This window comes from Clostridioides sp. LIBA-2809, assembly GCF_056688965.1.
Genome location: NZ_CP197004.1, coordinates 1,636,960 through 1,694,630 on the forward strand (window position 1 = coordinate 1,636,960; position 57,671 = coordinate 1,694,630).

Annotated in this window: 55 protein-coding genes, 1 pseudogene and 1 other annotated feature (2 of these 57 only partly in view); of the genes and pseudogenes, 29 read left to right on the forward strand and 27 right to left on the reverse strand. The window is 27.0% G+C overall.

Annotated elements, in window-relative coordinates:
* From ACTG44_RS07855 to ACTG44_RS07880, 6 genes are all read left to right on the forward strand, one after another.
* On the forward strand, positions 1 to 707 hold the 3' portion of the coding sequence (locus ACTG44_RS07855; RefSeq protein WP_021384276.1) for a sigma-70 family RNA polymerase sigma factor. Its footprint begins 178 nt before the window's first position; the window shows 707 of its 885 coding nt (coding positions 179–885); its start codon lies off the left edge, out of view; its stop codon occupies positions 705 to 707.
* Between the two features lie 844 nt (positions 708 to 1,551).
* Positions 1,552 to 3,096, forward strand: a complete 1,545-nt coding sequence (murJ, locus tag ACTG44_RS07860) for a murein biosynthesis integral membrane protein MurJ (protein WP_479920115.1) — start codon at positions 1,552 to 1,554, stop codon at positions 3,094 to 3,096.
* 35 nt (positions 3,097 to 3,131) lie between these two features.
* Positions 3,132 to 3,791, forward strand: a complete 660-nt coding sequence (deoC, locus tag ACTG44_RS07865; protein WP_021384280.1) for a deoxyribose-phosphate aldolase — start codon at positions 3,132 to 3,134, stop codon at positions 3,789 to 3,791.
* 182 nt (positions 3,792 to 3,973) lie between these two features.
* Positions 3,974 to 4,354, forward strand: a complete 381-nt coding sequence (locus ACTG44_RS07870; protein WP_021384290.1) for a GntR family transcriptional regulator — start codon at positions 3,974 to 3,976, stop codon at positions 4,352 to 4,354.
* Positions 4,347 to 5,222, forward strand: a complete 876-nt coding sequence (locus ACTG44_RS07875) for an ATP-binding cassette domain-containing protein (protein WP_479920116.1) — start codon at positions 4,347 to 4,349, stop codon at positions 5,220 to 5,222. Before ACTG44_RS07870 ends, ACTG44_RS07875 begins: the two co-directional genes overlap by 8 nt.
* Positions 5,223 to 6,017, forward strand: coding sequence for an ABC transporter permease (locus ACTG44_RS07880; RefSeq protein ID WP_479920117.1), 795 nt, complete (start codon positions 5,223 to 5,225; stop codon positions 6,015 to 6,017).
* Between the two features lie 80 nt (positions 6,018 to 6,097).
* On the opposite strand, the gene cdeA is transcribed toward ACTG44_RS07880, so the two are convergent.
* Positions 6,098 to 7,423, reverse strand: coding sequence for a multidrug efflux MATE transporter CdeA (gene cdeA, locus ACTG44_RS07885; RefSeq protein ID WP_021384266.1), 1,326 nt, complete (start codon positions 7,421 to 7,423; stop codon positions 6,098 to 6,100).
* Between the two features lie 274 nt (positions 7,424 to 7,697).
* Between cdeA and ACTG44_RS07890 the strand changes: the two genes are divergently transcribed.
* Complete coding sequence (locus ACTG44_RS07890) at positions 7,698 to 7,898, forward strand: 4Fe-4S binding protein (RefSeq protein WP_479920118.1); 201 nt, start codon at positions 7,698 to 7,700, stop codon at positions 7,896 to 7,898.
* 235 nt (positions 7,899 to 8,133) lie between these two features.
* On the opposite strand, the gene ACTG44_RS07895 is transcribed toward ACTG44_RS07890, so the two are convergent.
* Positions 8,134 to 8,976, reverse strand: a complete 843-nt coding sequence (locus ACTG44_RS07895) for a creatininase family protein (protein ID WP_479920119.1) — start codon at positions 8,974 to 8,976, stop codon at positions 8,134 to 8,136.
* 142 nt (positions 8,977 to 9,118) lie between these two features.
* Here ACTG44_RS07895 and ACTG44_RS07900 point away from each other — a divergent pair, with 142 nt between their 5' ends.
* The gene (locus ACTG44_RS07900; RefSeq protein WP_479920120.1) at positions 9,119 to 9,652 is read left to right on the forward strand and encodes a PadR family transcriptional regulator; all 534 of its coding nucleotides are present in this window, start codon (positions 9,119 to 9,121) and stop codon (positions 9,650 to 9,652) included.
* Between the two features lie 151 nt (positions 9,653 to 9,803).
* On the opposite strand, the gene ACTG44_RS07905 is transcribed toward ACTG44_RS07900, so the two are convergent.
* From ACTG44_RS07905 to ACTG44_RS07915, 3 genes are all read right to left on the reverse strand, one after another.
* On the reverse strand, positions 9,804 to 10,451 hold the full coding sequence (locus ACTG44_RS07905) for a lactate utilization protein (protein ID WP_479921548.1): 648 nt from the start codon (positions 10,449 to 10,451) through the stop codon (positions 9,804 to 9,806).
* A gap of 324 nt (positions 10,452 to 10,775) precedes the next feature.
* Positions 10,776 to 11,690 (reverse strand): spore coat protein CotB, encoded by a 915-nt coding sequence (gene cotB, locus ACTG44_RS07910; RefSeq protein ID WP_021384282.1) that lies wholly within the window; start codon positions 11,688 to 11,690, stop codon positions 10,776 to 10,778.
* Positions 11,691 to 11,865: 175 nt separating this feature from the next.
* Positions 11,866 to 12,165 carry a YdcF family protein gene (locus ACTG44_RS07915; protein ID WP_479921696.1) on the reverse strand — a complete coding sequence of 100 codons (300 nt, stop codon included), beginning with the start codon at positions 12,163 to 12,165 and terminating at the stop codon, positions 11,866 to 11,868.
* 282 nt (positions 12,166 to 12,447) lie between these two features.
* Here ACTG44_RS07915 and ACTG44_RS07920 point away from each other — a divergent pair, with 282 nt between their 5' ends.
* Entirely contained in the window at positions 12,448 to 12,705 is a 258-nt protein-coding gene (locus tag ACTG44_RS07920; protein WP_021384262.1) for a phage holin family protein, read from the forward strand.
* Between the two features lie 408 nt (positions 12,706 to 13,113).
* On the opposite strand, the gene ACTG44_RS07925 is transcribed toward ACTG44_RS07920, so the two are convergent.
* The 4 genes from ACTG44_RS07925 to ACTG44_RS07940 form a co-directional block, all read right to left on the reverse strand.
* Positions 13,114 to 13,296: a hypothetical protein gene (locus ACTG44_RS07925; RefSeq protein ID WP_021384275.1), complete on the reverse strand. Its 183-nt coding sequence runs from the start codon at positions 13,294 to 13,296 to the stop codon at positions 13,114 to 13,116.
* Between the two features lie 355 nt (positions 13,297 to 13,651).
* Positions 13,652 to 14,500 carry a pantoate--beta-alanine ligase gene (gene panC / locus ACTG44_RS07930; protein WP_479921549.1) on the reverse strand — a complete coding sequence of 283 codons (849 nt, stop codon included), beginning with the start codon at positions 14,498 to 14,500 and terminating at the stop codon, positions 13,652 to 13,654.
* Positions 14,501 to 14,518: 18 nt separating this feature from the next.
* The gene (gene panB, locus ACTG44_RS07935) at positions 14,519 to 15,346 is read right to left on the reverse strand and encodes a 3-methyl-2-oxobutanoate hydroxymethyltransferase (RefSeq protein WP_021384279.1); all 828 of its coding nucleotides are present in this window, start codon (positions 15,344 to 15,346) and stop codon (positions 14,519 to 14,521) included.
* Positions 15,321 to 16,274: a Rossmann-like and DUF2520 domain-containing protein gene (locus ACTG44_RS07940; protein WP_479920288.1), complete on the reverse strand. Its 954-nt coding sequence runs from the start codon at positions 16,272 to 16,274 to the stop codon at positions 15,321 to 15,323. Before ACTG44_RS07940 ends, panB begins: the two co-directional genes overlap by 26 nt.
* A gap of 733 nt (positions 16,275 to 17,007) precedes the next feature.
* Here ACTG44_RS07940 and ACTG44_RS07945 point away from each other — a divergent pair.
* Together ACTG44_RS07945 and ACTG44_RS07950 are read left to right on the forward strand one after the other, a co-directional pair.
* On the forward strand, positions 17,008 to 19,110 hold the full coding sequence (locus tag ACTG44_RS07945) for a bifunctional diguanylate cyclase/phosphodiesterase (RefSeq protein WP_021384289.1): 2,103 nt from the start codon (positions 17,008 to 17,010) through the stop codon (positions 19,108 to 19,110).
* Between the two features lie 395 nt (positions 19,111 to 19,505).
* Positions 19,506 to 19,649 (forward strand): annotated as a pseudogene (locus ACTG44_RS07950) (MerR family DNA-binding transcriptional regulator); the annotation flags it as partial.
* A gap of 157 nt (positions 19,650 to 19,806) precedes the next feature.
* On the opposite strand, the gene ACTG44_RS07955 reads toward ACTG44_RS07950, so the two are convergent.
* Both ACTG44_RS07955 and ACTG44_RS07960 read right to left on the reverse strand, forming a co-directional pair.
* A complete protein-coding gene (locus tag ACTG44_RS07955) occupies positions 19,807 to 20,289 on the reverse strand; it encodes a site-specific integrase (protein ID WP_479921550.1) in 483 nt (160 codons plus the stop codon).
* 30 nt (positions 20,290 to 20,319) lie between these two features.
* A complete protein-coding gene (locus tag ACTG44_RS07960) occupies positions 20,320 to 20,877 on the reverse strand; it encodes a tyrosine-type recombinase/integrase (protein ID WP_479921551.1) in 558 nt (185 codons plus the stop codon).
* A 617-nt stretch (positions 20,878 to 21,494) separates the two neighbouring features.
* On the opposite strand from ACTG44_RS07960, the gene ACTG44_RS07965 reads away from it, so the two are divergent.
* The 3 genes from ACTG44_RS07965 to ACTG44_RS07975 all read left to right on the forward strand — a co-directional run bounded on the left by ACTG44_RS07965 (position 21,495) and on the right by ACTG44_RS07975 (position 23,612).
* Positions 21,495 to 21,656 carry a type I toxin-antitoxin system toxin gene (locus ACTG44_RS07965; RefSeq protein ID WP_479921552.1) on the forward strand — a complete coding sequence of 54 codons (162 nt, stop codon included), beginning with the start codon at positions 21,495 to 21,497 and terminating at the stop codon, positions 21,654 to 21,656.
* A gap of 277 nt (positions 21,657 to 21,933) precedes the next feature.
* Positions 21,934 to 22,761, forward strand: coding sequence for an SHOCT domain-containing protein (locus ACTG44_RS07970; protein WP_479921553.1), 828 nt, complete (start codon positions 21,934 to 21,936; stop codon positions 22,759 to 22,761).
* A 413-nt stretch (positions 22,762 to 23,174) separates the two neighbouring features.
* Positions 23,175 to 23,612 (forward strand): hypothetical protein, encoded by a 438-nt coding sequence (locus ACTG44_RS07975; protein ID WP_479921554.1) that lies wholly within the window; start codon positions 23,175 to 23,177, stop codon positions 23,610 to 23,612.
* A 151-nt stretch (positions 23,613 to 23,763) separates the two neighbouring features.
* On the opposite strand, the gene ACTG44_RS07980 is transcribed toward ACTG44_RS07975, so the two are convergent.
* The 6 genes from ACTG44_RS07980 to ACTG44_RS08005 all read right to left on the reverse strand — a co-directional run bounded on the left by ACTG44_RS07980 (position 23,764) and on the right by ACTG44_RS08005 (position 27,168).
* Positions 23,764 to 23,898, reverse strand: coding sequence for a cyclic lactone autoinducer peptide (locus tag ACTG44_RS07980; RefSeq protein ID WP_479921555.1), 135 nt, complete (start codon positions 23,896 to 23,898; stop codon positions 23,764 to 23,766).
* Position 23,899: 1 nt separating this feature from the next.
* A complete protein-coding gene (locus ACTG44_RS07985) occupies positions 23,900 to 24,499 on the reverse strand; it encodes an accessory gene regulator ArgB-like protein (RefSeq protein WP_479921556.1) in 600 nt (199 codons plus the stop codon).
* A 42-nt stretch (positions 24,500 to 24,541) separates the two neighbouring features.
* Positions 24,542 to 25,864, reverse strand: coding sequence for a GHKL domain-containing protein (locus ACTG44_RS07990; RefSeq protein ID WP_479921557.1), 1,323 nt, complete (start codon positions 25,862 to 25,864; stop codon positions 24,542 to 24,544).
* 454 nt (positions 25,865 to 26,318) lie between these two features.
* A complete protein-coding gene (locus tag ACTG44_RS07995) occupies positions 26,319 to 26,519 on the reverse strand; it encodes a hypothetical protein (RefSeq protein ID WP_479921558.1) in 201 nt (66 codons plus the stop codon).
* An 18-nt stretch (positions 26,520 to 26,537) separates the two neighbouring features.
* Positions 26,538 to 26,951: a hypothetical protein gene (locus ACTG44_RS08000; protein WP_479921559.1), complete on the reverse strand. Its 414-nt coding sequence runs from the start codon at positions 26,949 to 26,951 to the stop codon at positions 26,538 to 26,540.
* Positions 26,935 to 27,168 carry a helix-turn-helix transcriptional regulator gene (locus ACTG44_RS08005; RefSeq protein WP_479921560.1) on the reverse strand — a complete coding sequence of 78 codons (234 nt, stop codon included), beginning with the start codon at positions 27,166 to 27,168 and terminating at the stop codon, positions 26,935 to 26,937. The genes ACTG44_RS08000 and ACTG44_RS08005 overlap by 17 nt, the downstream gene beginning before the upstream one ends.
* A gap of 213 nt (positions 27,169 to 27,381) precedes the next feature.
* Here ACTG44_RS08005 and ACTG44_RS08010 point away from each other — a divergent pair, with 213 nt between their 5' ends.
* A complete protein-coding gene (locus ACTG44_RS08010) occupies positions 27,382 to 27,729 on the forward strand; it encodes a BlaI/MecI/CopY family transcriptional regulator (protein ID WP_479921561.1) in 348 nt (115 codons plus the stop codon).
* A gap of 264 nt (positions 27,730 to 27,993) precedes the next feature.
* Complete coding sequence (locus tag ACTG44_RS08015) at positions 27,994 to 28,812, forward strand: MerR family transcriptional regulator (protein WP_479921562.1); 819 nt, start codon at positions 27,994 to 27,996, stop codon at positions 28,810 to 28,812.
* 132 nt (positions 28,813 to 28,944) lie between these two features.
* Here the strand turns inward: ACTG44_RS08015 and feoB are convergent, their stop codons facing one another.
* The 3 genes from feoB to ACTG44_RS08030 all read right to left on the reverse strand — a co-directional run bounded on the left by feoB (position 28,945) and on the right by ACTG44_RS08030 (position 32,084).
* Positions 28,945 to 31,065, reverse strand: a complete 2,121-nt coding sequence (feoB, locus tag ACTG44_RS08020; RefSeq protein WP_479918551.1) for a ferrous iron transport protein B — start codon at positions 31,063 to 31,065, stop codon at positions 28,945 to 28,947.
* A gap of 25 nt (positions 31,066 to 31,090) precedes the next feature.
* Complete coding sequence (locus tag ACTG44_RS08025; RefSeq protein ID WP_003420037.1) at positions 31,091 to 31,318, reverse strand: FeoA family protein; 228 nt, start codon at positions 31,316 to 31,318, stop codon at positions 31,091 to 31,093.
* 319 nt (positions 31,319 to 31,637) lie between these two features.
* A complete protein-coding gene (locus tag ACTG44_RS08030; RefSeq protein WP_479920126.1) occupies positions 31,638 to 32,084 on the reverse strand; it encodes a GNAT family N-acetyltransferase in 447 nt (148 codons plus the stop codon).
* Positions 32,085 to 32,256: 172 nt separating this feature from the next.
* Here ACTG44_RS08030 and ACTG44_RS08035 point away from each other — a divergent pair, with 172 nt between their 5' ends.
* A complete protein-coding gene (locus tag ACTG44_RS08035) occupies positions 32,257 to 33,225 on the forward strand; it encodes a DUF2232 domain-containing protein (RefSeq protein ID WP_479918552.1) in 969 nt (322 codons plus the stop codon).
* A 150-nt stretch (positions 33,226 to 33,375) separates the two neighbouring features.
* Positions 33,376 to 33,628: a binding site (T-box leader), on the forward strand.
* A 72-nt stretch (positions 33,629 to 33,700) separates the two neighbouring features.
* Complete coding sequence (tyrS, locus tag ACTG44_RS08040; protein ID WP_021384286.1) at positions 33,701 to 34,909, forward strand: tyrosine--tRNA ligase; 1,209 nt, start codon at positions 33,701 to 33,703, stop codon at positions 34,907 to 34,909.
* A gap of 60 nt (positions 34,910 to 34,969) precedes the next feature.
* On the opposite strand, the gene ACTG44_RS08045 is transcribed toward tyrS, so the two are convergent.
* Positions 34,970 to 35,851, reverse strand: a complete 882-nt coding sequence (locus tag ACTG44_RS08045) for a polysaccharide deacetylase family protein (RefSeq protein WP_021384259.1) — start codon at positions 35,849 to 35,851, stop codon at positions 34,970 to 34,972.
* A 374-nt stretch (positions 35,852 to 36,225) separates the two neighbouring features.
* Between ACTG44_RS08045 and ACTG44_RS08050 the strand changes: the two genes are divergently transcribed.
* The 5 genes from ACTG44_RS08050 (at position 36,226) to ACTG44_RS08070 (ending at position 41,524) form a co-directional block, all read left to right on the forward strand.
* Positions 36,226 to 37,170 (forward strand): DMT family transporter, encoded by a 945-nt coding sequence (locus tag ACTG44_RS08050; protein WP_021384268.1) that lies wholly within the window; start codon positions 36,226 to 36,228, stop codon positions 37,168 to 37,170.
* A 222-nt stretch (positions 37,171 to 37,392) separates the two neighbouring features.
* Positions 37,393 to 37,938, forward strand: coding sequence for an NADH peroxidase (locus tag ACTG44_RS08055; RefSeq protein ID WP_009889371.1), 546 nt, complete (start codon positions 37,393 to 37,395; stop codon positions 37,936 to 37,938).
* A gap of 91 nt (positions 37,939 to 38,029) precedes the next feature.
* Positions 38,030 to 39,178, forward strand: a complete 1,149-nt coding sequence (locus ACTG44_RS08060) for a DUF362 domain-containing protein (protein WP_479920127.1) — start codon at positions 38,030 to 38,032, stop codon at positions 39,176 to 39,178.
* Positions 39,179 to 39,230: 52 nt separating this feature from the next.
* Positions 39,231 to 40,496 carry a dihydroorotase gene (locus ACTG44_RS08065; RefSeq protein WP_479921563.1) on the forward strand — a complete coding sequence of 422 codons (1,266 nt, stop codon included), beginning with the start codon at positions 39,231 to 39,233 and terminating at the stop codon, positions 40,494 to 40,496.
* A gap of 32 nt (positions 40,497 to 40,528) precedes the next feature.
* A complete protein-coding gene (locus ACTG44_RS08070) occupies positions 40,529 to 41,524 on the forward strand; it encodes a GNAT family N-acetyltransferase (protein ID WP_479921564.1) in 996 nt (331 codons plus the stop codon).
* 125 nt (positions 41,525 to 41,649) lie between these two features.
* Here ACTG44_RS08070 and ACTG44_RS08075 read toward each other — a convergent pair whose 3' ends face one another.
* The 5 genes from ACTG44_RS08075 to ACTG44_RS08095 all read right to left on the reverse strand — a co-directional run bounded on the left by ACTG44_RS08075 (position 41,650) and on the right by ACTG44_RS08095 (position 46,615).
* A complete protein-coding gene (locus ACTG44_RS08075) occupies positions 41,650 to 42,882 on the reverse strand; it encodes an ABC transporter permease (protein WP_479921565.1) in 1,233 nt (410 codons plus the stop codon).
* Between the two features lie 2 nt (positions 42,883 to 42,884).
* A complete protein-coding gene (locus tag ACTG44_RS08080; RefSeq protein ID WP_044213240.1) occupies positions 42,885 to 43,559 on the reverse strand; it encodes an ABC transporter ATP-binding protein in 675 nt (224 codons plus the stop codon).
* 7 nt (positions 43,560 to 43,566) lie between these two features.
* Positions 43,567 to 44,796: an efflux RND transporter periplasmic adaptor subunit gene (locus tag ACTG44_RS08085; RefSeq protein ID WP_479921566.1), complete on the reverse strand. Its 1,230-nt coding sequence runs from the start codon at positions 44,794 to 44,796 to the stop codon at positions 43,567 to 43,569.
* Between the two features lie 116 nt (positions 44,797 to 44,912).
* On the reverse strand, positions 44,913 to 45,917 hold the full coding sequence (locus tag ACTG44_RS08090) for a HAMP domain-containing histidine kinase (RefSeq protein WP_021384295.1): 1,005 nt from the start codon (positions 45,915 to 45,917) through the stop codon (positions 44,913 to 44,915).
* A 23-nt stretch (positions 45,918 to 45,940) separates the two neighbouring features.
* Complete coding sequence (locus ACTG44_RS08095) at positions 45,941 to 46,615, reverse strand: response regulator transcription factor (RefSeq protein ID WP_479918561.1); 675 nt, start codon at positions 46,613 to 46,615, stop codon at positions 45,941 to 45,943.
* A 288-nt stretch (positions 46,616 to 46,903) separates the two neighbouring features.
* Between ACTG44_RS08095 and ACTG44_RS08100 the strand changes: the two genes are divergently transcribed.
* From ACTG44_RS08100 to ggt, 3 genes are all read left to right on the forward strand, one after another.
* Positions 46,904 to 47,671 (forward strand): ABC transporter ATP-binding protein, encoded by a 768-nt coding sequence (locus ACTG44_RS08100; protein ID WP_479921567.1) that lies wholly within the window; start codon positions 46,904 to 46,906, stop codon positions 47,669 to 47,671.
* Positions 47,658 to 49,595, forward strand: coding sequence for an FtsX-like permease family protein (locus ACTG44_RS08105; protein ID WP_021384297.1), 1,938 nt, complete (start codon positions 47,658 to 47,660; stop codon positions 49,593 to 49,595). The genes ACTG44_RS08100 and ACTG44_RS08105 overlap by 14 nt, the downstream gene beginning before the upstream one ends.
* A gap of 213 nt (positions 49,596 to 49,808) precedes the next feature.
* Positions 49,809 to 51,422 carry a gamma-glutamyltransferase gene (gene ggt, locus ACTG44_RS08110; protein ID WP_479918563.1) on the forward strand — a complete coding sequence of 538 codons (1,614 nt, stop codon included), beginning with the start codon at positions 49,809 to 49,811 and terminating at the stop codon, positions 51,420 to 51,422.
* Positions 51,423 to 51,556: 134 nt separating this feature from the next.
* Here the strand turns inward: ggt and ACTG44_RS08115 are convergent, their stop codons facing one another.
* Complete coding sequence (locus ACTG44_RS08115) at positions 51,557 to 52,408, reverse strand: sulfurtransferase (RefSeq protein WP_479921568.1); 852 nt, start codon at positions 52,406 to 52,408, stop codon at positions 51,557 to 51,559.
* A gap of 634 nt (positions 52,409 to 53,042) precedes the next feature.
* Here ACTG44_RS08115 and ACTG44_RS08120 point away from each other — a divergent pair.
* The 3 genes from ACTG44_RS08120 to ACTG44_RS08130 all read left to right on the forward strand — a co-directional run.
* Positions 53,043 to 53,936, forward strand: coding sequence for a sulfide/dihydroorotate dehydrogenase-like FAD/NAD-binding protein (locus ACTG44_RS08120; RefSeq protein WP_479921569.1), 894 nt, complete (start codon positions 53,043 to 53,045; stop codon positions 53,934 to 53,936).
* Entirely contained in the window at positions 53,936 to 55,330 is a 1,395-nt protein-coding gene (gltA, locus tag ACTG44_RS08125) for an NADPH-dependent glutamate synthase (protein ID WP_479921570.1), read from the forward strand. The genes ACTG44_RS08120 and gltA overlap by 1 nt, the downstream gene beginning before the upstream one ends.
* A gap of 247 nt (positions 55,331 to 55,577) precedes the next feature.
* Positions 55,578 to 57,671, forward strand: the 5' portion of a protein-coding gene (locus ACTG44_RS08130; protein WP_479921571.1) for a bifunctional diguanylate cyclase/phosphodiesterase. It continues 135 nt past the right edge of the window; 2,094 of the gene's 2,229 nt are visible here — the first part of the coding sequence; it begins with the start codon at positions 55,578 to 55,580; the stop codon falls past the right edge of the window.

Here is a 57,671-nt window from a genome sequence, read left to right on the forward strand (position 1 = left end):
TTATAAATTCAAATTATAGGTTGGTAGTGAGCATAGCAAAAAGATATAAAAGAGATAGTATTGATATGTTAGACTTAATTCAAGCAGGAAACATAGGACTTATAAAAGCCGTAGAAAAGTACGATTATAAAAAAGGATACAAATTTAGCACTTATGCAACTTGGTGGATAAAACAAAGCATAACAAGATATATCGATGATTGCGAAAATACTATTAGGATACCTATACATCTTCATCAAAGAATAAATTTTGTAAAGAAAAAGAAACAAGAACTTTTAAATGTATTATTAAGAGAACCAACTGTGGAAGAGATTGCAGATGCATGTGGTCTTGAAGTTGATAAAGTACTGGAATTATTAAGAAGAGATAAAAATGTTGTATCTTTAGATACGCCATTAAAAGAGGATGAGGATAGTAGTTTAGTTGAATTTATACCATCAGATGCTGATTTTAAGGATGTTGTAATACGAGAAGTTGAACAACATAATTTAAAAGAAAAAATAGAAGAGTTACTTACAGGTCTTGGAGAACAAGAACAGCAAGTTTTAAGAATGAGATTTGGGATTGATGATGATGACCCTAAGACATTAGAACAGATTGGAAAGGTATTTGGAGTTACTAGAGAACGAATAAGACAAATAGAAGCTAAAGCAATAAGAAAGTTAAGACATCCAAGTAAGTTAAAACAATTAAAGCATTTCTATTAATATTTTTAAATGTATTATATATAAACAGCACACTTATATTTTATAGGCGTGCTGTTATTTTATTTGAATTTTTAACGAGTGGGGGAAAAAATATTTTTATGAACTAATGGAAGAATATGCTTTAAAACCTGCTCAAATCTATCTTGATTTTACAACAATCCAACATAAGTAAAGTTGATAAGGAAACAGGACAACAAAGAATTAAAGACCTTTATAATTATTTTATGCATTCAAGATAATCTCAATAATACATTGTTTGGACATGGTATGCATATATTGGAAGATACAGAGCATTTATTAAGAGAGGAACAACAAAAATGTATCAATATCACAACAAAGTAATATGCTAGTAGTTAAATCTTGTACATATGTAGATTGAAAAGGAAAACACAATCTGATTTAGAAAAACTACAACATATGCTTAAGTATACTATATTTGTAATTCATATTATTGTTAACTAAAATAAAAAGAGAGTGTTATTAATAAAAGAATTTTCTCTTTTATAAAAATAAATAATAGTCTAGTAAAATTTCTCAATATGGACAAAATATGTTAGAATATAGTTTAAAAAAGAGGATAAAATTTGTTTTTTATTTTTTGCTTTGAAGGTTATTAAGTGACAACTCCATTTCTTTAAATATAATTGAGTATGAACAACTTGTATTATAATTATGTAGAAGTTATTGTAGAAATAAAAAAATATGAAGAATAATGTAGTTTATGATATATTAAGAAATAGGTGTTAATTATATTTTATAGGTTTAAGGTTAATAGGTTAAATTATATATAAGGAGCTAGATTTTACTCGATTAAAAAGAAGTATGTTAGAAGTGGAGTGATAAAATGAGCAAGGTGGCTAAAGCAACTTTTTATTTGATGATAGTTACTATAATCTCTAAGATTCTTGGAATGGGTAGAGAATTAGTGCTATCATCAATTTATGGTACAGGCTTATATACAGAAAGTTATTTAACAGCTATGAATATACCAAATATTATATTTGCAGCAATTGGTACTGCTATAGTTACTACTTTTATTCCAATGTATCAAGATATAAGTAGTAAGCAAGGTGAAAAGCAAGCACTAAAGTTTTTGAATAATGTTTTAAATATAATAGTTGGTATATGCATAATTGTTGCTATATTAGGTATTATTTTCTCAAAGCAACTAGTAAGTATATTTGCGATAGGATTTGAGGGAGAGAGATTTTTTCTTACTGTAAAGTTTACTAAGATATTGATAACAGGAATAATATTTATAGGTATTACTAGTGTTATGTCAGCATTTTTACAAATTAAAGAAAATTTTATTGTAGTTGGATTTGGGAGTATACCTTATAATATAGTAATAATTATTTCAATAATGCTAAGTACAGTATTTGGTCCATACATACTTCCGATTGGCGCTGTGATTGCTATGGTAGTTCAGTTACTTTTTTACATGTTTTTTGTTAAAAAAACGAACTACAAATACTTATATTACCTAAATTTTAAAGATGATAGCCTCATTAAATTACTGACATTACTTTCACCAGTATTTATAGGTGTTGCTGTTAATCAAGTGAATTCATTGGTGGATACAACGTTAGCCTCTACACTAGTTAAAGGTAGTATTCCTGCACTTACTTATGCAGATAGATTAAATGGTTTTGTTACAGGGACATTTACAGCTTCAATAGTATCTGTTATGTATCCTATGTTATCAAAGTTAAGTGCAGAAAATAATCAAAAGAAATTTACAAGCTCAGTTAAATCTAGTATAAATATGATAATAATCTCAATGATTCCTATTTCAGTTGCATCTATTTTCTTTGCAACTCCTGTTGTTAGAATCATTTTTGAGAGAGGAGCTTTTGATGCTAGGGCAACTCAAATGACAGCGACTGCTTTAACTTTTTATGCAGTTGGTATGACTGCATTTGGTTTAAGAGATATTTTAGGTAAGGTTTTTTATTCATTACAGGACACAAAAACACCTATGGTAAATGGGATTATATCTGTAGGTGTAAATATAGTGTTAGATTTGATTTTAATAAAACCAATGGCTCATGGCGGTCTTGCACTTGCAACAAGTTCATCATCAATTGCATGTATATTATTACTTTTCTGGAATTTAAAAAGAAAGGTTGGATATTTTGGTCAAGATAAAATAATAAAAGCAACTCTGAAATCTTTAGCTGCATCTTTTATTATGAGTATTTTATCATACCTTACGTATAAATTTGTATTTGGAATTCTGGGAGTAGGCACATTTAATGAATTTGTATCATTAACTATTGCAGTTATAGTTGGAGGTGGAATTTACACATTATTAATGAATATTTTTAAGGTTGAAGAAGTTGACATGATACTAAACATTGCAAAAAGAAAACTGCATTTAAAAAAGTAGTTTAATTATATTAATCACAAATTTAGGAGGATTTTATGAAACATATATTAAAAACAGTGGACCATACTATTTTGAAAGCTACAACTACATGGGAAGATATTAAAATTTTATGTGATGAAGCTGTAAATATGAATGTAGCATCAGTTTGTATACCACCTTCATATGTAAAAAGAGCGACAGAATATCTAAAAGGTAGAATAAAAGTATGTACAGTAATAGGATTTCCTTTAGGATATCAAACTACTGCTACAAAAGTATTTGAAGCAAGAGATGCCATTGAAAATGGAGCAGACGAAGTTGATATGGTTGTAAACATTTCAGATATAAAAAATGAAGCTTATGAAAATATAGAAAATGAGATAAAAGAAATAAAAAAAGCTATTGGAGAGAAAGTTTTAAAAGTTATTATAGAAACATGTTATTTAGATGAAGATGAAAAAATAAAGATGTGTCAAATAGTGACAATTTCAGGTGCTGATTTTATAAAAACATCTACAGGAATGGGAACAGGTGGGGCTACTTTAGAAGATATAAAGCTTATGAAAGAACATGTTGGAAAAGATGTAAAGATAAAAGCTGCTGGAGGTGTTAAATCAATTTCTGATGCAGAAAAATTTATAGAAGCAGGAGCTGAAAGACTAGGAACTAGCTCAATATGTAAAATATTAAAGAATGAGAATACAACAGACTATTAAATTTCTAAATTTATGAGTAAGCAATAATGATTAAACTTTAATTATGAATTTATAGAATAAAAAACAGAGGGAATTTTTCCTCTGTTTTTTTTATTTAGTATTGACAGAGAATCTTTTTCAAGATATTATAAGTTATATAGTTAGTTAGTTGAGTAACTAACTAATGTAGAAAGGAGGAGCCTATGAAATTAGTATTAAACAATGAAGAACCTATATTTATTCAGATAGCACAAGCAATTGAAGACGAGATACTATCAAATGGAATAAAAGAAGAAGAACAGGTTCCATCAACAACTGAGCTTTCAAAGCTTTATAAGATTAATCCAGCTACAGTATTAAAAGGAATAAATGTACTGGTTGACAAGAATATTCTATATAAAAAGAGAGGTATAGGGATGTTTGTATCAGAGGGTGCAAAAACTATTATAAAAGAAGCTAGAAAAGAAAATTTTAAACATAATTTCATAAAAAATCTACTTCAAGAAGCTGACAAATTAGAAATAAATAGAGAAGAGCTAGTTGATATTATAATCAATTTCAAGGAGGATATAACATATGAGTAGTTCTATTAAGATTAAAAATTTATCTCATAGTTTTAAAAAACAAAAAATTTTTAGTAATATGTCTTTAAACTTTGAAGAAAATAAAATATATGGTTTATTAGGTAAAAATGGAGCTGGAAAAACTACACTATTAAACATAATGGTAAATCAGTTGATTCAAAATGAAGGCGACATAGAAATATTAGGGAATAACTTAAAAGAAGATGTAAAAGTATTGGAAGAAGTCTGTGTTGTGAGAGAAAAAGAATTTTATAGCTCAGATTTTAAAGTAAGTCAAGTATTTGAGTTTTCTTCTAGTTTCTATAAAAACTATGATAAAGGATTAGAAGAAGAATTATGTAAATATTTTGATTTAAATACTAAAAAAAAGTATAGACAATTGTCACGAGGAATGAAAACTGTACTATCAAATATAATAGGAATTTGCTCTAATTCAGCTATCACTATATTTGATGAACCAACAATAGGTCTAGATGCAGTAAATAGACAAGAATTTTATAACATAATTTTGGATAATTATATAAAAAAACCAAGAACGATAATAATATCAACTCATTTGATAGATGAAATAGATGATTTATTGGAACATGTAGTAATATTAAACGAGGGCAAGATTATTGTAGATGAAGAGATAGATGTTATAAAACAAAAAGCCCATTACATTACTGGAAACAAAGAAGAACTAGAGAAATTAGAGTCTATAAAAAATATAAAGCCTAAAAAGGCATTTGGTAATACAGTTGCTTATTTTTACTATGGTGATTTTAGTGAAAATGATGAAAAAGTGATTAGGAATTCAAATATTGAAGTAGGGTATATAGGATTACAAGACATGTTTGTTAACATGACTAAGAAGGAGGGATTGTAAATGAATGAATTAAAGCCATATATAAAATTTTTTAACAAAAATACTAAGTTATATATAATCACATTTGTAATTGTAGGAATTGTTATGAATATTTTGCCAGTAATAGCTCTTAAAGCCTTTGGTGAAGTATCTAAAAATAATCTATATACAAATGTGAACCCTATTTTAACATATCTAACTATACTGATATTTGTGTATGGAGTAAATATGGTTAATAAAGATTTCTCAGGAGCTTTAAGTATAAGAGCAGATAGAAAAAGTTGTATAAAAGCTATTGTTACGAATTTAATTGTTTTAAGCTTTATAATTTCTATTGTAGGTATGGTTTTAATTTTTTTATCAAAATTATTTATAGAGATTATAACAGGTTACAGTATAGATTTGTCAACTTTACTAAAGAAAGATGCAATTTGGACATCTATATCTGCTCTAATAGAGCCAACAACATCGAGTATACTACTAACTTATTTAAATTATTTTGTACAGATAGTTGTAAATGAAATATTCGTAGGTCTTATAGGTGCATTATTAGGCGCTTTTACATATAGAGTTAGAAAAGCTACCAGTGTTACTATGTTGATAGGCATACCTGTATTAGTAATAATTTATATGATTAATTTTGCAACTAAGAATATAGAAAAGATATTGATATATTTAGAAAAAATTATTTATTTATTCCAGAATCCATTTATTTTACTGGGAACAAAAGTAGGTATTATGGTTATTTGTGTACTATTCATAGTTTTATTGCTTAGAAGGGCACCAATTAAAGATTATGCAAATGACTTATTGTAAATAAATTAAAACCTGCCAAAAATCAAATTTATAAATTTGTGTTTTAAGGCAGGTTTATTTATTCTAATAAATATAAATTTTTAGTAGTTATATCTACTTTTATATTTTTTTATAAGTGGAATAGATATAAATATAGTTAGAATTTCAGCAAATGGAACAGTAAGCCATAATCCAGTCAAGTTTAACATAGGAGGAAGAATTACAATTCCTATAATTATAAAAACAAAGGCACGACTAAAAGATATAATAGCCGAAATTTTTCCATTATGAAATGCTGTAAAAAATCCTGATGCAAATATGTTTATTCCAACAAATAAAAAAGCAAAAGCAAATATTTTTAATCCATGTAAAGCTAGTTCAAATACTGTATTATCTGGGTTTACAAAGACTCTAACAATAAGTGGTGCGAAGACTAAGGCAACAATAAACACTAACAAAGAAGAAACTAATATAAATTTAATTGAATGTTTAAATGTTTCTTTTAACTTGTCACTATTTTCAGCACCAAAATTATAACTTATTAATGGAGAGACTCCAGCAGCAAAGCCTAAATATACCGAGGTCATTAAAAAATGAGCATACAATACTATAGTAAGAGCTGCAAGTCCATTTTCTCCTGCTAACTTTAAAGCGACTATATTAAATAAGAATGTTGTAATACCTGTAGATAACTCTGTAACCATCTCAGAAGAACCATTTATCATGGTATCTCTTATAAGCCTAAAATCATTTTTTGGTTTTCTAAGTTTTAGTGTAGACTTACTTGATAAGAAGTAAATAATACCTAAAATACAAGTTAGAATAATACCTATAGCAGTTGCAACGGCAGCACCTAAAAGACCCATTCCAAAATACTTAATAAATATATAATCTAATATTATATTCGTTACACCACCAATGACTGATAGAAATAAACTAAATTTAGAGTTTCCATCAGTTCGTATAAAATATTCAAATATAAATTTTAAAATATAAAATGGTGTACATAAAATCATAACTTTACCATAAGTTATACAATAGGGTAGCAATTTGTCTGTTGCTCCAAGCAAAATAGATATTTCCTTGACAAAAAAATACGAGATTACTGTAAATAAAATTCCAACAATCAATGAAAACAAAACTATAAAAGAAAATGTAGAGTTGGCATCATCTTGTCTATTTTCGCCCATACGTATAGAAACTATAGCTCCTCCTCCAGTTGCCATCATTATTCCAAATCCACAAACAAGGTTGATTATAGGTAGTACAATATTTATACTAGCAAGAGCATCTGAACCAACTAATGTTGATACAAAGATACCATCTATTATTGTGTATAAAGATATAAATATCATGGATATAATTGCAGGAGAAACAAATTTTAGAAATTCAAAAGTAGTGAATTTTCTTGTAAATAAATTTTCCATAAATTTTACCTCCTTTTATTACTCTCTATATATAATAAGCTATATAGTAACTATATAGTCAAGAAAAAGTTTATTTATACGATAAATAGCTTTAAATCAACAAAGAACTATATCAAGGACAATAAGTAACTTTATTAAAGATAATAAAAAAGGTATTTCTATTATTATAGTTATTGTTTTATTTATTCTATTTGATACATGTCCAATAGATTTATTACAAGCAGTTTTGTCAAGTTGAGAGTCTAAATTCTCAGTTCAAATTATTGGTTTTTTAATGGCATTTGGTGATTTTTTTGGAAGATTTACCTGTGAATGGCTTTGTCCTTTTGGACTTGTACAAGATTTATTATATAAAATATCATTTCTAACAAAGATAAAAAAAGTTTATGATGATAAATATTTAAAATATCTAAAATACATAGTTTTATTAGTCTTTGTAATTATTCTCACAATTGCTATTGTAAAGGTAACATGAGGTGGAAATTCTTGGTTTTATAAATAGAAGAGAAGAATATGATATAAATAGCACTCATAATCAGTTATAAGTGCTATTTTATGTAAGTTTTATATATATTATAAGTAAATTATATAATTTTATGAAAATTTAACTTTAAAGATAATTATAAAACTAAAATTTTTCAATATGTAATATTTTTATATGTTTCTAATGGAGCTAAATAGATAGTAAAATGAGTTTTTAATTGCATACTTTAAATTTTAAGTTTTAAAGCAGGTATATCATATAGAGGATGGTGCATATATTTTTCGTAATTAGAACGAAAAATAAAATTATGTGTAGCTTTACATATTTCTTCTCCAATATTATTATTTAATTCAATTCCTAATTCTTTTCTAGCTTCTTTAGGAAATCCGATATGACCTTCATTTTTGATTACATTAATAACTTTTTGAATATCCATCATTTCATTATCTTTGATAGATATATCAGGTCGCTCTTGATAATTATCATTTACTAATTCAGGGTATAGTGCTAACATATTTGATGTCTCAATCCATCCAGCATGAAAATCATTTGGAAATAGTTTGATTTTTTCTTCAACAAAATCAGGAAAATCTCTAAGTATCTCCTTTTGTTCAGAATTAAAAATTGAACCCATAGGTGAAATTGAAACTATTCCATACTCTTTATTGATTGCCTCACAAGATTGTTCTATAGTAATTGTATGTAGTGGGTCAGCGTGACCAGATATAACGATGATGTTTGTAATACCCCATTTAACTATATTTTCTAATGTACTATAAGTTATTTTGTAAATCAACTCACGACTAACATGAATATTACCTGGGAAAGTTCCCATATCTGCAAAGCCAAAAGGTATTATAGGGAGTTTTCCATAATAATAATTGGGTAGAACTGAATCTAGTTTCTCAATAGCAAGATTAATCCATGCTTCTGTTTCATAAATATCTACACCTATTGGTAGATGTTTACCATGTTCCTCTATTGGAGCAATTCCAACAAATACTATTAATTTTTCTTTGTCTAAATTTAAAATATCTTCCCATGAAAGATTAAGTAAATTAAAATTCATAATCTTAAACCTCCCCAAAATTTATTTTAGTTGTAGTACTCTTTTTTTTTAGTAGATTTAATGATAAAATTATAATGTAAATATATAGTACTCTATATATAGAGTACTATATATACATAATAGTGTCAAGGAGGAAATAAATTTGCTTTCAAAAACAATGACTATTCTTTTAGGTATTATCCAAGAGAAACCAGTGAATGCATATGAATTAACTAAGCTACTTTCTAAACTAAATGTGAAGAGTTGGTATAATATTGCAGATTCAACGGTATATGCGACAATTAAAAGTGCTGAAAAAAAAGAATATATAGTTGGATGTATTGAAAAAAGTGGTAATATGCCAGATAAAACTGTTTATAGTATTACAGAAAAGGGAAACCAAGAATTATTAGATACTATAGAAAGCTTTATTTGTAATTTTGACTATGATATAACTTCATTTTCAATAGCAGTGTTTTTTATTAGGATATTAGGTAAAGATAGAAGTATAATATTATTAGAGAAGAGAAGGGATTTACTTAAAAAATACGAAGATGGAATCAAGAAGCAGATTGAGAATATGAAAGAGCAAGGTGTAAATGAGGTTTTTATAGGAAATACAATTCAAAGTTTGTATATTGTTGAAGCCCAAATAAAGGGAGTAGATACTTTAATTCCTAAAATTAAGAGTATGTAAATAAGTGAAAATCAAGAAAATAAATGCAAAAGTTTTAAAAGGTTATAAAGGTGGTAGAATGAAATTTTTATTAAGGAATTTTATTTTACCACCTTTATGATTAAGTTATTTAATTTTATTATTTATAGATTTGATTAAATGTATGTATATTTTATAGACCAAGATTTTCTCCTACTAATATTACCTTTATCTTGTTTGCTGGACGACTAATTCTTGTAGTTACCATATATGCACAGACACTTTCAGGACTTTTGCAATCTATACAACTTCCATTAGTATAACATGGAGTATTTACATCCTGAAAACGTTGTACAACAGCTGGTGCAGCAATTGCTCTAGCTCTTTGTACTGCATCGTCAATATTTTTAACAATTTTATTCATACCAGCTACAACTATAACGTTTTTTGGACCAAATATCATTGCAGCTACACGATTTCCGTTTCCATCAATATTGAAGAGTTGTCCATCTTCACTAATTGCATTGCTACTCATTAAAAAAGTATCACATAGAAGAGCCTGGCGCATAATTTCTGTTCTTTCTTCTGGAGTTTTTGCTAAATCTCTATCAATGACTTTGAATCCTTTATTTCTAACAGCAGTTTGTACTCCCATTTCTTTAAGAGTTTCAGAACCTCCCCATGATACTACATGATTTTGAGGAATCAAATCTAAGATTTGTTGTAAAGCATCATTCTTAGTTTTACAGTAATAAGCATCAAAGTAACGTTTTTTAAGAGCTTTAACGATATGTGGTCCTAACTTGTCATATCGTTTTTCTAAAGGTGTTTGTCTTATCATACTAAAATCACTCCCGTATTTAAATTTTAAGATTATAACTACAAATTATTAATGTAGTTATAATATAGTTATAACATAAATATTTTTCTAGGATAAGATTTACTATTAAAATTTTAATAAATCATTGGAGGGATAGAAGGGCTTACAAAAACGTACTTGTGGATATTTTTAATTTTTTATTTATTAAAAATAAAGTTATTAATTATAGAAGATTAGTTCTTTTATAATAAATGATTTAAATTCTATAGAATATAAAAAAATAAAGGTACGATTTATGTGTACCTTTATTTTGATTAAATACATAGAGATTAAAAGGAATTTTAATTACATATTTTTATAACTTTCCAATATTCTAACATAGTGGTTGGCTTCTCTTAATACATGGTCTGCCAAAAGTGGTAATATTATAGATTTTATCTTACATTCTTCTATTCCTGATGTACCTGCTTCTTTAAAATCCTTAAATTCAACAGTTTCATTTAGCGTTTCCTCTGTAATACTTGCTACATCAGTATCAGTCATTTCATTTGTTTTTTCAATTAATTCATTGAATTTTATGGCAAATTCATTTGCAGTATTTATTAGTTCACTTTCAGATGGGTCGAGTAATCCTCTCATAAATAGAGCATGTTCCATCATAATATGGTCCCAGAATAATTCTACTTCTTTAAAATTTTTCAAATCAATATCTATTTTATTTTCTAAGTCAATTACATAGGAACGATACAAGTTTGCTTCATGTATTATATGTTCAATAAGTAGTGGATAGTTTGAAGTAAAAAGGGTGCATGATAGTACTCCATCTAAAACCCTTTCTTTTAAGTCAATAAGTCCATCAAGTAATCTTATTGCATCAGAGTTAAGCTGAGCTACATAGTCTACTAAATCTTGACCAACTTGAGGATTTACACCACTTTGTAGGTTCAATTCTCTTGTAGTTAAGTTTTGATTTATTTCTATTCCTGTAAGTTCTTCGGTTTTTTGTTCTGCATTCAATGTGAGAGTGGTTACAATCTCTTCTGAATATAATATATCAGGTCTGATTATACCATTACTAGCGCTAACAGTATATGATAACAAATCTTCAAATTGTTTTTTATAGTGGTCAGCTTCCATAGCAAGATTATAATCTTTATGTGTAAATCCTGCCTCTAGAAAAAGAGAATGTTCCTTCATAATTCTTGCAAAAAATAAATGTAATTCTAGCGATAAAATAGCATATTTTTGATTATCTATCATAATTTCCTCCCTTTAGAAAGTATCTTATTTATAATACTTTATTCTTAATATTTGAATTTATGTATATTAGGGAAAAATTAACTAATTATATTGCTATTAATATCAATATTTTTTATTTAATTATAGTTAAAAAATTTACTTTATCAATACTTTTATTGAGCACATGAATAATACTTTACTGAAAATTTCTATATATTCTATATCCTATATAAAAAAATTCTTCTCTTGCTAAAAATGGTAGTTTGCTCTTTAAACTTATATATCTTGTTGTCGGTGTTGGAGAACTATAAGCTTCTATTTCATAATCATTTGCCATTAGCATTGCCCTTTTCATATGCAATGGGTCGCTTACAATAATTGCTGTATGGTATGAATTTTCATTCATTATCAATTTATCGTTTTCAATATTTTCTTGTGTTATATTTGATAATTTATTGACTTTTTTCTTGTGATAATTATAGCATGATTTTGTAATATGTTCATTTTTTCTACTGTTGTAAAGGGAATTGTTAGCTTAATATGAAACAAATGTTTTTTGCAAAACAAGAACTTTTATAAGAAAATTTGAATAAATATGAAGCAAGCATAATTAAATATAGAGAACAAATTGGCGAATTGAAGGTATTATAAGCAAAAAATAAAGAAAAAATAAAAGCCTTATATGAGTGCAACTTAAATTCTCTTAGAATATGCTTAAGTGATTTGCTGAAATAAGCATACAAGTTTATTAGAAAAAATATTTTGAGGAGGATAATACATGGATAGTTTAATAAGTTTTATACCACAACAATTGTTAATTTTAATAGTTGCACTTAATGTCTTAGGTATGGGGTTTAAAAAATATAAAAAATTAAGTGATAAGTACATTCCTATTATATTGCTTGCATTTGGAGTAGTATTTTCTGTTTGGATGTTAGGGTTTAATCCAACTTCTGTGTTACAAGGAATTCTATGTTGGGGAGTATCAATTGGATTAAATCAAGTATGTAAACAATTTAGAGACAATGATAAGTAAAAGATTGTATAATAAATATATCAATAAAAAAGTATTATTAAAATAAGAATAATTTAATGTATAGAATAATATATGAAATAGGTAAGAAGAATAAGTAAAGCGTACTTTATAAATGGTCTAAATGTTTTAAATCTAAAAAGAGATGGTAAAGTTAGCTAGTGTAAAATATGAAATATTGTAAACTGTATTAAATAGAACATGCATAATTTTTTGAATAGGAAGAACCAAATAGAATAAATGAAATGACTAAGTCTATGGATAGGACTTAAATGTATGATAATTATGTATGATTTATTATAGTTAAGACAGTAAATTCTGTAAAAAATAAAATATAAGATTGATATATTAAAGTGGGTAAGAAGAGAATCTTATATAAAATTTTTCTTCCCCACTTCAATATATTTAATGTTATGCCAAACCACACTCACATAGTAGAATCATTATTCTATGGAGACATAACTCTACAATCTCTTCTCCATATTTTTTTATAAAATCACCAATTTGAGTTTCTATGAATGAATAGTATTCTTTTAAACTGGCAATATATGCAGTCATTATATGAACACATTCATCGATTTTATCTTTAAACACAATCAATCCCCCTAAAAAACAAAAAAATAAAAATATTCAGTAAATAGTAGACATTATTTCATTTATAAATATATATAGTATGATATATTGCCTACATATATTTTACAAGTGGATATGTAAAACTGGATATTATAATTGCAAAACTGGATAAATTTTTATACAAAAGGAAGAAATACTAACTTTTTAAACCCAATCATTAGGTAGTTAAGTTAAGAAAATTTAACAAGTCAAATTACATAAAAAAATATAAGTGTGCTAGTAGCACACTTATATAATTGAAATTAATAATAATTTTAAGTAAATCTAATTTTAAAAAAATCCTTTTATAATCGTATAAATTTTATAAAATTATAATTTATATATTTAACTGAAATGTAAAGTTATCAATTAATCTAGTTTTACCTATAAAAACGGCAATTGCTACGAGTATAGAACTTTCTATTTGTTTAACAGGTTGTAATGTCTCGCTATCTACAATTTCAACATAATCTATTTTTACTAAATCTTTAGAAGTTATTTTAGAGATTATTAATTCTTTTATTTTTTTTACATCTAGATTTCCTTTTGTTAATTCTTCTTTTGCTAAGTTCAAACTTTCATTTAAAACTAAAGCTGATTTTCTTTCTTCTTTTGAAAGATATGTATTTCTTGAGCTTTTTGCTAAACCATCATTTTCACGAACTATAGGACAGCCTATTATCTCTGTGTCTATATTCAAATCTTTGACCATCCTTTTGATTACTGCTAATTGTTGAGCATCTTTTTCTCCAAAATAAGCTTTATCAGGGGTTACTATATTTAAAAATTTTGAAACAATTAAACATACACCTCCAAAATGAACAGGTCTTTTAGAACCACAAAGGAATTCTGTAAGTCCAGACACATTTATAGTAGTACAATTTCCTTTTAAATACATTTCTTCTGATGATGGATTAAATACTATTGATGCACCATTATCCATACAGTATTTAAAATCTTTTTCTATATCTCTTGGATAGTTATTAAAATCTTCATTGGGTCCAAATTGAGTTGGATTTACAAATACACTCACAACTACTTTATCATTTTCTTTTACAGCTTTTTTGATAAGACTTTGATGTCCTTCATGCAAAAATCCCATGGTAGGAACGAGCCCTATAGAATAGCCAGATTTTTTCCAATCTTTAATTATATTTTTTAATGATTTAATTTCTTTTACAAGCATTTTGTACCATCCTTAATCTTAGTATAATTTTTTTAATTCAGATTCATTTATTGAAAAGCTATGTTTTTCTTGTGGAAATGCACCTGTTTCAACTTCTAGTATGTAATTTTTAATTGAATCTTTCATTATATCTCCTATATTTGCATATTGCTTTACAAATTTAGGTACGAAATCTCCAAACATTCCCAACATATCCTGATAAACTAAAATTTGACCATCACAATTAATTCCTGCACCTATTCCTATTGTAGGAATTGAAATAGAATTAGTCACCATCTCAGCTATTTTAGCAGGAACTCCTTCAAGAACAATAGAGAATGCACCTGCTTTTTCTATTAATTTAGCATCTTCAATTAGTTGTTTTGCAGTTTCACTAGTATTTCCTTGAACCTTAAATCCGCCAAATGAATTTACAGATTGAGGTGTTAGACCTAAATGACCCATTACTGGTATTTGAGCATTTACAATGCATTTTATTTGTTCTATAATACTTGAGCCACCTTCTAATTTTACAGCATGTGCGCCACCTTCTTTTACAAGTCTACCAGCATTTTTAACAGCATCTTCTATAGAAACATGGTAAGATAGAAATGGCATATCACTTACTATTAAGGCATTTTTTGCACCTTTTTTTATAGCTTTTGTATGATATATAATTTCATCTATAGTAACAGATAGAGTGTTTTCTTCTCCTTTTATGACCATTCCCAATGAATCTCCTATTAAAATACCATTTATATTACACTCATCCATTATTTTTGCTATTGAGTAATCATAAGCAGTAAGCATAGATAGCTTTTTTCCTTCACTTTTAGCATTTTTAAAAGTCATTACAGTATTTTTCATCGTTTTTTCCTCCTAAAATTTTGTAAATCTCTTTGTATTTCTCAGATTTACTTATTAAATTTTCAACTGCATTTTCTATAGAAAGATTTTTTGTACATTTTGATGAATCTTCATTTGCTAAGGCTATTATTTTTAGTAGATTTAAGGAAAGTATTTTGTAAATATCTTCATCTTTTTTATCTAATGCTGATAAATGTTTTTTTATTGGTGTTATATCCCCACGAGCAATAGGCCCAGTAAGAGCTTTAGTAAATCCATTATTAAGTATATTTTCTATATTTATTTTGACTAAAGGATTTATAGCTTTCAAAGCTTCTTCTTCGGATAAACCTAACTTGATAAAATAACTTACTCCTACATCTAGTAAAGATAGCACTAAATTTGAAACTAAAACATTAGCTAAATGATAAGTGGATGAAGTATTCTTATCTCTTACGAAAAATTGATTTCCTAAACTATCTATAAAATTTTGAATAAATGAATCATCTTTTTCACTATCGCCTTCTATGGAAAAACAAATTTCTTTCATTTTTTTTATATCAGTGTTTTTATTGGAAAATGCAAATATAGGATGGATAGAATAAATTAATGCACCTGCTTTTTTTGAATAGAACAATATACTAGATTTTAAAGAGCCACTGGTGTGACAAATGTATTTATGTTTTAAATTAAATTTGGAAAGTTTTTTGTCTATAATTTCAATAGAATCATCTGATGTTGTAATAAATAATATATCATTTTCATAAATAATGTCTTTCAATTTACTATAAATCTTTGTTTTTGTTAAATCTGTTGATTCTAATAAAGATAATTGATTTCTTCCATAAAAACCTGTTACACAATAATCCTTTGACAAAAAATAATTTGCTAAAGATGTACCAACTTTTCCGGAACCAATAAATCCTATTTTAATAGTATCACCTCCAATTTGTGATACAACATCTTAATTTCCAATCTCATTCACGAAGATATGAGTTATATAAGACAAAATAATTAAAAACATTTAAAGTATAGTTCTTATAACAAGATACCATCCATGGATATTTTACCATTTAAATAAAAAGTTGACAATTAATTCTATAAAAATTGATTAAATGTATTTTTATTTATATTGTCTTATTCTGATAAAGATGTAGCTAATTAAAAAAGCTTTAAAATAATATCTTCATAAATTAATAAAATAAATATAGTTAGATAATTCATATAAAACATAATCTATATAATAAAATACAAGTAAAAAAATTATGGTATTTATTAAATTCAATATTTTAAAGTTTACAATACATAATGAAAATAATTTCATATAAAGTAAAAAAATATTTTTTTTTACTTTATATTATCAATATTATATCTTTTTATCTCAAAGTTTAAAATAATAAAAAATATATAGTCTATTTTGTGTTTGATTTTATCAAGATAAATACTGGATTAAAATTTAAGACAAGATTTACAAGCCATTATATAGCAATAATCTCCTTAAAATTGATAATATGATATTGATGTATTTTTTTTTATCAACTATAATTTAAAATAGAAAGAAATAAGTTTTTCAATTAAATTGATCTATTTAATGTATATATAAATGATAAATAAATCCTCTATAATAAAAAAAATCTAGGAATATTATTAGAAATAATAGTAATAATGAAGGAGGTAAGTATATGAACAAACATAATCTTGAGGTTATATTAAATCAACTACAGTTTAATATATATATTACGGATATTCATACTAATAAAATAATTTTCATGAATAAAAATATGAAAAAAGAATATAATATTTCGGTTCCAGAAGATAAAGTTTGTTGGGAGGTACTATATTCTGAAAAAAATGCCCCCTGTAGTTTTTATAAAGTTTTAGAACTGCTAAAGAATAATAAAAAAGGAATATTAATAAAGTGGTATGAAAAATGTAATAAATTAAATCGAATTTTTGAGAATTATGATAGTTTAATTACATGGCAAGATGATACAGTTGTTCATATGCATCAATCTATAGATATTACAAACTCGACAAGTTTAAATGAGCAAGTTAAGTTTGATGAATTTTATCAAATATCAAATACCAAAGAAGAAAGAGATGATTTTGAAGATTTTAATATCTTAAGAAGTAAGTTTGATTATGATTCTACATTACTTTATGATGCTTTGATTAGAGGTACAGATGAGTATATATATATTTGCAATATGAAAACAGGAGTCTTTCGATATTCACCATCACAGGTTGAACTATTTGATTTACCAGGAGAAATTGTGGAGAATCCACTTGTTTACTGGAAGCAAATTGTACATCCAGAAGACTGGAATCGTTTTTATAAGTCGAATATGGAAATAGGTAAAAATCATATGGATTATCATTCAGTAGAGTTCCGGGCTAAAAATCGTATTGGAGAATATATTTGGTTAAGATGTAGAGGGCAATTAATGCGTGATGAATTTGGAGAACCAAGCATTTTTGCTGGAATAATGACACAATTAGGGAAACAAAATAAGATTGACCCATTAACACAGTTGTTGAATTACTATGAATTTATGAGTGCGTTTGAGGATAAACTTTCAAATCCTATGATTGAAAAATTGTGTATAGTATTATTGAATATTGATGATTTTAAAAATGTTAATGAGATGTATGATAGAGACTTTGGAGATAATATAATAAAAACTTTAGCACAATCTATACAATCTATTTTACCAGGTAATGCGGAACTTTATAAGCTTGATAGTGATGAAATGGGAATTCTCGTTGATAATGTTGAAGAAAAGGAAATTCAACTTTTATATGAGCAAATACAGAATTTAATTATACATCTTCACTTGTGGAGAAAATATGGATTAAATATAACAATTTCTGCTGGTTGTGTTATATATCCAAGACATGGAGATACAGTAAAAGAACTTAGTAAATATGCTAGTTACTCTTTGCAGTATGCTAAAGAGCATGGTAAGAACAGAATTGTTTTTTTCTCTGAAGAAATATTAAAAAATAAAATGTATTCATTAGCAATGATGTGGGAATTGAAAGCATCAATTAATGACAATTTTCGGGGATTCAGCCTCAGATTTCAGCCACAAGTAGATACACAAAGTCATAAGATAATAGGTGTAGAAGTGCTTTTAAGATGGACTAATAGTGAATGTAAAGCAATTTCTCCTTTAGAATTTATTCCAATTTTAGAAGAAAATGATATGATAAATATTGTTGGAGCATGGGTACTTCGGATGGCACTACGTACTTGTGGCGAGTGGATTACTTATTATCCACTTTTTACAGTAAGTGTAAATATTTCAGCTGTTCAAGTATTAGAGGATACATTTATTGAGGATATAATCAAAATTATAGATGAAGAAAATTTTCCTTATCAAAATCTTGTTTTAGAATTAACTGAAAGTCATACAGTACAAAATATGAGTATTTTACAACATAAGTTCAAGGTTTTACAAGACTTAGGAATTCGTATTGCTATGGACGATTTTGGTACAGGATATTCATCATTAGAAGTTTTAAAATTTTCTCCAATAGATATAGTAAAAATTGATAGAGTATTTGTCAAAGATATATTAAAAAGTAAGTTTGATGCTACATTTATACATTTTATTGTTGCAATTTGTCACGATGTGGGCATAGAAGTCTGCTTAGAGGGAGTAGAAACAAAGGAGGAGTATAATTTAGTTAAACAAATGAAACCAGATTATATACAAGGATATTTTTTTGGAAAGCCACAAACAGCAAGGGAAATTTTTGATACCTTAAAAATAGATAATTGATATTAATTGAATTTGTAAATTTATGGTTATTTATCTTATCATTAAAGGAATTTTATGCATGTAATTACAATAATTGAAACTGTTAATATAATCAAAATGAAATACGATGTTGAGTACATAAAGGTAGAATCTATAAATAGTTACTACCTTTTTTTATAATTATCAGGAGTAATTGTAAAAAAAGGTGGTATACATACACTTAATTTATTTCAAAGTTTATTTCTTGTCGTGTTTAAATCTTTAAGCTAAAGACCGGGCATTTTTCTTTAGAAAAGTAATAATATTTTTTCATTATATTGTATACTAACTTCCTTAAATAAGAATTACTTGATTTAGCTAATAATAAAGAATATAGTAACTATATAGAAAACAAAAAGATAAGGAGTGTGTAGCCCTTGGAAAAACAGTATTTTACCACAGGTGAATTTGCAAAGTTGTGTGGAATATCTAAATAGACATTAATTTTTTATGATAAAATAGGGATTTTTTCTCCAGAATGTAAAGATAAAAATAATTATAGATATTACTCAGTCTATAAATAATATTTATATATTAATAAGTATTAATAAACATCAAAATGTGCATTTTTACAGGTGTTTGGACTAAAAGAGCATAAGGTGACTGACATTTAACTGACAGTCAGTTTTTTTATTTAAATAACATTTTGCTTAAATTGTCAGAAGCCTCTTTGTCCATTTATTCTAAAACATGAGAGTATCTATTCATAGTTATTTTTATATCTGTATGACCTAACCTTTCAGAAACTACTTTCATATTAGTTCCTCCTAAAAGCAATAAGGTAGCACTTGTATGTCTTAAATCATGTATTTTTACTTGTTTTAAATTATTTTTTTTAATAAATTTATGAAAGTTTTTTGACAATACAGTTGGTATCCAAGGTTTAAAATTTGTATTTAAACACACTAAGTTATTTTCATTTATAATTGTGCCTTGCAATTTCATTTTGTTTTGTTTTAATTTTTCTATTTTTAATTTTTCAACTAATTCTTTTGGAACTGATAAAGTTCTTTTTGATTTTGGTGTTTTTGGTTCTTTAAATGCTATTTTATTGTTTGCATATATAAGTATCTGATTAATACTTATTGAATCAATTTCTAAATTAATATCAGCCCATCTAAGTCCACAGACTTCCTCAACTCTTAATCCTAACAACAACATTAAGAGAATAGGTATTTCTATGACATTATATTATAGCTTATCTATTAGAAGTAGTGATTCTTCTTTATCATAAATATTAACTTTAAAAGAACTTTCTTTATTAGGAAGCTTTATAAAGTTACAAGGATTCTCTGTTATTTCTCTTAACCTGTAAGATTCTTTTAATACAGAACTTACAAAGCCATATCTAACTTTAGCACTTCCAGATGTAAATTTAGTGAATAGTTTATTTACGAAAGACTGCATTAAATAAGGTGTTATGTCTATTAATCTTGTATCTTTGAAAAAAGGTTCTATATAGTTTTTAATCCAAGATTTCCTATTCACAATTGTATAAGGAGACCAATTGTTAGCATTTGTCATAATGTATTTATAACATGTATTTACAAATGTAACATCCCTTGGAGCAATAAATTTATTATTGTTTATAGTTGATTTTATTTCAATTAAATGTTTTTCAGCATCCTTTTTATTTTCATAACTTCCATAACTTTTTTGTTTCTTTTTCCCATTTTCTTCTTCAACATACTCCACATATACATGAAACTTTTCTCCTCTTTTTTTTATGAAGGCTGATTTAATATCCATAAGAGCACCATCCTTTGAATTAATTACTTAATTATATTTTATAACAAGTGAAAAAAATTTTCAGAGTTTATTAAAAAAATGTTTATTTTTATTAAATTATAAATTGGTACAAATATTTAAAAATAATCTATTTATGATATAATAAAAATATAAAAGTTTTGCAGTGTGTTTTTTTTGATGATTTGTTTGTGATCGTTGAAACTACTGTATTATAGAGGTTTTTTGTGAGGTGTCAAAAAACACCACTGGTCGGTCACTGTAACTTTAAAAGAATTATGTTACTTAAAGTATTAAAAATGCTCAATTTATTTTGGGGTTTTATATTAACTATGTGGTATGTAAATAAGGCAAAGGCAGAAGCTTATGGATTGGTAGATTTTATTTTATATTAACTATGTGGATTTAAAATTAAAAATACCAGAGAACACTTACTTAAATAGTAGGTGTTTTTTTAATTGAAAGGAGGAAATAATATTATAAAAAGTAATATATAGGAAAAATATGTAAATATATATGTTATAATATTTTTAGCAAGAAGAAAATATGTAATCTACAATTTATAGAGTGGAGTTCATACTGGGATAGAACCTACTTCCTAATGAAAGGAGGTGGGAAGTATGAATAACTTTTTACTTAATATAATAGCTGGCGTTATTGCTAGTTTAACATTTTGCTTAATTTGTAAAGTATTTACGCAAGTAAAAAGCCACTCAACTCGTGGCAAGAGTAAAAGTGGCTGGGAATTTGATTTTAAAGTCAAATTCCGTAAGTTCAAATAGCTTCATTTAATTATGAACTTCACTCTACCGCAAAATAGATTGTAGTTCTTCTTGCTTTTATTATACCACAAATTAGAAAAATATTGCCTATAATATTTTTTATAGTCAATAAAAAGATGAAATTTTTTATACACAATAATAATGAATTCAAATTAATGAATAAATTTAATTGTAAAAATTATAAATAAGAAAGCACTTACTTTATTGTAGGTGCTTTTGTTTTACCAAATTATGCTATAATATTGTGTGAGATGAGTAATTTGTGGGGGATTTTATTATGTCAGCGATAATAGTAACAATAATATTAATGCTATTAGGTATAAGTATATTTATATATTTTATGCCAGTGAGTTTAATGCTACTGGCTTTACTTGTACTTCTTTATTTCATTGGAGAGAAACAAAAAGTTATGGGAATTTTATCTTGTATTTTTCTTATTTTCACAATATATCTATGGTCAGTTTGGGATGATATAAGTCCATATACAGAAGAAAAGATGGCTATTAGAGAAGAACAACAAAAGAGAGAAGAATCAGAAAAAGAAATGGAAAGAATAAGAAAACAAGAAGAAGTAGACAAAGAAAAAAGAGAGAAAAAGTATGGGAAAAAAATTTCAAAAGATGAGCTAGAAGCAAAATTAGAAGAATTAGTCCCAAAAGAATATAAGGGAAGTCACTATAAAATTGAGGTAGAAGAGTCTTGGATGATTACATTTGATTTAACTGTACAAAACGAAAAATTTGAAGATACTAGAGAGTGTCGGTTATTTGTAAAATATATAACAGAAGAATTAAAAGATTTTGATATATTTAGTCCAAATTTTCAGTTTTATACAAAAGATGAAGGTGGTAAACTTAATAGTATTTCCATTAGGTATTATAGAAGAGTGCAAACTGGGGAAGAATCTATACTAGATTTATATGTTGGTGAACATGATATTATGACTGATGAAGAGATTCAAAAGGGTATAGATGAAGCTGAAAAGAAAAATTATCAGAGTTATGTAGACCCACTAGATAGAATAAAGAAATTAAAAGAGTTGTTAGATTCAGGAGCAATTACACAGGAAGAATATAATAAAAAGAAAAAAGAATTATTAGAATAGATAATATAGTAAGCACTTACAAATATGTAGGTACCCTTGAATTGATAAATTATTCCATTTTAATTTTATAGTTTGAATTTTATGATATAATAAAAATATAGAAATTTTGCAGTGAGCGATATTCGTGATAAAGTAGGCTTTAACAGTTGCAATGTAAGGCATTGAAGCTGTGTGACAAGTGTTATCAACTGCACTACTCATGGTTCACTGCAAATTTGAGAGAGTTGTATGTGTGTAAGTATTGGAAGTGCTAAGTTTATTTTGGGTTTTATATTAACTATGTGGTATGTAAATCTCTCTTTCGCTACAAAACTTTGCGATAATAAGTCTTAGTTTTATATTAACTATGTGGTGTGTAAATCGAGAAGTGTTAAGATGTTGAACATTAGCAGAACATGTTTTATATTAACTATGTGGTATGTAAATTATATTGGGTAGGAAACAATGGTACTCTATATGAAACAGATTATGTTATGAATCAACATACTACAGTTAAATTTGTACCAAATTCTTTTATAACTATAGATAGTGATTTAGGTACTATTGGTGATGCTTGTAGTATAAAGTATAAAATTTATGATGTCAATCCCGATGTTAGTTTTAAAATAACTGTAAAATTAAATGATGTTGTAATAAGCGAAAAAGATAATACAGTAATTTCTGATTATGCTATAGATTTAACCGATGAACATTTATCTAATTTGGTATTTAACTCTGTAAATAATATAACTATTGAGCTTGGTACTGTTGCTGGTGGTAAAATGTTAGATAAAACTGTTACATTTACAAAGGGCAACACTAAACCAAAATTAAATATATCCTCTTATAATTCAACTACTGATATATTATGATTCAAGATATGAAAATAAGATACAGAGTATAGTTGGTGAGATTGAACAGTTATTCAAGTCTCAAGTTAAAAATTTTAGTGTATCAAAATTTAAGCATTGATTATTAGGAAGGTAACAACTAAAATTAGTTGTTACCTTATTTTGGTATTTTTTAGAATCTTTTTAGTTTTTCTGGTATTTTTGGCTGATATACATGCCATAGTGAAGTTGTGTTTGCAGATAAAAATGCTACAAACATAGCTAATACACTACAGGCTTTCATGAAGTGATATAGAATTTTTTTCATGTTAACACCTCCCTATGCTATTTTTTTTATTTATAATAATCTGAATAATTAGTAATAAATTTATCCAAGATAAAGCTAAAAAAGTATATACAACATAATTGTATAAAGCTAAGTATTTGCAACCTAGAAAAACAATCAAGAATAAGATGCTAGATATAACTCTTGAAATTAGCTTATTTTTTTTATATTTTGTTTCATTTAGTGGATTGTTCACATGACATACTGGAGCAAAAATAAAAATGCTCAGAAAGTTGAAACTAGACAATATCGCTAAAAATAATGGGATAGGAATAGAATTATTTAAAATTATTCCCAAAACCATAGAAATAAAAAAAATGCTATTGAAAATTAGGATACAGTTTTTGTTGTTAGTTGCATGATATCCTCCTGAAAATTGCCTTATTGTACAAAAAGATATTAAGAATACTATAGAATAAATAAATTTACCTAATATTAAACCTATTATTAACGAAATTAGAGTATTTAGTATAGAAGATAGTAAAATTTCTAACCCATAGGAGCAGATTTCTAAATCATCTTTTTCTATTACTTGATTTAAAACAAATAAAAAAGCTATTTTATCAGAACAAGATTTTATCATTTAACTTTCTCCTTAAATAATTTTCTTAATAAATTATAGGTATTAAATATTCTCATATACAATATTTGAATCTTTTTGTGATTTTCTAATTGGTATCATCATATTTAAACAAAATAAATCTTCTGTGAAATCTATAGAAACTGCACCATCATATTTTTCTAAAGAATTTTTTATACTTTTTATTCCTAATCCATGAAATTCTTTATCTTCTTTTGTAGTTAAAAAATTATTGTTTTTTAATAAAATATTATTTGATTTTGTATTAGTAATTTTTATTGCAAAGAATTTATTTACTATCATTCCTTGTAATTTTATTTTTTTATCAGTGTTTTTGATTTTTTCACAAGCTTCAATTGCATTATCTAATGCATTTGCAAAGATAGAACATATATCTTCTTCTTTAATAAAATTACAATTGTTAAAGTTTATATTAATTGTGAAATCAATTCCTTTTTCTATACAAAGTTCTTTTTTTTCTGATAATATGATGTTTAAAGTAATATTTCCTGTATCAAATATATTGCTATATTCATCAAGCTTTTTTTCTATATCCTTTATGTAATTACTAGTGTCAATATTTTTTTTATTCATTTCATTAATGCAAATAAGATGATTCTTCATATCATGGTTTAATTCTTTTGTCTTAAGATAATATTTTTTTATATTACTATAATATTTATTTTCAGAATTTATTTTTTCTTGTAGTTTAGTTAATTCAATATATTTTTTATTACTTTTTAATATTTTAACTATGCTATAAATTAATGTTATATTAGAAAAAGTTAATAATAGTACCATGATTAAAATATCTAATCTAGTAGCAGAAGAAATATCTAGTAGTTTTAAGATATATTTATAAAATATAAAAAATGATATCATATTTGCGACTATTGGTATACACATATAAATTTCTTTTTTAGTGACTTGTAGATTGCTAGATATAGATTTATAAATGTACAATAAAATAATTAGAACTACATTTCCTAGCACTATAGTTTCATATCTATAAAAATTATCATTTAATAAAATATTCATAGAACTCAAATTATTTATTGAAACTATTGCTATCATACTTAATGCATTTATGCATACTAATATTGCCCAATAAGAAAATGAAACTATCAAACATTTGTAAAGATTAACCTCATAAGTCAATTTATAAAAAATAAACATTACAAAAATGCATATTAATATTCTATTATCAGCACCAACATTAATATAGAAAGTAGAAATAATAATAGAAGTGGAAATTAAAAAATATAAATTTATTAAACTAGTTTTTATTTTACTTGTATAATCAAATACTTTTTTGCATGCCCAAATTTCTATAATAGAAGAAACAGTTGTTATAAAAAAATCTAACATAATAAAACTCTCCATAACTTAAGTAATTTTGTATAAATTTCATTTAATAATACGAAAATAATTTGAAATTTTATAGTAATTATATCATAAAATAGGTTACCATGGGATAAAGTTACTAAATATAACATATATATATAAATAATTTTATCTATATACATTATTATTAATATGAATAAGTAAAACTATAGTAAAAGTTGTAACAATAAAACGAACGAAAATTATCATACTAAAGCATAAGACATGTTATAATTGTATTAGATATATACATTAACATACACCAAAGTACTCCTATAAAAAGAGTGCTTATTTTTTTGAAATACATTAATGTATAAACTATCAAGAACCTTACTCAACATATCTTAAAAACGATTTAAATAGGTCTTTTTCATAGAGTAAATTATATGATATGATAAAAAAATAGAAGTGTACTACCAATACACTTCTATATCTGTAACTAAGCATTCTCTTGAAGGGGAGTGCTTTTTTCATTTCTCCAAACAACAGTATTTTTTTCATCTGTAATTATCAAATCAATTTCAATATCTTTCAAAATTTCTGTTGAAGTACAAATTAGATTGTCTAAGTCAAAACTTCGAGTTATCTCTAGTTGTTTGTTACTTAGAACTCTTTTTAGTATATAAGTCTTAAAACACATTTATATCACCTCTTGTATTTACTCTTTTTTCTCTAAAAATATATTGATAAGTAAATATGCAACAAATAAAAAAATCTCAATGATGCATAGTGTTATAGCTATAACTAGAAGTGATTGATTTTTCCATGCACTATAAGCTATGATGAAAAGAAATGTAAAGGCACATAATGTATAATTCATAATTTTAACTAATATATGACTTGTTTTCATTGTTAAATATAAGTCTCTTTCATCTGCGTTATCGTGCAATTCTTCAACAATGCCTTTTCTTGAAAAAGCATTGTAAAAATTAAAGATTGCTATTGCAATTAAAAGGAATGATGAAATTAGGAATCTTTGTTCTTTTAAAATGAAGTAAATAACTATACTAGCACAGCATAACATAGAAGCTATAATACCTACTATAAAACCTCGTCTATTCTTTACTTCCATGTTTTTTGTCCTCCATTTCTTTATTTTCTTTTAAACAACATAGTTCTTCAACCGTTATATCAAATACTTGTGCTATACGGTAGGCAAGCATAAGAGAAGGACTATATTGCTCTTTTTCAATAGAAATAATTGTTCTGTTTGATACATGGACTAAATCAGCAAGTTGTTGCTGTGTTAGACCAATATTTGTTCGAAATTCTCGCACTTTTGTTTTCATTCCATACCCTCTTTCTATATGAAGCTAACTTCATGTGAAGTTAACTTCATAATATCTTGAAATGAGTAAAATGTCAATTTCTTTTAGAGGGAAGATAAAAATAATCTAAAATGTAGAGTGTATGGTAAATTTTACCTGTAGTTTTTGTGTTAAAAAGCTCCTATTATTAGTTTAAGTTAGATTTTATGTTTATATAGAAAGAAGGAATATATTATGTTGAATAAAAAATTGCCAGATGCAGAATTGAAACTCATGAAATTCATTTGGAATTTAGGATACAAAACTGTAATATCGAAAGATGTTGCAGATGAAATAGAAAAAATATATGGTTGGAAGCATACAACTACAATTACACTTTTATCAAGACTTGTTAAAAAAGGTTTTTTAATATCTCAAAGAATTGGAAAACATGTACACTATACAGTATTAGTGAAAGAAAAAGAACATTTAAAATTAGAAGGTAAAAGAATTTTTGGAGGTTTACATAACAACCCTTTATCGGAATTAATATCAAAATTACATGATGGAGAAGAAATAACTGAAGAAAAAATAATGGAATAGGAAATTGGATAAAAAGTTGGAAGGATGAAGATTAATAGATGAAAGGTAGCGACTAATATAAGTGCTACCTTTTTATTGTTGTGGATAAACTGTGGAAAAGTTATGTAAAAATTGTGGATAATATATTTTACTGACATCTAACTGACATTTAACCTTTAAAACTAAAAATATATTGATTTTCTAAAGTAATAACTACTTGATTTAGCTAATAATAAAGAATATAGTAACTATATAGAAAACAAGAAGATAAGGAGTGTGTAACCCTTGGAAAAACAGTATTTTACCACAGGTGAATTTGCAAAGTTGTGTGGAATATCTAAACAGACATTAATTTTTTATGATAAAATAGGGATTTTTTCTCCAGAATATAAAGATAAAAATAATTATAGATATTATTCAGTCTATCAATATGATACATTGGATATATTACAATCACTAAGAGAAATAGGAATGAGTCTAGAAGAAATAAAAGCGTATATACAAAATAGAAGTCCCCAACTTTGTGTAAAAATGCTTAGAGAAGAAGAAAAAAAGATAAGAGAAAAAATAAAAAAATTAAGAAAGATAAGTTCTAAAATGCAAAATAGAATAAATACAACAGTTGAAGGAATTTCTAAAATGAATAATGAAGAAATTTATATATCAAAAAGGTTTGAGGAATACTTAGTCTTATCAAGCGACTTGAGTAGTATGAGTAATGGTGATTTTATGATGGAATTAATAGATTTTACTAATTACTGTAAATTAAAAAATTTGTATCAAGGATATGAGTTAGGAGTAATAGTAAGTAATGATAATATAAAAAATGAAGACTATTTGAGCATATCAAGTTTTTATTTAAAAATAGATAAAAAAATAAAAGACAAAAAGTTATATATAAAGCCAGAGGGAATGTATGCGTGTATAAAGCATATTGGAAAATATGAGGATTCATATAAATCTTATGGAAAATTGAAAAAGTATATATATGAGAACGGATATGAAATTGTCGGAAATTCATATGAGGAGAGTATACTTGACTTCTTTTGTGAAAGTAATGAAGATAATTATATGACCGAGATTTCAATCCAAATATCTAAATAAGAATTAAAATAGAGATATATTCAAATATTAAGTAATTATACCTATCACTGAGTATATCTCTATGTTTTATAATAATATCTATAAAGTTTTAAATAGTATTTAAAAAACACCTTTAATACTAACTAATGCTAATTATATGAACAAATTGTAAATTGTAGTTGTTAAAAAACAAACAACAAAAGCAAGTACAGTAGGCATTAAAAATCCTAAGGCAGTCCATTTTAAACTTCCAGTTTCTCTTTTTATTGTTAAAAGCGTTGTTGCACAAGGCCAGTGCAATAAACTGAACAGCATAACATTTAAAGCTGTCAAATAAGTCCAACCATGTTCTCTAAGAACTTGACCTAAAGCACTAAAGCTATCTAATTCTATCATAGAACCAGTTGCCAAGTAAGCCATAAGAAGTATAGGTATAACTATCTCATTTGCTGGAAATCCAAGAATAAAAGCCATCAATATAAAACCATCAAGACCAATTGCTTTAGCTAAAGGGTCTAAAAAGTTTGCAACATGTGATAGTACGCTTAAATCTCCTATATAGATATTTGCAAATATCCAAGTTATGACACCAGCAGGTATGGCTACTATTACAGCTCTTCCCAAAACAAATATTGTTCTATCTATTATGGAAGTATATAAAGTTCTTCCTATTTGAGGAACTCTATAAGGAGGAAGTTCTAATGTAAATGTAGATGGAACTCCTTTTAATAACGTCTTAGAAAGAGTATAAGAAACCAATAATGTTATTACAACACCTAAAATTATCAATAAAGTTATACAAAATGCAGTTGCTATACTTGATACAAAAGAGCTAGTTATAACTGAGCTAAAAAATATTGTAGATATAGCTATCAGAGTGGGAAAACGACCATTACAAGGTACAAAGTTATTTGTAAGTATAGCTATTAGTCTTTCCCTTGGAGAATCAATTATTCTACAACCAATAACTCCAGCTGCGTTACATCCAAATCCCATACACATAGTTAAACATTGTTTGCCATGTGCACAAGCTTTTTTAAATAAGTGGTCTAAGTTAAACGCAACTCTTGGCAAATATCCAAAATCCTCAAGTAAGGTAAATAGTGGAAAAAATATTGCCATAGGAGGTAGCATTACAGAAATTACCCATGCTAAAGTTCTGTATAATCCTAAAACCAACATATCATTTAACCATGATGGACAGTTGATACTATTCAATACACTTGAAATACTTGGCTCAAATCCAAGTAGCAAATTAGACAGTAAAGAGGATGGATAGTTAGCACCTTCTATAGTAATCCACAATATAGTACCTAGTAACAAGAGCATTATTGGAAGCCCAAATATTTTGGATGTTAATATTTTATCTACTTTTTCTTCTCTATCAGTTGATTTTTTAGGAACGTTAGAAGAACATTCATCACTTAGTTTCTTAGCATAATCATAGTTAATTTTAGTAAATTTATCTCTAATTTTCTGCTTATTTATATCATTTGGGATTTTTTTCTTCACTTCATTAATAGCATCTATTGAATCTTTATCTATATAATTGCTCATGGATTCAAAGATACTTTCGTCGCCATCAATAAGTCTGAGACCTAACCATCTAGAATTTATATTTGGCATGATATTATCTAATTCTGGTTGAATTGATTTTACCATATCTTCTATATCTTCACTATATTTTACAGGTTTATTATTGAACTTGTATTTATCAAAAGATACATCATTTAAAGTATCTAATAATTCATCCATACCAGAACCACTTCTTGCAGCAGTTAAAATAACTGGAATACCAAGAGAATCCTCTAGAAGTTTTGTATTAATAGTAATTCCTTTTTTCCTAGCTTCATCTATTAAATTTATACATAAAATAACTTTATCTGTAAGTTCCATCACTTGAAATACCAAGTTTAAATTTCTCTCAAGACATGTAGCGTCACATACTACTATTACTGCATCTGGATTACCAAAACATATAAAATCGCGAGCCACAATTTCTTCCTGTGATAAGGCAAATAGAGAATATGTCCCTGGTAAATCTATCAATGCATATTCAGCATTCTTATATTTAAAATTACCACGAGCTGTAGCTACAGTTTTTCCTGGCCAATTTCCAGTATGCTGTCTAAGCCCTGTAAGATGGTTAAATACAGTACTTTTACCTGTATTTGGATTACCAGCCAATGCAATTACAAACTGGTCCTCTTTATTGTCTATATCAAACATGTCTTTTAAAGAACTCATTTTAGTTGAGTTATGTGTCAACCCCATATTAATATCCTCCTACTAGAAAATTTTAAATGTCAGAAACTAATATTAAGCTACTTTCTTCTTGTCGTAGAGCTATCTTACTACCTCTGATTTTGTAGACAGTTAAATTATTTTTTGGACCTTTTCTAACTACATCTATAACAGCTCCTCTAGTAAGACCAAGCGCTAACATTCTTTCTCTTAAATTACCACTAGATAATATATCTTCAACTTTAACAGTTTTTTTCACTTGAATATCGTTAAGGTTTTTCATAGTAGCACCTCCATGCATGAAATTTAGCCTGAGCTAATCTTCTTATTCTAAACTATGCATTATATTATTACCTTGTTACTTTCACAAAAAAAAGATAGGCAAGATGCCTATCACAAAGTTGGGTATAATTCTTACTTTTGGGGAAAGTAGAATATAGAATAAAAATTAACATTTTGAATCTATATAATTATTGAATTTTGATAATAAAAAAATCAGAAAGCAAAAAGCCTTCTGACTCTATATAAGGTATTTTCAAATACCTAAATATCAATTCAATATATTATTTATACTTAAATTATATATTAACAATATTAGCTTGTCAACACTGTAATCTCATTTTAATATGTTCAATTCCAGCTTCATCGTATACTTCTGATATTTCTTTAAAACCACAAGACAAATAAAGATTTTTTATATAAGCTTGTGCTGATAAAGTTATATTGTTTTCATGTAAATTAATCTTTATGAAGTCTATAGCACAATCCATCATTTGTTTTGCTAACCCCTTTTTTCTATGAGTAGAAAGAACCAAAACTCTACCAATAGAAACATCATCATAAGAGCTATATTCTCTAGGAATTATCCTAGCATAAGCACAAATCAATCCATCATTTTTTAAAAATATGTGATAAGAGTTTTTATCTATATCATCATAATCGTTTAACGAAAATATCCTTTGTTCACAAGCAAATACTTCGTATCTTGATTTTGCTATTTCATAAAATTCATCCAAACTTAAATCATTAAAGTGTTTAATTTTAAACATAGTAATTACCTCCTAGCGTCTTAAAAAACTGAATATTAAGATATATTATATCATTTCTAATATAAATACTTTCATTAAAATTTATATTTATTAAAAATATTTTAAAAAAGTGATATACTATATTAAAAATAAAATTTTAGTTAGAAAATTTATGATTTATGGAGGATTTATTTTGAATACTACTAAAAAATTAACTGAAGCTGCTTTATTGTCATCTTTATTCATAGTAGTGACAATTATAGCTGTGGGGACTGGATTTGGATATGCTATTTATTTAGATTTTATAGTACCAATATTTTTTTGTATAATATGCTTAAAATGTGATTTAAAGTATACTATTTTATCTGGAATTACTTCACTTTTAATAATTTCTCTAGTACTTGGAAATCTAGGAACTGCTATTTGGGCAAGTCAGAGTGTATTACTTGGTATAATGTGTGGTTATCTTATAAATAAACCTACAATGGTGATGGATGATTTAGTATATGGTTCAATATTTGGAATAATTATAATGGTTTTTATTGATATATATGCTTCAGCATTAATAGGTTACAGTTTTATGAAAGAATTTCAGGGATATAGTAAATTAATTTATTTTAATGGATATGCAAATCTTATTTATTATTTGATGATAGCACTGTTTCCATTTGGCATGGTTTTTTGTATATATTTTTTAAGCTTGATTTTGGGACATAAATTGCATATTTTAGGTTCTAATTCTTTAAAAAAGTTTTTGATATTTAGGAACTTTAGAAGTCTAAATCAATTTTTATGTTGTTCAAAGAAAGTTTTTTATATATGTGTTTCTTATTTAACTGTTTTTGAAATTGTAAAACTATTAAATATTAAAGTTGATTTTGTTTATTTAAAGACAATCTTAATATCAATTGCTTATTTATGTGTTTATTTTATCATTAGAGATTCATGTATGTCACTGCAAAATTTTATAATATCTAAGTTTAGAAAGTTACTATATGCTAGAATTTCTTTTTTAATAATAATTTTATTGTTATTTTTTATGTTTAACGTGACGATTGTTGGTTTAATAATCATAAATGCATTTTTAAATAAGAAAATAAACATAAGATTGAGTCAGACTAACATTGTCAATAAACAAATCAATATTTTAATTGAAAAATAACTTTACATATTGGTAAAAAATATAAAAAGATAGTATAATGTAAAAAAACATGTATATAATAATAAAAAAGGTTGACAAAATACAAAAATAATAATATATTATGAGTAAGTTAAGAAAAATTTCTTGTAATTGATGAAATAATCTGAATATATAAATGCTGTGAAGAGAAGAAGTAGAGCTAGATTTTATTTAACAGAGAGTTCCAGCTTGGTGAAATGGAATAAATTAATTTAGTTTGAATACATCTCAGAGCACTATCTCTGAAAGATAACAACCATTAAGAGATATCGGAGTAGTACACGTTATAGTACACGGGTATATGTAATTATACTCTAAGAGATTAGTATCGTGAGATATTGATGAACTAAGGTGGTAACACGTAAGCAATGCTTTCGTCCTTTTAATAGGATGAAAGCTTTTTTTATTATAAAAATAAAAATTAAAGATTATATAAATATTTTAGGAGGAATGAAAAATGAAATCGATAGACGAGCAAATACGAATAATTATGAAAGGTGTAGATGATTTAATAGATGAAAAAGAGTTAAGAGAAAAACTCATTAAATCAGAAAAAGAAGGAAAACCTATGATAGTAAAATTGGGTCTAGACCCAAGTGCTCCAGATATACATTTAGGGCATACAGTAGTTCTTAGAAAAATGAAGCAACTACAAGATTTAGGTCATCAAATAGTAATAATAATTGGAGATTTTACAGGGAAAATTGGAGACCCAACTGGAAAATCTAAAGCAAGAAAAGCTTTAACAACAGAACAAGTTCTTGAGAATGCAAAAACTTATGAAGAACAAATTTTCAAAGTTTTAGATAAAGAAAAAACTATTGTAAGATTCAATAGTGAGTGGTTAGCTAAATTAAATTTTGAAGATGTAATAAAACTAGCAGCAACTATTACTGTTGCAAGAATGTTAGAAAGAGAAGATTTTAAGAAAAGATATGAAGGGCAAATGCCAATATCAGTACATGAATTCTTCTACCCATTAATGCAAGCATATGATTCTATAGCATTAGAAGCTGATATAGAGCTTGGTGGAACTGACCAAAGATTCAACTTATTAATGGGAAGATCACTACAAAGAGAATTTGGTATGGAGTCTCAAATAGTAATAATGATGCCTTTAATAGAGGGATTAGATGGAAAAGAAAAAATGAGTAAGAGCTTAGGCAACTATATTGGAATAGATGAAGAAGCAGGAATAATGTACCAAAAATCTATGGAAATTCCTGATGAACTTATAATTAAATACTATAATTTAGTAACTGATGTTCATCCTGACGAAGTTAATAAAATAGAATCTCAGTTAAAAGATGGTTCAGTAAACCCAAGAGATATAAAGATGAATTTAGCAAGAGAAATAGTAACATTATACCATGGAGAAGAATCTGCTAAAGAAGCTGAAGAAAGATTTAAATCTGTATTCCAAAAAGGTCAAATACCTGAAGATATACAAACAATTCAAGTTAAAGAAGATGAATTTGATTTAATTGAAGTATTAGTTGCTAATGAAATTGTTAAGAGTAAGAGTGAAGTTAGAAGATTAGCTTCTCAAGGTGGAGTAAAGGTAAATGGTGAAAAAGTAGAGGATTTAAGCGCTATTGTTAAAGAAAGTGAATTAGTTGTTCAAATAGGAAAGAAAAAATTTGTAAAAATTGAACTAGTAAAATAGATTAAAATAAAAGCAAGTTCATTGAGTATAAAAAATATAATCAATGAGCTTGCTTTTTTATTATATTAAAATCTTAAATTGATAACCATTATCTTTGAAATATGTTATAATTTGGTCCAATGCATTTACTGTTTCTTGCTTTCCATAAGTATCATGCATTAAAAGAACAACCATTTCTTTACCTTCAGAAGATTTTTTTGCATGTTCAAATAATTCTTGAGCATTTTTCTTTTTACCTTCTGCATCAGCATTTAAAGCATTCCAATCAATTGATGCCATATTTTTCTCTTTTAAGTAATTACCTAGAGGTTCCATATTCTTCCAAGACATATATCCACCTGGGCATCTAACTACATTTGATGAGAAATTCTTTCCTAAAACTTTTTTCATAGCTTCATCAGTTTTATTAAGTTCATTTACGAATGTATCAAGATTTAGGCTTCTGCCAGGGTATAGTTTTTTATAGTCGTGAGTGTAAGAGTGATGAGCTATTGCATTTCCCTCATCAAATGTTCTTTTTAAAATTTCATTGGCACCTTTTCTTTCAAGTGAATCACCTTTAATAAAGAAAGTTCCCCTAACACTATGTCTTTTTAAGATATCTAGGACTTGTGGAGTATTAGTAGTAGATGGTCCATCATCAAATGTAAGAAATACTATCTTCTCTCCGTTGTTTGAATAGTCGTATTTGCTAAGTTTATCCCAAACTAATTTTGCATCATATCCATATTCTTTTGCAGCTTCTTTTTTTGCACCAATAATAGGTTCATTTTTTTCTTTTTCGATTCTTTCTTTTTCTAGCTTTTCAGCCCTAAGTCTTTCTTGAGTTTCTTTAATTTCTTTTTTTCTAGACATATCCGCCCATGCCATAGAAAAAATACCAATAGCTATTACAACAATTATAGTAAGTGTAACAGTTTTCTTTTTTCTTCTTTTTACCATGATTACAGCATTCCCCCTTTTGTCGAATTGTATCAAAAATATATTATAATTATATCGAACAAAGTAGAAAAAGTAAACCGACAAAGTTGTAACTAAGATAACCAAAGTGTAACTTATTTGACATTATTTGCATAATATTAAAGTATAATATATTAAAGTTATTCATAAAAAAATTTAGTATAAGTAAAAAAATAAAAAAATTTATTAAAAAGGTGTTTACAAAAAATGATTAATATATTACTGTTAAATAGTGGATATAAATCTGAGCTCACGATGGATACAAATTTAGATTTAAAATACTGAAAAAATTTACTATATTAATCTATAGTAATGCTTATAGAAAAACTCTCTTGCTGTTTAGGGGGTTTATAATTTTGCAAAAAAATAAAAAGGAGGGGGCTTTATTGAAAAAATACTTTGGAGAAATAGGACTAATATTTATAGCAATTATATGGGGAAGTGGCTTTGTAGCAACCCAATTTGCATTAGACGGTGGGCTTACACCTCTACAAATCATAACTGTAAGATTCTTCTTAGCAGCCGTAATTATGAATTTACTGTTTTTTAAACAGATTCGCGCTAATATGGGGAAAAAATTGTTAAAAGCAGGAGGGCTTTTAGGAGTATTTTTATTTCTAGCCTTCACAGTACAAACCATTGGACTTATGTACACTACACCATCTAAGAATGCATTTATAACAGCAGCAAATGTTGTAATAGTTCCATTCATAGGATTTATACTTTATAAAAGGAAACTTGATAAGATAGGGATAATAAGTAGTTTGGTAGCCCTTGTAGGGATTGGTATACTTTCTTTAGAAGCAGATTTCTCTATCAATTTTGGCGATTTACTAACACTTATATGTTCATTAGGATTTGCATTTCATATATTCTTTACAAGTGAGTTTGCAAAAGATAACAACCCAATAGCATTAACAGCTGTTCAATTTACTGTAGCATTTTTAATGTCTTTAGTAGTTCAGACATTTGCAGGTCAATTAAAGATGGAAGCTGAATTATCTGGCTATATGGGAACTATATATCTAGCTATATTTAGTACTACAATAGGATTTTTATTTCAGACTATATGTCAAAAAAGAGTTGATGGAACGAGAACAGCTATAATATTATCTACAGAAGCTGTATTTGGTACTATATTTTCTATAATAATTCTAAAGGAACTTATTACAGCAAAATTGGTTATTGGTAGCATATTGATATTTGTTGCAATCATAACAGCAGAAACTAAATTATCTTTTTTAAAGAGCAAAAAAGTTAAACTTAAAGATTCAAAAGAGTCTTCCTTGGAAAGTATTTAATAAGACAATTGTTTCCTAATTAATCAAATAAACTATGTATTATGTAGAAATTTGACATCAAAACTTGGTTGATACTGGTGTTTCAAAGTGATAAAATTAATTAGGAAATAAATTTTATTTTTAGTGTTTAAACCATAAAGCTGGGGGTATATATATTCTTGTAGCAAGTTATTAAACTTAAAAATAAAAATTTAATTATATAAAATTGGGAGGAAATTAATTATGAAAAAATTTGTTTGTACAGTATGTGGATATATACATGAAGGGGATGCTGCACCAGCACAATGTCCAGTATGTAAAGTTGGAGCTGATAAATTCGAAGAAATGAAAGGTGAAATGGTTTGGGCTGACGAACATAGAATAGGAGTAGCTCAAGGTGTAGATGCAGAAATAATCGAAGGATTAAGAGCTAACTTTACTGGTGAATGTACAGAAGTAGGAATGTACTTAGCAATGAGTAGACAAGCTGATAGAGAAGGTTATCCAGAAGTAGCAGAAGCATATAAGAGAATAGCTTTTGAAGAAGCTGAGCATGCTGCTAAATTTGCAGAACTTCTTGGAGAAGTTGTAGTTGCAGATACAAAAGAGAACTTAAGAGTTAGAGTTGACGCTGAGTACGGTGCAACTGATGGAAAATTAAAATTAGCTAAGAGAGCAAAAGAATTAGGATTAGATGCTATACATGATACAGTACATGAAATGTGTAAAGATGAAGCTAGACATGGTAAAGCATTCTTAGGATTATTAAACAGACATTTTGGAAAATAATAATTAAAAACATAGATTAAAAGGAGAAACTTTGGTTTCTCCTTTTTTGAATTATACAAATAAATTGTTTTGATAAAAGGATGGAAATAATATGAAGTCAGTATCTGTTAGGAGTTGTAAAACTTACAATTATGAAGATGTAAGAGATTCTATTGAAAAAAATTTAGATGATATTGGAGGCATTGATAGATTTGTTAAGAAAGGGAGTAAAGTACTTGTAAAACCAAATTTGTTGATGAAAAAAAGACCCGAAGAAGCTACAACCACGCATCCTATGATTGTAAGAGTTGTATGTGAGAAACTTTTAGAGTTAAATTGTGATATTACAATAGCAGATAGCCCTGGTGGTCCATATAATCAAAGCTCTCTTAAGAGTATTTATAAGGCATCTGGAATTGAAGAGGTAGCAAATGATTTGGGTATTAAGTTAAATTATGATGTTTCAGATGTTAAGATACATAGTGAAAAAGCACATGTTCTAAAATATATGGATATTATTAAACCAATAGTAGATGCAGAATATATAATAAATCTCTGTAAATTAAAGACACATGTGATGGCAACTTTTACTGGTGGTACAAAAAACTTGTATGGATGCATAGCTGGATTGAAAAAAGCAGAAATTCATTATAGATTTCCTACAGAAGAATTGTTTTGCGAAAATGTACTTTTAGATATTTGTGACTATGTGAAACCAACATTGACAATTATGGACGGAATAGTAGGTATGGAAGGTGATGGACCCTCAGCTGGAACTACTAGAGAAATAGGTGTCCTATTAGCATCACAAAATCCGTATGCTATAGATGTAGTTGCATGTAAGATTATAAATTTATTTCCAAATAGAGTTGCTACAATTAGAGGAGCTATAAAAAGAGGATATATAGAAGCAGATTTTTCGGATGTTGAGATTGTAGGAGAAGATATAAATGATTTAATTATAAAAGACTATAAGGTTCCAAATGTAAGTAAAGATTTGAGATTATTTTCTGTAAAACTACCAAAATTTTTAAATGAACCTATTTCAAAGCTTATAACACCAAAACCTGTGGTTAGATTTCAAGATTGTATAAAATGTGGAAAATGTAAGGAAGCTTGTCCTGCAAGTACTATAGAGATGGGAAAGAAGGGAGCTATTATAGACTTAAGTAAATGTATACGATGTTACTGTTGCCATGAACTTTGTCCTAAAAAGGCTATTGATGTCAAACGTAATTTTGTATTTAAGTATGTAAAATAATGTATAATATTATATAAGTCTATATAAATGAAAAGTATAAAGGAGAAATAAGATGATTTTAATTAAAAATGGTAGGGTAATAGACCCTAAGAGTCAAAAAGATGAGAAAATAGATTTAATTATAAAAGAAAATAAAATTTATAAAATTGGTAAATTTGATAAAAGTGATGAATATGAAAAGATAATAGATGCTAGTGGCAATATAATTGCTCCAGGTTTAGTAGATGTACATGTTCATTTTAGAGACCCAGGATTTACATATAAAGAAGATATAGAAAGTGGGGCTAAATCTGCTGCTAGAGGAGGATTTACAACCGTTATATGTATGGCAAACACTAATCCTATTGTAGATAATGAAGATACTTTTAATTATGTTAAAGAAAAATCAAAAAACGCATGTATAAATGTTTTACAAGCGGCTGCTATAACTAAAGGCTTTGAAGGTAAAGAGTTAGTTGATATGGAAAATCTCAAAAAAGCTGGTGTACCAGGATTCACTGATGATGGATTACCTCTGATGGATAGCAATCTAATTATGGAGGCTATGATTAAGGCAAAAGAGTTGGATGTGCCACTTAGTTTTCATGAAGAAGACCCTTCTTTAGTTGGAAATCCAGGTGTAAATGCAGGAAAGGTAGCTTCAGAGTTAGGATTAAAAGGTGCATCAAGTGTGGCAGAAGATGTTATGGTAGCTAGAGATTGTATGTTGGCATTAAAGACTGGAGCTAAGATTGATATACAACATATAAGTTCTGGGGTATCTGTTGATATGGTTAGATTTGCAAAATACCTTGGTGCAAATGTAGTTGCAGAGGCTTCACCACACCACTTTACACTGACAGAAGAAGATGTATTAGAGTTTGGAACAAATGCAAAAATGAATCCACCTTTAAGAAGTAAGTGGGATAGAGATAAGATTATAGAGGGATTAAATGATGGTACCATTGAAATAATAGCAACAGACCATGCACCTCATAGTAAAGAAGAAAAAGACAGAGAATTCATCAAAGCTCCAAGTGGTATTATTGGGTTGGAGACTTCTTTATCTCTTGGAATAACAAACTTAGTTCATAAAAACCATCTTAGCATGATGCAGTTAATAGAAAAAATGTCTACAAACCCTGCAAAATTGTACAACTTAAACGCTGGATTTATAGAAGAAGGTGCAATAGCAGATATTGTTATATTTAATCCTGAAGAAGAATGGACAGTTGAAAGCTTTGCCTCTAAAGCTGATAACTCGCCATTTAAAGGTAAGTCTCTATATGGTAAGGTTAATTATACAATATGTAATGGAGAGATTGTATATAACGCTTAATTTAGGATTATTTTTTCAAGGCGGTGAAAACAATGATTGAAAGTAAAAGATTATATATTAGAAAAATGAATCATAATGACTTTGAGGAAATAAGTAAAATCTTACAAGATATAGAGGTAATGTATGCTTGGGAACATGCTTTCTCTGATAAAGAAGTTTTGGAATGGATTGATAGAAATATACAACGATACGATAATGATGGATATGGATACTTTATTGCTATAGATAAGGAAAGAGAAGACGTAGTTGGACAAATAGGCCTTATAAAGCAAGACATAGGATTGGGAATAGGATATATAATAAAAAAAGAATACTGGAACCAAGGATATGCTACTGAAGGTGCAATTGCTTGTATAGATTATGCTATTAAGAATTTAAAAGCAGATACTTTAGTAGCAGATATAAGACCTGAAAACACAACATCTATAAATGTAGCAAAAAGGTTAGGTATGAAAAAAATATCAGAGTATGATAAGATTTATAGAGGAAAAGTAATGAAACATGATATCTATCAATTAGAAGTAACTGGATTAACTGCAAAGATTGTCGAAGTAGTAGAGTATAATCCAAACTGGAAATATGAGTTTGAAAAGTTAAAATCTGCACTAGAAAAGGTATTAGGAAACTCAATTTTAAAAATAGAACATGTTGGTAGTACCTCTGTTGAAGGGCTTTCTGCGAAACCAAGATTGGATGTTGATATAGTAATTGAAAACTACAATTATCTAAATGATACTATAAGGAAATTAGAAAAATTAGGGTATAGGCATCTTGGTAATTTAGATATAGAAGGAAGAGAAGCTTTTTTATATGATACAACTGATTTTATGGAACACAATTTATATGTATGTCCTAAAAATGGAAAAGGGTATTTAGAACACATTAAATTTAGAGATTATTTAAGATTAAATCCAGATAAGGTTAAAGAGTATTCTAACTTAAAGAAAAAACTAGCAAAACTTTATAGATATAATGTTGATGCTTACTGTGATAATAAAACAGATTTTATAAGAGAAATAATAGACTAGAAACTAAAGAACGCACTATTATATTTGAAAAAGATTAAATTCTTAATCTATCATATATAATAGTGCGTTATATATTAAATTTGTTTTAGATAAATAAATATAAAAATCATAAATCTAAAAACTGTCTATTTATAAATCGCCTTTATAGGGTCGAGTTTAGAAGCTTTAAAGGCTGGTATTAGACCAAACACAACCCCAGTTAATATAGTAGCTACAATAGCATAAAATAAGCTATTTAAACTAGGAATGGCTTCAAATCCGATGTATTTAGAAACATAATTAGTAGCAATAAATCCAACTATAGTTCCTAAAATTCCACCACATACCGTTATAAATACAGCCTCAACTAAAAATTGAAATAATATAGACCTAGGTTTTGCACCAATAGCACGCCTTATACCAATTTCTCTTTGTCTTTCCATAACAGAAACATACATTATATTCATTACACCAATACCACCAACAAACATTGCAACTACAGTTATTATAGATACATATTTGTTTACATTAGAATTAATGCTTTCAAGATAAGCTGTCTGTTCAGTTGGGTCTGGTGTAGTATAAGAACCATTGATACCAGGATGCATCTCATATAGTTTAGCTATAACATTGTTTGCAACTTCATTTACATTATACCCATTAGAAGACACTAAGTCTAACTGGTAAATTTCATTTGAATAAGAATTTTGACTCATTAAACTGTCAAAAGCCTTTTTAGGTATAAGAGAAGTAGTAAACTGCATGTCTTGATAACCTCCAAAAAATCCTACATTTTGGTTTTGCTGAGAGTCATCTAATACTCCAATTATCTCAAATATAGTTCCATTTATGTTAATACCATGACCTAAAGCATCTTCTGGATTTTCAAAAATTTCACTTGTGCTTTGTAATGTAAGTAAAATTACTTTTCTTTTCTCATCATCTAGAGAAAAATCTCTACCACAAACTAAATTTATTTTAGAATCTTTTTTTACTGGTCCAATGTCAACATAAGTACTCTTTTTATCAAAAGATGCTTGTGAAGAGTAAGTTGAATCAAGATTAAACCCATTTCTTGATGGAGCAATTCTTTCTACACCTTCAACAAATGATAATTCTTCTAAGTCTTTTGCATTAAATGGTTTTAAAAATATACTCATATCATCAGTAAGACCTGTATTATCAGCCGATTCAAACGAAATAGTAGTTTTATTAGGATTTACATTGTTTACAGACTTCTTAATTTCTTTCTGAAATCCATTACCTATAGAACTAACAAGTATTACTGAAGTTATTCCTATTATAATCCAAAGTAAAGCTACAAAGACACGAAGTTTGTGCCCTTTTAAATTAGCCAAAGAATTTTTTAATAAACCCATGATTACACCTCCGAAGTAAACACACCATCTTTAAGTCGTATGACCTTAGTTGCATACTTAGTTAAATCTTGATCATGTGTAACCATTATTATAGTCTTACCTTGTTCATTAAGTTTTGTCAAAAGCTCCATAATTTCTTTGCTAGTCTCGCTATCTAGTGCTCCTGTTGGCTCATCAGCAAAGATTATTTGAGGGTCATTTGCCAGACAGCGTGCAATGGCTACACGCTGTTGCTGACCACCAGATAATTGAAGAGGCTTCTGTTTAAGTTTATCCAAAAGTCCAACAGATTTTAATTTATCTTTAACAATTTCTTCTCTTTCAGATTTTTTTAGTGTCTTATTGTAGATTAGAGGTAACTCTACATTTTGATATACATTTAAAGTTTCTATTAAATTAAATTGTTGAAAAACAAATCCAATATTAATATTTCTAAAAACAGAACGTTCATTTTCACTTAAATTAGTTACATCTGTTCCATCAAATATATATCTTCCTTCATCAAATACATCAAGAAAACCTAGGATATTAAGTAAAGTGGTTTTACCACTACCAGATTTACCCATTATCATGACGAATTCTCCAGAATCAATTTCTAAGTTTAAGGATTTTAAAACATGTAATTCATCTTTCCCTACTTTGTAATACTTTTGAATATTTTCTAATTTAATCAACATATGTAAATTAATTCACATCCATAGTAACTTCTTTTACTTTTTTATTTGGAGTAGCATCTCCATTATTAGAACCAGCAGTTACGCCATCGCCTTGAACTGGGTCTCCTTCTTTCATTTCTTTAGTAGGGTATTTTATTACTATATCGCCTTGTTCAAGACCGCCTCTAACTACAGCAAAATCATCATTTTGACTTGCTACATCTACAATTTGTTTTTTCAATATACCATCTAAATCCTTAAATACGTATGAGTGTTTTTTGTCTTTAAGTACACAAGATGCTGGTATCTTAAAGCTTGAACTAGCTACTTCAAGTGATGCTTGAAGATGGAATCCATTTACTAATCCTTCTTGATTATCAAATGCTATGTTTATATCATAATAAGATAGAGTATTCTGTTGAGCTCCCATCTCGCTATCTGGAGTAGATGGCTTATCAGATATAAAACTTATTCTACCAGTAAGCTTTTGGTCAGTTGAGAAAACTAGTATATTAACCATTTGGTCAATTTTCATTTTAGGTAAATCTTGTTCACTTGCTTGTCCTTTCATATAGAACTCTAGACCTTGAATAGTCATAAATGAAACTGGTTGGTCTGGATTTCCAGTTTGGTCATTTAAGTATACAGTACCATCAAAAGGAGCAGTAACTCTATCATATGCTTTCTTATCCAAAGAAGTTATTTGAGAGTTTAAAGCACTTATCTGAGCATTTATAGAAGCAATAGCATCTCTATTTTCAGTAATATCAGAAAGTGATATTTTTTGTTTTCTGTATTGGCTAAGTTGTGATTTTAGACTATCTATTTCTGCTATTATACTTGGATTTTTAGCAGTAAAAAGAAGGTCACCTTGATTTACTTTTTGACCATTTGTAACATTAACATCACTTAGTTCATAATCTCCGGAGATATTAAAGTCTTTAGTCTGTTTAGGAACAACCATACCATTTATAAATATTTTCTCATTTTCAGGAATAGTATATGTTTCTATAAAGTTTTCATTAGCTTGTAATTCAGTGTTTTTTGCATCATTATAAGCAAGTATCCCTAAAATTAAAAGTATGATTACTACTATTCCTGCATAGATTTTGAATCTTTTATTTTTAAAGGGATTGTTTTTAAAACCTTTATTTTTAGCTTTGAAGCCACTACTTCCAAAACTACTACTTCTAAAGTTGTTACTTTTGAAGCTGCTATTTCTAAATTTTTTCTTTTTAAATTTTTTTAGAAAAGACATGTCTTCCTCCTTTTTATAAAAACTATTTATTATATACTGGGATGTACATATAGAACCATTATTAAGAAGCCTGCTGAATATAAGTTAAATGAAAATAAACTATCAATACTAAGATACTATAAATCATACTTGAATGTAATAGTAAATCTTGTATATTGATTGTACTCTGAATCTACATCGATTTTATGGCCAAGTTTGTCACAAAGTTCTTTTGCTAAATAAAGCCCAAGCCCTGTAGATTTAGCGTTATTCCTTCCATTATTACCTGTAAATCCCTTATTGAATATTCGATTTAAATCTTCCTTTTTTATACCACAACCAGTATCTTCCACTCTTAATTGTAAATAATTTTTGGTTGTTTTGCAATAGATAGATATATTATCTCCTAATGAGGAATATTTTAGGGAATTACTCAATAATTGCTCGAATATGAAGTAGAGCCATTTCTCGTCTGATAAAACTTTAAAATTCAAATTATTTAAGCCTAAAATTATTTTTTTTGAAATAAAATATTTTGAATATTTTCTTATAATCTCCCTAATAATTTTTTCAATATTTACCTCTTGAATTAAGAAATCTTTATGAAAATCTTCAAGTTTAGATAAATATAAAATTTTTTCAACAGAATTTTCAATTCTAAATATTTCATTATCTATATCATCAGAAATTTTTTCATCAATTAAATTCTCATTCTGTTCGAGGGTAAGTTTTATTATAGCTATAGGCATCTTTATATCGTGTACCCACATACTCATAATCTCTTTATTTTCTTCAAACTTCTCAATATTATTGTTTATCATTTTATTACACTTATATTGGTAACTTTTAATGATATTCAAATATATTTTTTCTTCATTTTTACACTTAATTAATTCTATATCATTGGTATTAATTTTAAATGTGTCATTTTTTATGTTATCCAAAAATTTATTCTTCTTTATGTAGCTAATTAGTAGATATAAAAACAAAAATACAACATTCACAACCAATATATATATAATAGTGTCAGTTAGAAAAATCTCTACAGGAGAAAACATAATAACTGCTATTGTAAAAATTAAGAAAGCAAAATTGTATACTAAAAACCCAAGTTTATCTTTGAGAAAATCTTTAAAGCTCATAAATTCACCTACTTAGAGTTGTTTTAACTGATTATATAACCTAATCCTCTTTTTGTATCTATAAAATTTTCTAAACCAATTTCATTTAACTTTACTCGTATTCGATTTACATTTACAGTTAACGTATTATCATCTACAAACCAATCACTATCCCATAATTTTTTCATAAGTTTATTTCTACTGACGATTTGTCCTTTATATTTCATAAGCTCATGAAGAATTTTAATTTCATTTTTGGTTAGTTCAACAATCCTGCCTTCATAGCTTATGGTTGCAGTTGATAAATCTAAGATAACACCATTGTGAACAATTTGATTTGAATTATTATCAACAAAATTATAAGTTCTTCTTAAAAGGGCATTAACTTTAGCTACTAAAACATCTATAGAAAATGGTTTTTGTATATAATCATCTGCTCCTAGATTTACACCCATTATTACATCCATATTAGAATTTCTCGAAGAAATAAAAATTATAGGGACTTTTGAAATTTTTCTTATTTCATTACACCAATGAAAACCATCATAAAATGGAAGATTTATATCCAATAAAACTAATTGTGGTTTATAGTTTCTAAATTCTTCTATTATATTTTCAAGATTTTCTATTTGATGCACATCATGTCCCCATTTAGAAAGACATTCTGAGATGATATTCTTCAATGAAACATCATCTTCAATTACCATTATTTTAAACATTCCTACCTCCTAATCCAAAATAGTTATATTAACATAACCTTATTTTACTTGATAAATAAGAATATTTCTACCTTATAATTTAAAATAATTATATTAATATAACTATATTTTGCTTGATAAATTATATTTTAAACATAATTACAATAAAAATGAAGAAATATAAGCAATACTTACATAAATGTAACCTTAAATTAATGTAATTAAATGTTTAAAAGCTATTTTAATATATATAATATATTTATGAGAATTAATAAATAACTAATTATGGTGAAAGGTGAGTATTTAACTATGGAAGAAGTTTTATCTGCTGAAAATATAAAAAAAGAGTATGGGAGAAGGGGTTCAAAACTTGAAGCTCTAAGAGGAATAAATTTTAAGGTTTATAAAGGAGAATTTGTTGGTATCATGGGTTCATCTGGTGCTGGAAAATCAACTCTTTTAAATATCATTTCTACAATAGACTTTCCTTCATCAGGAGACATTTATATAAATAGAAAGAATACTATTAAAATGAACCAAAATGAATTAGCAGATTTCAGACGTGATAATCTTGGATTTGTGTTTCAAGATTCTAATCTTTTGGAAACTCTTACAATAAAAGAAAATATAATGTTGCCTCTTTCTTTAAAAAATGAAAGTGTATCAGTAATAGAAAATAGAATACAAGAAATCTCAAAAGAATTAAATATAGAATCTATACTAGATAAATACCCTAGTGAAGTTTCAGGAGGACAAAAACAAAGAGGAGCTGTCTGTAGAGCAATAGCAACAAAACCATCATTAATACTTGCAGATGAACCTACAGGAGCGTTAGATTCCAAATCTGCTAGAGATTTGTTGAATTGCCTATTGAAATTAAATAAAAATAACAATAGAACAATATTAATGGTCACTCATGATGCTATAAGTGCAAGTTTTTGTGATAGGATACTCTTTATAAAGGATGGAATAATATTTACAGAAATTGTTAAGGGAGAAAGTACTAGAGAATTCTATAATAAAATAGTAAACACAGTTTCCTTAATTGGAGGAGTTAATAAAAATGAGTTTATTTAGAATTGCAATGCAAAATGTAAAAAATAGTTTTTTTAACTATCTAATGTATTTCGTTTCAATTGTATTTAGTGTGTTTGTATTTTTTAGCTTTAAATCTATAGAGTATAACGATGCTTTAAGCTCACTTGGCGAAAAAACTAGGATGGGTATTAATACAAGTTCAATTGTAATAATTATATTTGTTTTCTTGTTTATATATTATTCAAATTCATTTTTTTTTAATAGACGTAGACGAGAGGTGGGGACTTATAGCTTACTTGGAATGAGGAAAAAACAGATAGGAAGAATATTTTTATATGAGACTTTTTTAATGGGGATATTTGCAATATTAATAGGAATAGTTTTAGGTCTATTATTTTCAAAGCTTATGACTATGATGCTTGTAAAATTAATGAACGAAATGATAGTAGTAAAGATGAATTTAAGCATAAAGGCTTTAGTTCAAACACTCATTGTATTTTTAATAATATTCATAATTATTGGAATAAGAAATACTGTAATCATTGGAAATAAAAGGATTGTAGAACTATTTAATAAATCTCCAGAAAAGCATACAACTAAAAAATGTATAAGGCTAAAAGGGATACTTGGTATTTTGCTAATAACAATTTCTTATTTTATGTCAATTAGTTATTTTATTGCTGAAAATATTATGCTTTCAGTTTTTATATTAATTACAATAATACCAGGAACCTTTTTATTTTTCTCATCAGTTATGTCTATAATCATTGATACTGTTAAGAAGAGAAAAAGTTTTTATTATAAAGGAAGAAATCTAATTGCTTTTTCTGAGCTTGGATTTAAATTGAAGAGCAATAGTAGAGTATTGGCTATTATAGCAATATTAATAGCTACAAGTGTAACTATGTTAGGATTTACCATATCACTTTATTATGATATAGATAGAAATATAAGTGAAAATTACAAATATAGTTATACTATAAATGCAGGAAATAGTTATGTAAATAGTAAAATCGACAAGCTGTTATATAAATATAAAAAAGATAATAGTGTAATTTTTGATAAGACAATAGAGCTTATAGACAAAGATATAATCCTTGAAATGTATTATAAAAATGCAAATAGTCATAGAAAAGATAAAATATCTATAGACTTTATTAAAGAAAGTGATTTTAAGAAGTTAAGACAGTATCAGAATAATGATTATGAAGAATTATCTTCAGATGAATATGTATATTATGTTTATGATTCATATAAGAAAATATTTTTTGAAAACTTTAATATTGGAGAAACAAAGCTATATATTAAAGGTGAAAAAAAATATGGTACAAATATTTTTACAGTACAAGAAAATATCTTAGAGCCAGAAATAAATTTACAATCTACGTTTGATTTAGTTGTAATAAAAGACAAAGTATTTAATAGGTTAAAATCAGACGCAAGCACTAGACTAATAAGATTAATTGACATAGATAATGAAAAAGAGGAACTTGATTTAACTTTAAAATTGAAAAATATAGTAAATGAAAATATGGAATTTACTTATCCTTTTAATTTTACATCAAGTACTGAGAACTATAATAATTTGATAAGACTAAGTGGTCTTATGCTGTTTATAGGTATATTTTTATCAGTAGTATTTCTTTTATGTACAGGCAGTATAATTCTGTTTAAGCAACTATCAAATATATATGATGATAAAGAAAGATACATTATGTTAATAAAACTTGGAGCAAATAACAAAGATATTGAGACAATAATATCAAAACAATTAAAAGTTGTATTTTTATTGCCGTTAGTTGTAGGTACAGTTCATAATCTATTTGCAATGTCAATTGCACAAAAGTTTATACCTAGGTCATTAATTACTCCGATTATCATGACTCTAGTAATTTATTATATAGGATACTTTATATATTATTTCTTAACCTTAAAATATGCTCAAAATATGATAATAGAATAATTTAATTTTTATTAAAAGAATTAAATAACTTTTTTTAATAAATTAAATCCTTTTAAGGTAAGATAGAAAATCTTATAATTTATATTAGGGCGTATTGAAATGAAGGAATTAAGCTTTGGAAAAAGTTTATATTTTGTATCAGTTGTATTACTCGATGTTATATAATAAATTTAGGAAAACTATCAAATAAAAAATGACAAGGAGTTGAAGTTTGTGAAGTTTAACGCTTATCAACATAAATATTCATCAATAAGAAATGTCGTGTATGCCAAAAATGGTGCAGTTGCAACATCAACACCACTGGCATCTCAAGCTGGACTTGAAATACTAAAGAAAGGTGGAAATGCTGTAGATGCAGCAGTTGCAACAGCTGCTACATTGGCAGTGGTGGAACCAACAAGCAATGGGATTGGTGGAGATGCATATGCACTTGTTTGGATAGATGAAGAAAAACGATTGTATGGTTTGAACTCGAGTGGTTTTGCTCCAGAAAAAATGGAATTAAATAATTATGATAATATGGAGGAAATGCCAAAGTATGGGTTTGGAGCAGTAACTGTACCTGGAATACCTGCAGCTTGGGCAGAATTAAATAAAAAGTATGGTAAACTTAGTTTAATAGAATGTTTATCTCCAGCAATAAACTATGCCAGAGAAGGTTACGTAGTATCACCTAATGTGGCTAAAGTGTGGAAAAAATCATATGAACTATACAAAAAAGAACTTGTTGGAGAAGAATTCAAACCGTGGTTTGATACATTTTCTAAAGATGGCAAAGCTCCAGAAGCTGGAGATATATTTATATGTGAAGAACAGGCAAATACATTGGAAGAGATAGCAAATACTCAATCTGAAAGCTTTTATAGAGGAAGACTTGCTGATAAAATAGATGAGTATTCTATAAAATTCCATGGAGCTATAAGAAAAAGTGATTTAGAACGTTTTTATCCAACATGGGTAGAGCCTATAAGTACGGAATATAAGGGATATAAAATATTTGAAATTCCGCCAAATGGACATGGAATAACAGTTTTAATGGCACTTAATATATTAAAAGAACTAGAGATAGAAGGAAATATAGATAATGTGGAAGATATACATAAAATTATAGAGAGTTTAAAATTAGCTTTTGCAGATTCTAAAACTTATGTAACTGATATAGAACACATGAAGGTAAAAATTCAAGAATTATTAAACCAAGAGTACGCAAAAAAAAGAAGTTCATTAATTGATAATAAAAATGCTCTGTATCCAAGTGCAGGAGAGCCATATTGTGGTGGTACAGTATATCTTTGTACTGCTGACAAGGATGGAAATATGGTTTCATATATACAGAGTAACTATATAAACTTTGGTTCTGGCATTGTGATACCAAATACTGGGATTGCATTACATAGTAGAGGGAATAATTTCAACTTAGACCCTAAGCACCATAATGTAGTAAAACCATTTAAAAAACCTTATCATACTATAATACCTGGATTTTTAGGCAAAGAAGATAAAGCAATAGGACCATTTGGTGTAATGGGTGCTTTTATGCAACCACAGGGACATATTCAAGTACTAACAAACATGATAGACTTTGGTTTAAATCCTCAAGAAGCACTAGATGCTCCAAGATGGCAGTGGATAGAAGGCAAGAGAATTGAAGTTGAATCAGATATGCCAAAACATATAGTAGATTCATTAACTGAAAAAGGGCATGAAATAAAAGTAATTAATGATAGTGTTGATATGGGAAGAGGTCAAATAATATTCAAAACAGAGCAAGAAAGTTATATTTGTGCAACAGAATCAAGATGTGATGGTCATGTTGCAGTATATTAATATTATTAAGTGAATGTATATTATAATGAATTCAAAAACGTATATGAAATAACAATTAAAGGCGAAAGTCTAAAATGACTAACGCCTTTAAAATATTTAAGATATTATCTACGGATTTTTATATATTATTAGCTTTATTCTTGACCAGTCTTAATTTCATTATCATCATAGCTAATCCAGTCACTAAAGCTACCAACATAAATCTTATGAGGTATGTCAAGTTCTCTAAGAGCAAGGCTATTGACACAAGCAGATATTCCTGAGCCACAAGATAAAATTACTTCATCATAAGTATTTAAATCTTTAAAGAAATCTTTTAAAAATTCCATGTCTTTAAGTGAGCCATCTTCAAAACTACTTTTTATTAAATCCTTGCAAAAATAATTTTTAGCACTAGGTATATGACCAGCTTTTGAGTAAGCAGGTTCAACTAAACCTTGGTATCTTTCATTAGCACGACAATCTATAATGATAGTATCTTTTTTATATAATTTGGATTTAACATATTCCATTGGTACAACCAAATCATCATTTATATTTGGATTAATTTCCTTACCTGTACAATTTGGAATATTTACTTTTTCTTCTAGTTCTCCACCTTCCTTTACGAAAGATGTTATTCCGCCATCTAACACATAGACATTCTTAAGACCTAAGTGTTTTAATTGGAAAAATAGTCTACAAGCTCCATTTAAATCTCCATCATCATAAGTTACAATTGTAGTGTCATTATCAACACCCATTTTTTCTAATTTTTCCTTTAATATGAAAGGGTCTTGTAAAGGGTTTTTACCACCATGCTCTTTTGTAGGAGACGATAAATCCTTGTCTATATCTAAGATAAAACTACCTTTTATGTGCCCTTTTTTATAAGAATCAATACCATAAGTTCTATTAATAAGGTCAAATCTACAATCTATAACGACTAGATTATCATTTTGTTCCAGTTTTGATATGAGTTCTTTTGCAGAAATAATGTTTTTCAAAGAATGTACCTCCTATTCTTATATTATTTTTATTTTCATTCATATTAATTATTAACTTTATAAATTAATATTATTATAATTTATTACATAAGTAAATAAATCTTTAGAAATTGTAAAAATTTTATATAAAAATTCAAATAATTAATGAATATTGAAAATTTTAGATATATAATAAAATAAGGGTATATTTTAGATAATATGAAAGCTGGTATTGCAATAGATTAAAGCCTTATACACGTTTAGTTTTTAAAGAAATTGGTGTTATTATGAAAATCTAAGTTAATTTATTAAATAAATAATTGAATAAAAAAATTTTATTATGTATTTATAAAATTTTTGTTACAAATTTGGCATAATATAGTATACTTTAAGTGTGTATTAGGTTAAATCTATAACAAATTAGACATATGATATAAGATCTAGTGTTTATTGGCAGTTAAAAGAAATTTGTTAATATCAACTATTTGTAATTTGGGCAATTATAATTATTTTATAGAGGGGGTGTCCAATACAAAACAATTAATAAAGAACTAATATTATATTATATTATAATGAAGTTATAGTTTTGTGTGTTTATGTTTTTAATTAAATTTAGAGTGGGAAAAATATATTTGTTAGAATGGAGAATAGCGAGATGAGTAATAAAATAGTTAGTAAGAGACAATTAACAGATAGTATTTATTTGATGGAAATAGAGGCGCCTAGAGTTGCAAAATCTTCTCAACCTGGTCAATTTATAATAATTAAAAATGACGAAAAGGGAGAAAGAATTCCTCTTACAATAGCTGACTATGATAGAGAAAAAGGAACAGTAACTATTGTATTCCAAACAGTTGGTGCTTCAACTAAAAAGTTAGCAATGTTTGAAGAAAACGATTTTGTAATGGATTTTGTAGGGCCATTAGGACAAGCAAGTGAATTTATACATGAAGATATAGAAGAATTAAAAAATAAAAAAATATTATTTGTAGCTGGTGGAGTTGGTTCTGCACCAGTGTATCCACAAGTTAAATGGTTTAAAGAAAATGGACTAGATGTAGATGTAATAATTGGTGCAAGAACTAAAGAATTAATCATACTAGAAGATGATATGAGAGAAGTAGCTAAAAACGTATACGTATCAACAGATGATGGTACATATGGATTTAATGGAAGAGTTACAGATTTATTACAAGATTTAGTTGATAATCAAGGCAAAAAATATGACCAAGCAATAGTAATTGGACCAATGATAATGATGAAATTTATGTGCCAATTAACTAAAAATCTAAATATACCTACTATAGTAAGTTTAAATACAATAATGATTGATGGAACAGGTATGTGTGGTGGTTGTAGAGTTAGTGTTGGAGATGAAACTAAGTTTGCATGTGTAGATGGACCAGAATTTGATGGACATTTAGTTGACTTTGACCAAGCAATGAGAAGACAATCTATGTACAAGACTCAAGAAGGAAGAGCTATGCTAAAACTTGAAGAAGGCGATAGTCATCATCATAGTAATTGTGGATGTGGAGGTAACAAATAATGGATGCTAAAAAAGTAAAAGTACCAGTTAGAGAACAAGAACCTGCTGTAAGAGCGACAAATTTTGAAGAAGTGTGTTTAGGATACAATAAAGAAGAAGCTATTGCAGAAGCTAATAGATGTTTGGCTTGTAAAAAACCAAAATGTGTAGGTGGATGTCCAGTAGGAATAGATATTCCAGGATTTATAACAAAAGTTAAAGAAGATGATATAGAAGGTGCTGCTAAAGTAATAGCTAAGAGTAGTTCATTACCAGCTGTTTGTGGTAGAGTATGCCCACAAGAAAGTCAATGTGAAGGTGTATGTATACTTGGAATAAAATCAGATGCAGTATCAATAGGTAAGCTAGAAAGATTTGTAGCAGATTGGTCAAAAGAAAATGATATAAATCTATCTGATACAGAGCCTAAGAAAAATCAAAAAGTAGCAGTAATAGGAAGTGGTCCAGCAGGTTTAGCTTGTGCTGGCGATTTAGCTAAAAAAGGTTATGATGTAACAATCTTTGAAGCAATGCATGAGCCAGGCGGAGTTTTAACTTATGGTATACCTGAATTTAGACTTCCAAAACAAGCTGTTGTTCAACCTGAAATAGATAATATAAGAAAATTAGGCGTAAAAATAGAAACTAACGTAATTGTTGGTAAAACAATAACAGTAGATGAGCTTATAGAAGATGAAGGATTTGAAGCTATATTCATAGGTTCAGGAGCTGGTCTTCCAATGTTTATGAATATACCAGGAGAAAATGCAAATGGAGTATTTTCTGCAAATGAGTTTTTAACTAGAGTAAACTTAATGAAAGCTTACAGAGATGACTATGACACACCTATTAGTTCTGGTAAAAAAGTTGCTGTAGTTGGTGGTGGAAATGTTGCTATGGACGCTGCTAGAACTGCATTAAGATTAGGTTCAGAATCATATATAGTTTATAGAAGAAGTGAAAAAGAGCTTCCAGCAAGAGCTGAAGAAGTACACCATGCAAAAGAAGAAGGTATTATATTTAATACATTGACAAACCCTAAAGAAATTTTAGTAGATGAAAATGGATATGTTAAAGGTATGGTTTGTATAAGAATGGAATTAGGAGAGCCAGATGATTCTGGAAGAAGAAGACCTATAGAAATAGAAGGTTCTGAATTTGTACTTGATGTAGACACAGTTATAATGTCACTTGGTACAAGTCCAAATCCATTAATATCTTCTACAACAAAGAGTCTTGATATAAATAAAAGAAGATGTTTGATAACAGATGAAAATGGTCAAACTTCTAAAGAAGGAGTATTTGCAGGTGGAGATGCTGTTACTGGAGCAGCAACAGTAATATCTGCAATGGGAGCTGGTAAAACAGCAGCAGCTTCAATAGATGAATATTTAAAAGCAAAAGTTAATGCTTAATTTGTAAATTAAAAATACCAAGCTAGAATATAATTTCTAGCTTGGTATTTTTTTGTTTTTGTATTTATGTAACCCTTGTTATTATAATATTTGACACTATTTTACCATAATTAGACATAATTATGATAAAATAGTATACAATAAAGGTTTTATAAGGAGGTAATAATGTGTGGTCAACAAAATCAAATTTGTTAAATCTAACACTAGATAACAAAAAACCAAATCATATAATCAATGGTGTTTTAATATGAGAAAAAAAGAAAAAGTATTTGATGGGCTAATTTTTAAGCATATATTAATTTTACTAATGCTGTTAGTCTTGATTGATTTCACAAGCATAATTATATATGCAAGTAATTCTATGGAAGTTACTTCTAGAAATATGATTGAGGTATCTAAGAGAGAGCTTGAAGACTATTTAAAAACAAATACTTCTTTATTAAAAGCTCTTAGTCAAGATGATAGATTCTCTAATAGTGAAACATCTCTAATAGAAAAAGGAAAATTATTAAGACCATATCAAAAAGAATATAATCTTTTTATGATTGGTATAACAGATACAAAAGGAAACACTTCAAGTACATATAGGGAGAAAATTGGTTCAATAAAAGATAAAGTTAGTTTTAAGAAAACACTTAAAACAAAGCAAGTAGTAGTTTCAGACATTGAAGTTAGTAATGTTACAGGTGATAAAGTATTTATTATATATGTACCTATTATAAAAAATAATGAGGTGATTGGAACCATTTTTGCTTCTTTTTATTTTCAAGATGTAAATAAGATAGTAAGTAGAAGTAACTTTGATGATTCTATTAAATTTCTAATGATAGACAAAGATTATACTGTTATTTCTCATCCAAATAAAAACTATGTTGATAATAAAAGTAATCTTTTTGATTTAGAAGGAAATATCACAGGAAGCACTAAAAAAGAAATTTCAAAAAATATAAATGAAAAGCACCAAAATAACTTTTTATATTGGAATAACTGGAAATTATATAATTTAAGATATACAAGTATTAAAGGCACTAATTGGACTTTAATATCAAAATGTGATATATTTAAAAACTTTAGAAGCCTAATAATTAATTTTATAATCAAATTGTATTTCTATATATTAATATTTATGATATTGTGGAAATTAAGCAATGCCAAGTTAATAGAACAGCTTAAAAAGTTGGCTTATTATGATTCTTTAAGTGGAATAAAAAATAAGGAAAAGTTTAGAAAAGATTCTATGTATATTCTAAAGAATTACTATCGAGATGACTTCTACTTGGTACAATTGGATGTCAATAAATTTAAATATATAAACGAGATGTTTGGTTATGCTGAGGGAAATAAGATATTAATGCATATTGCACATGTTTTAAATAATAATATGAATAAATATGAAATTTGCGCTAGGATGGATAATGACCATTTTATGTTATTGGTTTTTTGTAGTACTGAAGATGAACTTTTAAATAGACTGTCTAAAATAAATAATGAAATTTGTAACTTAGATACTGCTAATTCATCTAAATATAAAATTGTTATGTCAAGTGGAATATATAAAATTACTGGAAAAGATGATGTTCAACAGATTGATTTATTAATTGATAGAGCAAATATTGCAGCAAAAACTAAAAAAGAAAAATACGAACACTCATATTCATTTTTTAATGAAGAGACAAGAAATCGATTGTATAAAGAAAAACGATTGGAAGATAATATGAATAAGGCTTTAGAAAAAGGTGAGTTTATAGTGTATTATCAGCCTAAATACAGTCTAAATGATGGAAATGAAATTGAGGGTGCAGAAGCTCTGATAAGATGGGATAGTCCAGAAATGGGATTTATTTCACCTATAGATTTTATACCTTTATTTGAAAAAAATGGTTTTATTGTAAATATTGATATGTTTGTCTTTGAAGAAGTTTGTAAGACACTGAACAAATGGATAAGTGAAGGATATACTCCTGTACCAATCTCAGTGAATATGTCTAGAGTTCATTTGTACAGAGATAATTTCATAGAAAATATCACTGATTTGATAAATAAGTATGAGATATCTCCTGAGTTTATTGAACTTGAACTAACAGAAAGTGTTGTATTTGATAATTTAGACATATTGATTAACATAATGAAAAAACTTAAAGAAATAGGATTTATTATATCAATGGATGACTTCGGTTCAGGGTATTCATCTTTAAATTTATTAAAAGACCTTCCTTTTGATGTTTTAAAATTAGATAGAGGTTTTTTAATTGAGACAACAGATACAAAGCGAGGAAAGATTATTATTTCTAAGATAGTAGAAATGGCAAAAGCTATTGATATTAAAGTAATCTGTGAAGGT

What these genes read in the sequence shown, in the direction of transcription:
- murJ (WP_479920115.1), top strand. Translation starts at nt 1,552, where the DNA reads ATGAGCAAGGTGGCTAAAGCAACTTTTTATTTGATGATAGTTACTATA.
- deoC (WP_021384280.1), top strand. Translation starts at nt 3,132, where the DNA reads ATGAAACATATATTAAAAACAGTGGACCATACTATTTTGAAAGCTACA.
- ACTG44_RS07870 (WP_021384290.1), top strand. Translation starts at nt 3,974, where the DNA reads ATGAAATTAGTATTAAACAATGAAGAACCTATATTTATTCAGATAGCA.
- ACTG44_RS07875 (WP_479920116.1), top strand. Translation starts at nt 4,347, where the DNA reads ATGAGTAGTTCTATTAAGATTAAAAATTTATCTCATAGTTTTAAAAAA.
- ACTG44_RS07880 (WP_479920117.1), top strand. Translation starts at nt 5,223, where the DNA reads ATGAATGAATTAAAGCCATATATAAAATTTTTTAACAAAAATACTAAG.
- cdeA (WP_021384266.1), bottom strand. Translation starts at nt 7,423, where the DNA reads ATGGAAAATTTATTTACAAGAAAATTCACTACTTTTGAATTTCTAAAA.
- ACTG44_RS07890 (WP_479920118.1), top strand. Translation starts at nt 7,698, where the DNA reads ATGGCATTTGGTGATTTTTTTGGAAGATTTACCTGTGAATGGCTTTGT.
- ACTG44_RS07895 (WP_479920119.1), bottom strand. Translation starts at nt 8,976, where the DNA reads ATGAATTTTAATTTACTTAATCTTTCATGGGAAGATATTTTAAATTTA.
- ACTG44_RS07905 (WP_479921548.1), bottom strand. Translation starts at nt 10,451, where the DNA reads ATGATAAGACAAACACCTTTAGAAAAACGATATGACAAGTTAGGACCA.
- cotB (WP_021384282.1), bottom strand. Translation starts at nt 11,690, where the DNA reads ATGATAGATAATCAAAAATATGCTATTTTATCGCTAGAATTACATTTA.
- ACTG44_RS07920 (WP_021384262.1), top strand. Translation starts at nt 12,448, where the DNA reads ATGGATAGTTTAATAAGTTTTATACCACAACAATTGTTAATTTTAATA.
- panC (WP_479921549.1), bottom strand. Translation starts at nt 14,500, where the DNA reads ATGCTTGTAAAAGAAATTAAATCATTAAAAAATATAATTAAAGATTGG.
- panB (WP_021384279.1), bottom strand. Translation starts at nt 15,346, where the DNA reads ATGAAAAATACTGTAATGACTTTTAAAAATGCTAAAAGTGAAGGAAAA.
- ACTG44_RS07945 (WP_021384289.1), top strand. Translation starts at nt 17,008, where the DNA reads ATGAACAAACATAATCTTGAGGTTATATTAAATCAACTACAGTTTAAT.
- ACTG44_RS07955 (WP_479921550.1), bottom strand. Translation starts at nt 20,289, where the DNA reads ATGTTGTTGTTAGGATTAAGAGTTGAGGAAGTCTGTGGACTTAGATGG.
- ACTG44_RS07960 (WP_479921551.1), bottom strand. Translation starts at nt 20,877, where the DNA reads ATGGATATTAAATCAGCCTTCATAAAAAAAAGAGGAGAAAAGTTTCAT.
- ACTG44_RS07965 (WP_479921552.1), top strand. Translation starts at nt 21,495, where the DNA reads ATGAATAACTTTTTACTTAATATAATAGCTGGCGTTATTGCTAGTTTA.
- ACTG44_RS07970 (WP_479921553.1), top strand. Translation starts at nt 21,934, where the DNA reads ATGTCAGCGATAATAGTAACAATAATATTAATGCTATTAGGTATAAGT.
- ACTG44_RS07980 (WP_479921555.1), bottom strand. Translation starts at nt 23,898, where the DNA reads ATGAAAAAAATTCTATATCACTTCATGAAAGCCTGTAGTGTATTAGCT.
- ACTG44_RS07985 (WP_479921556.1), bottom strand. Translation starts at nt 24,499, where the DNA reads ATGATAAAATCTTGTTCTGATAAAATAGCTTTTTTATTTGTTTTAAAT.
- ACTG44_RS07990 (WP_479921557.1), bottom strand. Translation starts at nt 25,864, where the DNA reads ATGTTAGATTTTTTTATAACAACTGTTTCTTCTATTATAGAAATTTGG.
- ACTG44_RS07995 (WP_479921558.1), bottom strand. Translation starts at nt 26,519, where the DNA reads ATGTGTTTTAAGACTTATATACTAAAAAGAGTTCTAAGTAACAAACAA.
- ACTG44_RS08000 (WP_479921559.1), bottom strand. Translation starts at nt 26,951, where the DNA reads ATGGAAGTAAAGAATAGACGAGGTTTTATAGTAGGTATTATAGCTTCT.
- ACTG44_RS08005 (WP_479921560.1), bottom strand. Translation starts at nt 27,168, where the DNA reads ATGAAAACAAAAGTGCGAGAATTTCGAACAAATATTGGTCTAACACAG.
- ACTG44_RS08010 (WP_479921561.1), top strand. Translation starts at nt 27,382, where the DNA reads ATGTTGAATAAAAAATTGCCAGATGCAGAATTGAAACTCATGAAATTC.
- feoB (WP_479918551.1), bottom strand. Translation starts at nt 31,065, where the DNA reads ATGGGGTTGACACATAACTCAACTAAAATGAGTTCTTTAAAAGACATG.
- ACTG44_RS08025 (WP_003420037.1), bottom strand. Translation starts at nt 31,318, where the DNA reads ATGAAAAACCTTAACGATATTCAAGTGAAAAAAACTGTTAAAGTTGAA.
- ACTG44_RS08030 (WP_479920126.1), bottom strand. Translation starts at nt 32,084, where the DNA reads ATGTTTAAAATTAAACACTTTAATGATTTAAGTTTGGATGAATTTTAT.
- tyrS (WP_021384286.1), top strand. Translation starts at nt 33,701, where the DNA reads ATGAAATCGATAGACGAGCAAATACGAATAATTATGAAAGGTGTAGAT.
- ACTG44_RS08045 (WP_021384259.1), bottom strand. Translation starts at nt 35,851, where the DNA reads ATGGTAAAAAGAAGAAAAAAGAAAACTGTTACACTTACTATAATTGTT.
- ACTG44_RS08055 (WP_009889371.1), top strand. Translation starts at nt 37,393, where the DNA reads ATGAAAAAATTTGTTTGTACAGTATGTGGATATATACATGAAGGGGAT.
- ACTG44_RS08060 (WP_479920127.1), top strand. Translation starts at nt 38,030, where the DNA reads ATGAAGTCAGTATCTGTTAGGAGTTGTAAAACTTACAATTATGAAGAT.
- ACTG44_RS08065 (WP_479921563.1), top strand. Translation starts at nt 39,231, where the DNA reads ATGATTTTAATTAAAAATGGTAGGGTAATAGACCCTAAGAGTCAAAAA.
- ACTG44_RS08070 (WP_479921564.1), top strand. Translation starts at nt 40,529, where the DNA reads ATGATTGAAAGTAAAAGATTATATATTAGAAAAATGAATCATAATGAC.
- ACTG44_RS08075 (WP_479921565.1), bottom strand. Translation starts at nt 42,882, where the DNA reads ATGGGTTTATTAAAAAATTCTTTGGCTAATTTAAAAGGGCACAAACTT.
- ACTG44_RS08080 (WP_044213240.1), bottom strand. Translation starts at nt 43,559, where the DNA reads ATGTTGATTAAATTAGAAAATATTCAAAAGTATTACAAAGTAGGGAAA.
- ACTG44_RS08085 (WP_479921566.1), bottom strand. Translation starts at nt 44,796, where the DNA reads ATGTCTTTTCTAAAAAAATTTAAAAAGAAAAAATTTAGAAATAGCAGC.
- ACTG44_RS08090 (WP_021384295.1), bottom strand. Translation starts at nt 45,917, where the DNA reads ATGAGCTTTAAAGATTTTCTCAAAGATAAACTTGGGTTTTTAGTATAC.
- ACTG44_RS08095 (WP_479918561.1), bottom strand. Translation starts at nt 46,615, where the DNA reads ATGTTTAAAATAATGGTAATTGAAGATGATGTTTCATTGAAGAATATC.
- ACTG44_RS08100 (WP_479921567.1), top strand. Translation starts at nt 46,904, where the DNA reads ATGGAAGAAGTTTTATCTGCTGAAAATATAAAAAAAGAGTATGGGAGA.
- ACTG44_RS08105 (WP_021384297.1), top strand. Translation starts at nt 47,658, where the DNA reads ATGAGTTTATTTAGAATTGCAATGCAAAATGTAAAAAATAGTTTTTTT.
- ACTG44_RS08120 (WP_479921569.1), top strand. Translation starts at nt 53,043, where the DNA reads ATGAGTAATAAAATAGTTAGTAAGAGACAATTAACAGATAGTATTTAT.
- gltA (WP_479921570.1), top strand. Translation starts at nt 53,936, where the DNA reads ATGGATGCTAAAAAAGTAAAAGTACCAGTTAGAGAACAAGAACCTGCT.